Annotated in this window: 56 protein-coding genes, 2 tRNA genes and 1 other RNA gene; 24 read left to right on the forward strand and 35 right to left on the reverse strand. The window is 58.9% G+C overall.

Going from position 1 to position 55,725, the window contains the following annotated elements:
- Positions 1-71: 71 nt before the first annotated feature.
- The 3 genes from GOW04_RS00005 to GOW04_RS00015 all read right to left on the reverse strand — a co-directional run bounded on the left by GOW04_RS00005 (position 72) and on the right by GOW04_RS00015 (position 1,784).
- Positions 72-146: transfer RNA gene (locus GOW04_RS00005), tRNA-Gln, on the reverse strand.
- Positions 147-236: 90 nt separating this feature from the next.
- Positions 237-1,226: an NADPH:quinone reductase gene (locus GOW04_RS00010; RefSeq protein WP_171231163.1), complete on the reverse strand. Its 990-nt coding sequence runs from the start codon at positions 1,224-1,226 to the stop codon at positions 237-239.
- 96 nt (positions 1,227-1,322) lie between these two features.
- Positions 1,323-1,784: an SH3 domain-containing protein gene (locus GOW04_RS00015; RefSeq protein ID WP_171205541.1), complete on the reverse strand. Its 462-nt coding sequence runs from the start codon at positions 1,782-1,784 to the stop codon at positions 1,323-1,325.
- 198 nt (positions 1,785-1,982) lie between these two features.
- Here GOW04_RS00015 and GOW04_RS00020 point away from each other — a divergent pair, with 198 nt between their 5' ends.
- The 6 genes from GOW04_RS00020 to GOW04_RS00045 all read left to right on the forward strand — a co-directional run bounded on the left by GOW04_RS00020 (position 1,983) and on the right by GOW04_RS00045 (position 9,795).
- Positions 1,983-2,969 carry a D-glycerate dehydrogenase gene (locus tag GOW04_RS00020; protein WP_171232003.1) on the forward strand — a complete coding sequence of 329 codons (987 nt, stop codon included), beginning with the start codon at positions 1,983-1,985 and terminating at the stop codon, positions 2,967-2,969.
- A 20-nt stretch (positions 2,970-2,989) separates the two neighbouring features.
- On the forward strand, positions 2,990-3,379 hold the full coding sequence (locus GOW04_RS00025) for a GFA family protein (RefSeq protein ID WP_171231164.1): 390 nt from the start codon (positions 2,990-2,992) through the stop codon (positions 3,377-3,379).
- A gap of 110 nt (positions 3,380-3,489) precedes the next feature.
- On the forward strand, positions 3,490-5,277 hold the full coding sequence (gene ggt / locus GOW04_RS00030; protein WP_171231165.1) for a gamma-glutamyltransferase: 1,788 nt from the start codon (positions 3,490-3,492) through the stop codon (positions 5,275-5,277).
- 93 nt (positions 5,278-5,370) lie between these two features.
- Positions 5,371-6,780: an FAD-binding oxidoreductase gene (locus GOW04_RS00035; protein WP_171205331.1), complete on the forward strand. Its 1,410-nt coding sequence runs from the start codon at positions 5,371-5,373 to the stop codon at positions 6,778-6,780.
- Between the two features lie 86 nt (positions 6,781-6,866).
- Positions 6,867-7,145, forward strand: coding sequence for a hypothetical protein (locus GOW04_RS00040; RefSeq protein WP_171231166.1), 279 nt, complete (start codon positions 6,867-6,869; stop codon positions 7,143-7,145).
- 142 nt (positions 7,146-7,287) lie between these two features.
- Positions 7,288-9,795, forward strand: coding sequence for an FAD-dependent oxidoreductase (locus GOW04_RS00045; RefSeq protein ID WP_171231167.1), 2,508 nt, complete (start codon positions 7,288-7,290; stop codon positions 9,793-9,795).
- A gap of 42 nt (positions 9,796-9,837) precedes the next feature.
- Here the strand turns inward: GOW04_RS00045 and GOW04_RS00050 are convergent, their stop codons facing one another.
- The 3 genes from GOW04_RS00050 to GOW04_RS00060 all read right to left on the reverse strand — a co-directional run bounded on the left by GOW04_RS00050 (position 9,838) and on the right by GOW04_RS00060 (position 11,969).
- Positions 9,838-10,173 (reverse strand): carboxymuconolactone decarboxylase family protein, encoded by a 336-nt coding sequence (locus tag GOW04_RS00050; RefSeq protein WP_171231168.1) that lies wholly within the window; start codon positions 10,171-10,173, stop codon positions 9,838-9,840.
- 72 nt (positions 10,174-10,245) lie between these two features.
- On the reverse strand, positions 10,246-10,899 hold the full coding sequence (locus GOW04_RS00055; RefSeq protein WP_171231169.1) for a DUF938 domain-containing protein: 654 nt from the start codon (positions 10,897-10,899) through the stop codon (positions 10,246-10,248).
- Positions 10,896-11,969, reverse strand: a complete 1,074-nt coding sequence (locus tag GOW04_RS00060) for an FAD-binding oxidoreductase (protein ID WP_171231170.1) — start codon at positions 11,967-11,969, stop codon at positions 10,896-10,898. Before GOW04_RS00060 ends, GOW04_RS00055 begins: the two co-directional genes overlap by 4 nt.
- Positions 11,970-12,155: 186 nt before the next feature.
- Here GOW04_RS00060 and GOW04_RS00065 point away from each other — a divergent pair, with 186 nt between their 5' ends.
- Together GOW04_RS00065 and GOW04_RS00070 are read left to right on the forward strand one after the other, a co-directional pair.
- Positions 12,156-12,560 carry a hypothetical protein gene (locus GOW04_RS00065; RefSeq protein ID WP_174829319.1) on the forward strand — a complete coding sequence of 135 codons (405 nt, stop codon included), beginning with the start codon at positions 12,156-12,158 and terminating at the stop codon, positions 12,558-12,560.
- Positions 12,557-13,789: an HlyD family secretion protein gene (locus GOW04_RS00070; protein ID WP_171231171.1), complete on the forward strand. Its 1,233-nt coding sequence runs from the start codon at positions 12,557-12,559 to the stop codon at positions 13,787-13,789. The genes GOW04_RS00065 and GOW04_RS00070 overlap by 4 nt, the downstream gene beginning before the upstream one ends.
- Positions 13,790-13,848: 59 nt before the next feature.
- On the opposite strand, the gene GOW04_RS00075 is transcribed toward GOW04_RS00070, so the two are convergent.
- The 7 genes from GOW04_RS00075 to GOW04_RS00105 all read right to left on the reverse strand — a co-directional run bounded on the left by GOW04_RS00075 (position 13,849) and on the right by GOW04_RS00105 (position 21,726).
- The gene (locus tag GOW04_RS00075) at positions 13,849-14,994 is read right to left on the reverse strand and encodes an iron-containing alcohol dehydrogenase (RefSeq protein WP_171231172.1); all 1,146 of its coding nucleotides are present in this window, start codon (positions 14,992-14,994) and stop codon (positions 13,849-13,851) included.
- 67 nt (positions 14,995-15,061) lie between these two features.
- Entirely contained in the window at positions 15,062-16,444 is a 1,383-nt protein-coding gene (locus tag GOW04_RS00080; protein ID WP_171231173.1) for an aldehyde dehydrogenase family protein, read from the reverse strand.
- A gap of 94 nt (positions 16,445-16,538) precedes the next feature.
- A complete protein-coding gene (locus GOW04_RS00085; RefSeq protein ID WP_171231174.1) occupies positions 16,539-17,891 on the reverse strand; it encodes a glutamine synthetase family protein in 1,353 nt (450 codons plus the stop codon).
- A gap of 90 nt (positions 17,892-17,981) precedes the next feature.
- A complete protein-coding gene (locus GOW04_RS00090; RefSeq protein WP_170343589.1) occupies positions 17,982-19,013 on the reverse strand; it encodes a TRAP transporter substrate-binding protein in 1,032 nt (343 codons plus the stop codon).
- A 67-nt stretch (positions 19,014-19,080) separates the two neighbouring features.
- Positions 19,081-20,406 carry a TRAP transporter large permease subunit gene (locus tag GOW04_RS00095; protein ID WP_171205339.1) on the reverse strand — a complete coding sequence of 442 codons (1,326 nt, stop codon included), beginning with the start codon at positions 20,404-20,406 and terminating at the stop codon, positions 19,081-19,083.
- A complete protein-coding gene (locus GOW04_RS00100; protein ID WP_171231175.1) occupies positions 20,406-20,924 on the reverse strand; it encodes a TRAP transporter small permease subunit in 519 nt (172 codons plus the stop codon). The genes GOW04_RS00095 and GOW04_RS00100 overlap by 1 nt, the downstream gene beginning before the upstream one ends.
- 16 nt (positions 20,925-20,940) lie before the next feature.
- Positions 20,941-21,726: an N-formylglutamate amidohydrolase gene (locus tag GOW04_RS00105; RefSeq protein WP_254430043.1), complete on the reverse strand. Its 786-nt coding sequence runs from the start codon at positions 21,724-21,726 to the stop codon at positions 20,941-20,943.
- A 103-nt stretch (positions 21,727-21,829) separates the two neighbouring features.
- Here GOW04_RS00105 and GOW04_RS00110 point away from each other — a divergent pair, with 103 nt between their 5' ends.
- The 6 genes from GOW04_RS00110 to GOW04_RS00135 all read left to right on the forward strand — a co-directional run bounded on the left by GOW04_RS00110 (position 21,830) and on the right by GOW04_RS00135 (position 28,709).
- On the forward strand, positions 21,830-22,702 hold the full coding sequence (locus GOW04_RS00110; RefSeq protein WP_171231176.1) for a MurR/RpiR family transcriptional regulator: 873 nt from the start codon (positions 21,830-21,832) through the stop codon (positions 22,700-22,702).
- A 93-nt stretch (positions 22,703-22,795) separates the two neighbouring features.
- Positions 22,796-22,869 (forward strand) — tRNA-Gly (locus GOW04_RS00115).
- A gap of 129 nt (positions 22,870-22,998) precedes the next feature.
- Positions 22,999-24,819 carry an ABC transporter transmembrane domain-containing protein gene (locus GOW04_RS00120; protein ID WP_171231177.1) on the forward strand — a complete coding sequence of 607 codons (1,821 nt, stop codon included), beginning with the start codon at positions 22,999-23,001 and terminating at the stop codon, positions 24,817-24,819.
- A 160-nt stretch (positions 24,820-24,979) separates the two neighbouring features.
- Positions 24,980-26,869 carry an acyl-CoA synthetase gene (locus GOW04_RS00125; protein WP_171231178.1) on the forward strand — a complete coding sequence of 630 codons (1,890 nt, stop codon included), beginning with the start codon at positions 24,980-24,982 and terminating at the stop codon, positions 26,867-26,869.
- A 12-nt stretch (positions 26,870-26,881) separates the two neighbouring features.
- Positions 26,882-27,805, forward strand: a complete 924-nt coding sequence (locus tag GOW04_RS00130; RefSeq protein ID WP_171231179.1) for an alpha/beta hydrolase — start codon at positions 26,882-26,884, stop codon at positions 27,803-27,805.
- A gap of 100 nt (positions 27,806-27,905) precedes the next feature.
- Positions 27,906-28,709: a methyltransferase domain-containing protein gene (locus tag GOW04_RS00135; RefSeq protein WP_171231180.1), complete on the forward strand. Its 804-nt coding sequence runs from the start codon at positions 27,906-27,908 to the stop codon at positions 28,707-28,709.
- Positions 28,710-28,732: 23 nt separating this feature from the next.
- Here GOW04_RS00135 and GOW04_RS00140 read toward each other — a convergent pair whose 3' ends face one another.
- From GOW04_RS00140 to GOW04_RS00210, 15 genes are all read right to left on the reverse strand, one after another.
- On the reverse strand, positions 28,733-29,569 hold the full coding sequence (locus GOW04_RS00140; protein ID WP_171114717.1) for an alkaline phosphatase family protein: 837 nt from the start codon (positions 29,567-29,569) through the stop codon (positions 28,733-28,735).
- A 154-nt stretch (positions 29,570-29,723) separates the two neighbouring features.
- Positions 29,724-31,361 (reverse strand): ABC transporter ATP-binding protein, encoded by a 1,638-nt coding sequence (locus GOW04_RS00145; protein WP_171231181.1) that lies wholly within the window; start codon positions 31,359-31,361, stop codon positions 29,724-29,726.
- Positions 31,358-32,173, reverse strand: coding sequence for an ABC transporter permease (locus GOW04_RS00150; RefSeq protein WP_152458793.1), 816 nt, complete (start codon positions 32,171-32,173; stop codon positions 31,358-31,360). The genes GOW04_RS00145 and GOW04_RS00150 overlap by 4 nt, the downstream gene beginning before the upstream one ends.
- Positions 32,170-33,126, reverse strand: a complete 957-nt coding sequence (locus GOW04_RS00155) for an ABC transporter permease (RefSeq protein ID WP_152458791.1) — start codon at positions 33,124-33,126, stop codon at positions 32,170-32,172. Before GOW04_RS00155 ends, GOW04_RS00150 begins: the two co-directional genes overlap by 4 nt.
- Positions 33,127-33,141: 15 nt before the next feature.
- On the reverse strand, positions 33,142-34,728 hold the full coding sequence (locus GOW04_RS00160) for an ABC transporter substrate-binding protein (RefSeq protein WP_171231182.1): 1,587 nt from the start codon (positions 34,726-34,728) through the stop codon (positions 33,142-33,144).
- 237 nt (positions 34,729-34,965) lie between these two features.
- Positions 34,966-36,069 (reverse strand): glycerate kinase, encoded by a 1,104-nt coding sequence (locus tag GOW04_RS00165; RefSeq protein ID WP_171231183.1) that lies wholly within the window; start codon positions 36,067-36,069, stop codon positions 34,966-34,968.
- Positions 36,069-36,506 carry a D-aminoacyl-tRNA deacylase gene (gene dtd, locus GOW04_RS00170; RefSeq protein WP_171114725.1) on the reverse strand — a complete coding sequence of 146 codons (438 nt, stop codon included), beginning with the start codon at positions 36,504-36,506 and terminating at the stop codon, positions 36,069-36,071. The genes GOW04_RS00165 and dtd overlap by 1 nt, the downstream gene beginning before the upstream one ends.
- A gap of 42 nt (positions 36,507-36,548) precedes the next feature.
- Positions 36,549-37,217 (reverse strand): nitroreductase, encoded by a 669-nt coding sequence (locus tag GOW04_RS00175; RefSeq protein WP_371814331.1) that lies wholly within the window; start codon positions 37,215-37,217, stop codon positions 36,549-36,551.
- A gap of 101 nt (positions 37,218-37,318) precedes the next feature.
- The gene (locus tag GOW04_RS00180; RefSeq protein WP_171231185.1) at positions 37,319-38,434 is read right to left on the reverse strand and encodes a TFIIB-type zinc finger domain-containing protein; all 1,116 of its coding nucleotides are present in this window, start codon (positions 38,432-38,434) and stop codon (positions 37,319-37,321) included.
- Positions 38,435-38,440: 6 nt separating this feature from the next.
- Complete coding sequence (locus tag GOW04_RS00185) at positions 38,441-38,755, reverse strand: CPCC family cysteine-rich protein (RefSeq protein WP_171231186.1); 315 nt, start codon at positions 38,753-38,755, stop codon at positions 38,441-38,443.
- A 9-nt stretch (positions 38,756-38,764) separates the two neighbouring features.
- Positions 38,765-39,913, reverse strand: coding sequence for an SPFH domain-containing protein (locus GOW04_RS00190; protein ID WP_171231187.1), 1,149 nt, complete (start codon positions 39,911-39,913; stop codon positions 38,765-38,767).
- A 22-nt stretch (positions 39,914-39,935) separates the two neighbouring features.
- Positions 39,936-40,856, reverse strand: a complete 921-nt coding sequence (locus GOW04_RS00195; protein WP_171167076.1) for a DUF2927 domain-containing protein — start codon at positions 40,854-40,856, stop codon at positions 39,936-39,938.
- A 49-nt stretch (positions 40,857-40,905) separates the two neighbouring features.
- Complete coding sequence (locus tag GOW04_RS00200) at positions 40,906-42,096, reverse strand: toxic anion resistance protein (protein ID WP_152458777.1); 1,191 nt, start codon at positions 42,094-42,096, stop codon at positions 40,906-40,908.
- 29 nt (positions 42,097-42,125) lie between these two features.
- Entirely contained in the window at positions 42,126-43,040 is a 915-nt protein-coding gene (locus GOW04_RS00205; RefSeq protein ID WP_171231188.1) for a 5-bromo-4-chloroindolyl phosphate hydrolysis family protein, read from the reverse strand.
- Between the two features lie 175 nt (positions 43,041-43,215).
- Positions 43,216-44,031, reverse strand: coding sequence for a pseudouridine synthase (locus tag GOW04_RS00210; RefSeq protein ID WP_171167082.1), 816 nt, complete (start codon positions 44,029-44,031; stop codon positions 43,216-43,218).
- A gap of 62 nt (positions 44,032-44,093) precedes the next feature.
- Here GOW04_RS00210 and GOW04_RS00215 point away from each other — a divergent pair, with 62 nt between their 5' ends.
- Positions 44,094-44,558 carry a nucleoside deaminase gene (locus tag GOW04_RS00215; protein WP_171167083.1) on the forward strand — a complete coding sequence of 155 codons (465 nt, stop codon included), beginning with the start codon at positions 44,094-44,096 and terminating at the stop codon, positions 44,556-44,558.
- 15 nt (positions 44,559-44,573) lie between these two features.
- On the opposite strand, the gene GOW04_RS00220 is transcribed toward GOW04_RS00215, so the two are convergent.
- Entirely contained in the window at positions 44,574-45,266 is a 693-nt protein-coding gene (locus GOW04_RS00220) for a metal-dependent hydrolase (RefSeq protein ID WP_171231189.1), read from the reverse strand.
- Between the two features lie 60 nt (positions 45,267-45,326).
- Between GOW04_RS00220 and GOW04_RS00225 the strand changes: the two genes are divergently transcribed.
- On the forward strand, positions 45,327-45,998 hold the full coding sequence (locus GOW04_RS00225; protein WP_171231190.1) for a ceramidase domain-containing protein: 672 nt from the start codon (positions 45,327-45,329) through the stop codon (positions 45,996-45,998).
- A gap of 71 nt (positions 45,999-46,069) precedes the next feature.
- Here the strand turns inward: GOW04_RS00225 and GOW04_RS00230 are convergent, their stop codons facing one another.
- A complete protein-coding gene (locus GOW04_RS00230; RefSeq protein ID WP_171231191.1) occupies positions 46,070-46,633 on the reverse strand; it encodes a DUF4202 domain-containing protein in 564 nt (187 codons plus the stop codon).
- A gap of 156 nt (positions 46,634-46,789) precedes the next feature.
- On the reverse strand, positions 46,790-46,948 hold the full coding sequence (locus tag GOW04_RS00235) for a hypothetical protein (RefSeq protein WP_171167089.1): 159 nt from the start codon (positions 46,946-46,948) through the stop codon (positions 46,790-46,792).
- Between the two features lie 228 nt (positions 46,949-47,176).
- Between GOW04_RS00235 and gatC the strand changes: the two genes are divergently transcribed.
- The 5 genes from gatC to rnpB all read left to right on the forward strand — a co-directional run bounded on the left by gatC (position 47,177) and on the right by rnpB (position 50,883).
- On the forward strand, positions 47,177-47,464 hold the full coding sequence (gatC, locus tag GOW04_RS00240; protein ID WP_171227827.1) for an Asp-tRNA(Asn)/Glu-tRNA(Gln) amidotransferase subunit GatC: 288 nt from the start codon (positions 47,177-47,179) through the stop codon (positions 47,462-47,464).
- 3 nt (positions 47,465-47,467) lie between these two features.
- On the forward strand, positions 47,468-48,955 hold the full coding sequence (gene gatA, locus GOW04_RS00245) for an Asp-tRNA(Asn)/Glu-tRNA(Gln) amidotransferase subunit GatA (protein ID WP_171231192.1): 1,488 nt from the start codon (positions 47,468-47,470) through the stop codon (positions 48,953-48,955).
- A 38-nt stretch (positions 48,956-48,993) separates the two neighbouring features.
- On the forward strand, positions 48,994-49,698 hold the full coding sequence (locus tag GOW04_RS00250; protein WP_171231193.1) for a hypothetical protein: 705 nt from the start codon (positions 48,994-48,996) through the stop codon (positions 49,696-49,698).
- On the forward strand, positions 49,649-50,359 hold the full coding sequence (locus GOW04_RS00255; RefSeq protein WP_171231194.1) for an N-acetylmuramoyl-L-alanine amidase: 711 nt from the start codon (positions 49,649-49,651) through the stop codon (positions 50,357-50,359). Before GOW04_RS00250 ends, GOW04_RS00255 begins: the two co-directional genes overlap by 50 nt.
- A 124-nt stretch (positions 50,360-50,483) precedes the next feature.
- An RNA gene (gene rnpB / locus GOW04_RS00260) (RNase P RNA component class A) lies at positions 50,484-50,883 on the forward strand.
- A gap of 6 nt (positions 50,884-50,889) precedes the next feature.
- Here the strand turns inward: rnpB and GOW04_RS00265 are convergent.
- The 3 genes from GOW04_RS00265 to GOW04_RS00275 all read right to left on the reverse strand — a co-directional run bounded on the left by GOW04_RS00265 (position 50,890) and on the right by GOW04_RS00275 (position 52,781).
- On the reverse strand, positions 50,890-51,222 hold the full coding sequence (locus GOW04_RS00265; protein WP_152458759.1) for a GYD domain-containing protein: 333 nt from the start codon (positions 51,220-51,222) through the stop codon (positions 50,890-50,892).
- A 67-nt stretch (positions 51,223-51,289) separates the two neighbouring features.
- Positions 51,290-52,132 carry a DUF2182 domain-containing protein gene (locus GOW04_RS00270; protein WP_171231195.1) on the reverse strand — a complete coding sequence of 281 codons (843 nt, stop codon included), beginning with the start codon at positions 52,130-52,132 and terminating at the stop codon, positions 51,290-51,292.
- A gap of 13 nt (positions 52,133-52,145) precedes the next feature.
- A complete protein-coding gene (locus GOW04_RS00275; protein WP_171231196.1) occupies positions 52,146-52,781 on the reverse strand; it encodes a DUF1326 domain-containing protein in 636 nt (211 codons plus the stop codon).
- 278 nt (positions 52,782-53,059) lie between these two features.
- Between GOW04_RS00275 and GOW04_RS00280 the strand changes: the two genes are divergently transcribed.
- The 3 genes from GOW04_RS00280 to GOW04_RS00290 all read left to right on the forward strand — a co-directional run bounded on the left by GOW04_RS00280 (position 53,060) and on the right by GOW04_RS00290 (position 54,777).
- Positions 53,060-53,767, forward strand: coding sequence for a DUF533 domain-containing protein (locus tag GOW04_RS00280; RefSeq protein WP_171231197.1), 708 nt, complete (start codon positions 53,060-53,062; stop codon positions 53,765-53,767).
- A gap of 127 nt (positions 53,768-53,894) precedes the next feature.
- Positions 53,895-54,062, forward strand: coding sequence for a 50S ribosomal protein L33 (rpmG, locus tag GOW04_RS00285; protein ID WP_037309480.1), 168 nt, complete (start codon positions 53,895-53,897; stop codon positions 54,060-54,062).
- Between the two features lie 208 nt (positions 54,063-54,270).
- Positions 54,271-54,777, forward strand: coding sequence for a hypothetical protein (locus tag GOW04_RS00290; RefSeq protein ID WP_171231198.1), 507 nt, complete (start codon positions 54,271-54,273; stop codon positions 54,775-54,777).
- Positions 54,778-54,913: 136 nt separating this feature from the next.
- Here the strand turns inward: GOW04_RS00290 and GOW04_RS00295 are convergent, their stop codons facing one another.
- The gene (locus GOW04_RS00295; protein ID WP_171114763.1) at positions 54,914-55,693 is read right to left on the reverse strand and encodes a Bax inhibitor-1/YccA family protein; all 780 of its coding nucleotides are present in this window, start codon (positions 55,691-55,693) and stop codon (positions 54,914-54,916) included.
- Positions 55,694-55,725: the final 32 nt, after the last annotated feature.

The raw sequence follows: 55,725 nt of genomic DNA on the forward strand, positions 1-55,725 counted from the left end.
GGGCATAAAGGGGGGCATTTTCAGCAGCAAACGGTGTCAACAGGTATCGGAGTAATGATGTTCTGATGAACTGGCTGGGGTGGTAGGATTCGAACCTACGATACACGGTACCAAAAACCGCTGCCTTACCACTTGGCTACACCCCAACGGTGAGCGGCTGTCTACGATTGTTGTTGGCAGGGATCAAGAGCGTTTTGTCAAAAAAACTCACGTTGAACAGATTTTTTTCAGGGCGGTCATTTGGTGTCGATCAACACGGCTCCGGTCCGGTTTCCATCCTGCACCATTGCATGCGCAGACGCGCATTCTTCCAGTGCAAAGACCTTTTGAACAGGGCAGGTCAAAGCGCCATCCGCCAAGGCCTTGTGAAGGGTCTTCACGGCATTGGTACGAAGATCCGGCGGAAGAAGATAAATCAAAATGGTCTCAAGCGTCATGGCTTTGAACATCATCGGTCCGAACGGAAACACGGGGGTCATGTCTTGGGCAGAGCCATAGGCGTTGATGCGACCGTTCTCGGCGATGACCGTGGCGTTTGTTTGAATATTCCGGCCGAATTCGACGTCGATGATTCGGCCGATTGTCTTTCCTTCATTTGCATCGAGAATTTCGGTGGAAAGATCCTCGCTGGCGTAATCAATCACGATATCTGCGCCGGCTTCCCGGACCCGGTCAAAGTTGCGAGGGCTGGCCGTCGCGATCACGCGCGCGCCTGCCCATTTGGCAAGCTGAACGGCCAGAAAGCCGACGGTGCCAGCGCCACCGTGTATCAAGATCGTTTGCCCATCGGGACGGCCGCCTGAAAACACCGCGTGGCAGGCGGTAAGACCGGGAATGCCCAGAATCGCGCCGGTCTGCAACGACACTGCATCCGGCAGAGCCACAGCCTGGGCATCGGGAAGGGTGATGTGGCTGGCGGCGGTGCCGAAAGGGCGTTGCCATTGCCCGTTCCAGATCCACACGCGTTGACCGATCCGAGATGCGGAAACTCCGTCGCCAATGGCCGAGATCACACCGGAGCCGTCACTGTGCGGGATGATCAGGGGGAATGGGGGTTCTGTCACGCCCGGTCTGGTCCCGGCGCGGGCTTTGACGTCGGAAGGGTTCACTCCGGAAAAGGACAGCTCTACCGTGACCTCGCCCGGACCCGGCGGGACCGGAGGGAGGTCCTGTATCCGCAGGACATCGGCGGGGTTTCCGAAGGTGGAATATGTAACTGCGCGCATGATCGCCTCCGTTTTGGTCGAGTTTCACAGCATATCGGCGGGAAACTCAAACACCTTGCCGCGTGTCCGCAACGCGGGGGAAGGTCGGCCCTGTGGTTATTCGCGAATCTCGGACGGGTCGACCCCCCAAAGGTTCGACTTCAAGGTCCAACCCCGATACCCGCCGGCGGTGATCCGGCACCAGTCCAGCGAACAGGTTCCCAGTCGGGCCACAACCCCGGATTCGAAATGCGCATTCACGGGGGAGGTCGGATCGGGTCGGGCATAGACAGGCAGCATTTCGGATTCAATCAGTACTGTCCGAACACCCGACAACAGGGCGTAGTGAACCCAGCCTCCAGCGCCGTCGCGGTCCTGAACCCGTCGCCAGTTGCCGTATTCGGCAGTGACTTGAAGCGGCATTCCGCGCCGTTTGAACACCCAGTCGATTCGATGTGTCAAAGAAGGTCCGCGTCGCACGTTGCCTTCTGCTGCTTTCATCGAGACATAACGGGGCAGGGGGAGGTTGGTGACGGATCCTCGTTTCACGTCGGCATGAGCAGCCCATGCGCCGAACATGATCAGAAATACGGATAGTGCCGCCAGACAGCGGCGATTTACCGGTCGAATACCACTCACTGACTGCCTGCTCTTGTGCCTGTTGATCCGGTTCCGAAAAAAGGTCGACTCAATGCCAAAGGGGTTCTTGTGCCCCGCCTTATCCTGCGCCACGATGCCATGGCGCGCGTCCGTTTGCAAAGCAGTGGGAGGGCCGAGGTGCCAAGAGAACGTTTGAGTGTTGTCGTTACGCGACGGTTGCCCGAAGCGGTCGAAACACGTTTGAGCGAGTTGTTTGATGTGCGCTTGCGCGACGATGACACTCCGATGACGCGCGAAGAACTGGTGGCCGCAGTGCAGGAAGCCGATGTCCTGGTGCCTACGGTAACCGATGCGATTGATGGCGGTCTGCTGGGTCAGGCGGGCGAAAGGCTGAAGCTCATCGCCAATTACGGTGCCGGTGTCGACAATATTGACGTGTCCACCGCGCGCCAGCGTGGGATTCTGGTGTCGAACACGCCTGGGGTTCTGACCGATGACACCGCCGATATGACCATGGCCCTGATTCTGGCGGTTACCCGACGCATTCCCGAAGGTCTGAGCGTGATGCAGCAGGGAGATTGGTCCGGCTGGGCGCCCACCGCTTTTCTGGGAGGCCGTATCGGAGGTCGTCGTCTGGGAATTCTGGGCATGGGCCGGATCGGGCAGGCGGTGGCGCGGCGTGCGAACGCCTTTGGAATGCAGGTCCATTATCACAACCGTCGTAGGCTGCGGCCCGAGACCGAGCAGGAGCTGGAGGCAACCTATTGGGAAAGCCTCGATCAGATGGTCGCGCGGATGGATGTGATCTCGGTCAATTGCCCCTCAACGCCGTCGACCTTCCATCTGATGAACGCACGTCGTCTGAAACTGATGAAACCCTCGGCAGTGATCGTCAACACGTCACGCGGTGAAGTCGTGGACGAAAACGCCCTGACCCGGATGATCCGCGCAGGTGAAATTGCGGGGGCGGGGCTGGATGTCTACGAACAGGGCACTGACGTGAACCCGCGCCTGCGGCAGCTGCCCAATGTGGTTCTGTTGCCTCATATGGGATCGGCCACGCTCGAGGGCCGGGTGGAGATGGGCGAGAAGGTCATCATCAACATCAAGACCTTCGAAGACGGCCACCGCCCGCCGGATCAGGTTGTACCGGCAATGCTCTAGCGCTCTGGAAAGGAGCAGGAATGGACGTCTATGAAGGAGGGTGCCGTTGTGGAAATCTGCGCATCAGGGCTTCGGGTCGTCCACTGCGGGTCGGAATCTGTCACTGTCTGGACTGCCGCAAGCATCATGGCGCGGTGTTCTATGCGGCGGCCGTTTTCCCGGAAGACAGAATAGAGGTTTCCGGCGAAGCGCGTGGTTATGCTGACAGGTTCTTTTGCCCCGTCTGCGGCTCTCCGGTCTTTGCGCGCAGCGGAACCGAAGTGGAGGTGCATCTTGGATGCCTTGATGTGCCAGATCAGTTGACGCCAACATATGAAAGCTGGGTCACCCGGCGTGAAGCGTGGTTGCCCGAGTTCCGCGGTATGACCCACTATGATCAGGATCGATTGGTAGGCGACGCAAAGCCTTAACGCGTGCTGCGGACGTCGGCCATGTGTTGATGGCGTGCAGCTTGGACTTGTTCAGAGCGTGTTCGGCGCGCAATTTTGATAGTCAGGGATGTATTGGAGGATTTGATCAGATGAGACGTGTTTCAGTTCTACTGTTTTCTGCATTTTGTTTTGCTGCTCCGGGGGTCGCTCAGGAAGCGGCCGATGCCGTTGCCCCCGAAACGGCCACGGAAGGGCAGGTACAGGCCATGACCGACGAGGTCATCGCGGCGCTTGAGGCCAAACTGGATGGCGTTCCGGTCACGTCCCAGAACTGGATGGTTGCCGCGGCCAACCCGCTGGCGGTGGAGGCCGGCGCCAGAGTATTGCGCGCAGGTGGGTCTGCCGCAGACGCCATGGTTGCGGTGCAGGTCGTGCTGGGCCTGGTCGAACCGCAATCCTCGGGCTTGGGCGGCGGTGCGTTTCTGGTCTGGTACGATGCAGCGACCGGTCAGATGACAACTCTGGACGGGCGAGAAACGGCGCCGCTGGCGGCCACACCGACCCTGTTTCAGGACGAAAACGGTGAGCCGCTGAAATTCTTCGATGCGGTTGTCGGTGGGCTGTCCGTGGGGACGCCGGGCACACCTGCCTTGCTGGAAGAGGCGCATCGCCGCTGGGGGCGTTCCTCGTGGCCCGGATTGTTTGCCGATGGAATCCGGTTGGCGGATGAAGGGTTCCTGGTGTCCCCGCGTCTGGCCAGCCTTGTTGAAAACGATGCCGAGCGCCTGTCGCGCTTCCCGGAAACCGCTGAATATTTCCTGCCGGGGGGCGCGCCGCTGCAACAGGGGCAGCGCCTGATGAACCCAGCTTATGCCGAAACTCTGCGTGTGTTGGCCAGTGACGGGGCGGCTGGATTCTACGGCGGTGAGATTGCGGCAGACATCGTGCGCACGGTTCGCAATGCTCCGGGCAATCCCGGTGTTCTGTCCGGTGCGGATCTTGCGCTGTATCAGGTGATCGAGCGCGAACCGGTTTGCGCGGAATACCGCGCCTATGAAGTCTGCGGCATGGGCCCGCCGTCGTCGGGTGCGCTGACCGTGGGGCAAATTCTGGGGATGCTGAACGGCTATGATCTGGCGGCCATGGGGCCGGAAAGCGCCGAGGCCTGGCGGTTGATCGGAGACGCTTCGCGCCTCGCCTTTGCGGACCGCGGCCGGTACATGGCTGACAGCGATTTCGTGCCCATGCCGACCAAGGGGCTGGTTGATCCGGCCTACCTGTCGCTACGAGCGGAATCGCTGAACACCGAAGGCGCGTTGGCAGATGTCGGGCCCGGTCAGCCGGAGTTCGACCACGCGCTGAACTGGGCGGATGATGTGTCGCTGGAGCTGCCTTCGACCTCGCATATCTCGATTGTAGACAGCTATGGCAACGTGTTGTCGATGACCACGACCATCGAAAACGGCTTTGGCTCACGTCTGATGACGAACGGGTTCCTTCTGAACAACGAACTGACGGATTTTTCGTTCAAGACCCACAGCGATGGTGTGCCGATCGCTAACCGGCTGGAACCCGGAAAACGCCCGCGTTCGTCCATGAGCCCGACCATCGTGATGCAGGATGGCGCGCCGGTTCTGGCGATTGGCTCGCCGGGTGGCAGTCGGATCATCGGCTATGTGGCCAAATCGATTATCGCATGGGCCGACTGGGGTATGGATGTGCAACAAGCCGTGTCGCTGCCGCATCTTGTCAATCGTTTCGGGACATATGATGTCGAGGCCGGGACCTCTGCCGAAGGCTTTTCCGACGGGCTGACCCAGTTTGGGTTTGAGGTAAACCCGCGTGACCTGACATCTGGCCTTCACGCCATCGAAATCGGCGACGGGCTGAGCGGTGGTGCCGACCCCCGTCGCGAAGGTATTGCGCTGGGCGAATAGGGCCTTGGTATTTGTGGGGATTGCCCGCACTTGACGAGCCCTTTAGTCATGGACTGAACGGCCCGCAACGTGCCGGGACAGGGGAGGATGACGATGGTGCAAGCGACCGCTTTGCCTCGGAATGAAACAGGTATCGAAACCGTCATAGGCGTTCTGAAACAACGTTTTGGCGACAGGTTGCAAACGGGTGCCGCGATTCGTGAACAGCACGGGCACACCACGACCTGGATCGAAAACCAGAGCCCGGATGCCGTGGTTTTCCCGCATACTACGCAGGATGTGTCGGAAATCGTCAAAACCTGTGCCGCGCACCGGGTGCCGGTGATTCCCTTTGGCACGGGAACGTCGCTGGAAGGGCATGTGAATGCGCCAGCGGGGGGGATCTCGGTCGATCTGATGCAGATGGACAAGGTGCTGGCTGTCCACGCCGAGGATTTGGATTGTGTGGTGCAGCCCGGCGTCACGCGCGAGGCGCTGAATACACATTTGCGGGATCAGGGTTTGTTCTTTCCGATTGACCCGGGGGCGAATGCGTCGCTGGGCGGTATGGCCGCGACCCGCGCTTCGGGCACCAATGCGGTGCGATACGGAACGATGCGCGACAACGTTCTCAGCCTCGAGGCGGTCATGCCGGACGGCCAGATCATCCGTACCGGTCACCGGGCCAAGAAGTCATCGGCCGGGTATGATCTGGCACGCCTTCTGATTGGGGCGGAAGGCACGTTGGGTATCATCACCGAGCTGACTCTGCGCTTGCAGGGCATCCCCGAAGCGATCAGCTCGGCCAGGTGTTCCTTTCCTTCGGTCGATGCCGCGTGCCGCGCGGTGATGATGACCATTCAGTATGGCATTCCGGTCGCCCGAATAGAGTTGCTGGATGAAATGTCGGTTCAGGCGGCAAACGCCTATTCCGGGCTGAGTCTTCCGGAAACGCCGTTGCTGCTGCTTGAATTCCATGGCTCTGAAAGCGGTGCGGCGGAACAGGCTGAAACCTTTGGTCAGATCGCCGAGGAGTTCGGCGGTACGGATTTTGCTGCGACCTCGACCACCGAAGAACGGAACAAGCTTTGGCAGGCGCGCCATGATATGTATTGGGCGTGTCTGCAACTGCGCCCCGGCGCGCGTGGTATTTCAACGGATGTCTGCGTGCCGATCTCGCGCCTGGCGGAATGTGTGACAAGCACTCAGCAGAAGGCAGCTGATCTTGGCTTGCTCGCGCCAATTGTGGGGCATGTGGGGGATGGGAACTTTCACACGCTTATTTTGATCGATATGCAGAACACCGAAGAAGTTGCCAAAGCCGAAGAGTTTGTCGGATGGTTGAACGACCTGGCAATTTCAATGGAAGGCACCTGCACAGGTGAACACGGAATCGGTCAGGGCAAACGGCCATACCTTATCAAGGAACTGGGCGCCGCCACGCAGTATATGGCCGCAATCAAGGCTGCTTTGGACCCCGAGAACATCATGAATCCCGGCAAGGTATTATCCGGCCAATCCTAGCGGTTTTCGCGTTCTGGCCCGCATTGCGCCTTCAAATCGTCCACATGTTCTGGTCTCACCGACTCGGTTAGGAACAGGTGGTCGAGATGAGCGCAAAATATCTGGCAGGGTTTGCAGCGATCTGCGGGGTCGCCATTGTTGGGCTGGACTATTATCAGCAGGCCAAGGCATCCGAAAACGGGCTGGGCTTCAAAGGTTATGTTGCCTCGGTATCCGCGCGTGTCGGGATTTCGGAAAGTCGGCTTGAAGCTGATGCCCAACCTTCACAGCCCGAGGAACCCGCGGCCAAGACACCGTCAGAGGAAGTTCGGAAACTTGTCTGCACCACGATCGGGACAAGCAAGCGCTGTCGCTCCAGCGGTTGAGATCACGGGTTTCATGTCCGATCTGCGACCCGCATTCGATGATCGGGTCGTTTTTTTCATATCACTGGTCGGATGAATGTCGCGCGATCCCTCTCAAGTGCGCCATATGGTGTCAACTGATTTCAAGGGGAGACGCCCGGTTATGAAAACCCAAGTCAAAGCACTGGTCGTTGGCGGCGGCGCCGTTGGGACCTCGATTGCCTATCATCTGGCCAAAGCGGGCTGGAATGATGTGATGTTGATCGAACGGGACGAGCTGACGTCCGGGTCCACCTGGCACGCGGCTGGTCTGCTGCCATTGTTCAACATGTCCTATGCGACAACGCACATCCACAAATACTCGGTCGACTTCTACAAGACGCTGGAAGAAGAAACCGGGCTGAACGCGGGCTTTGCCGTCGTCGGCAACCTGCGCATGGCACAGACGCAGGAGCGCATGGACGAGTACATGCTCTACGCCTCTACCGCCGAAACCTGCGATGTTGCCTATGAGTGGCTGACCCCCGAGCAGATCAAGGAACGCTGGCCGCTGATCGAGACATCGGATCTGAAGGGCGCGATCTACCATACCGAAGACGGGTATATTAACCCTGCGGACGTGACGCAGGCGATGGCCAAGGGGGCCCGTCAGCGTGGCGTCGAGATCGTGCGCAAGATGCAGGCGGATGCCTTCCACTGGAACGGCACCCATTGGGAAGTCACTTGCACCAAGATGGTGGAAAAAGGCGGCAACCTTGTCGAAAGCGACGAAAAGGTTGTGATCACTGCCGAACATGTTGTCACTGCATCGGGCAACCACGCACAGCGCACCGCCAAGATGCTGGGCATCAAGATGCCGGCGATCCCGGTCGAACACACTTTCATCGTCATGGACAAGGACCCAGAGTTGGTCAAATGGCGCGAAGCAGGTAACCCGGAACACCCCGTCGTGCGCGACGCCGACAACGAATCCTATGCCCGTGAAGAACGCGGCGGCTGGATCCTGGGTATCTATGAACATGGCGCCCCCGCGCGGTTTGAACACGGTGTGCCGGACAGCTTCCGCGCGGATCTGTTCCCGCTGGATCTGGATCGGATCGCGGATCAGTACATGGCTATGGCCGAGCGCGTGCCGTCCTGTGCCGAGTCCGGCCTGAAAGACGATTTCAACGGCCCGATCTGTTATACGCCTGACGGCAATCCGCTGGTCGGCCCTGCGCCGGGCCTGCGCAACATGTGGCTGGCCGAAGGTTTCAGCTTTGGCATCACCGCGGCAGGCGGCACCGGCTACTATCTGGCGCAGATGATGGTCGATGGCGAAGCCGAGATCGATATGGCCTCGCTGGACCCCAAACGCTATTCCAGCAACTGGATGACCACCGAGTTCGCGGCCCGCAAAAACGAAGAGTGCTATGAACACGTCTATATCCTGCACCACCCGGATGAAGAGCGTGAAGCTTGCCGTCCGTTGCGTACTGTTCCGGCATACGACCGTCAGAAGGCGCGTGGTGCACAGTTTGGTTGGGTCAACGGTTGGGAACGTCCAAACTATTTCGGCCCGCTGGATGCGCCTGACAACTTCGACAAAGAAAGCCGCAGCTTCCGCCGCGGTGGTTGGTGGCAGTATGCCGTCGAAGAAGCCAAAGCGATCCGAGAAGGCGTTGGCCTGATCGATGCGTCGGCCTTCACCAAGCATGTCGTAAAAGGCCCCGGTGCCACCCAGTTCCTGGATTGGTTCACCTGCAACAAGCTGCCCAAGGTCGGTCGTATCAACCTGACCTATGCGCTGACCTCGCACGGCACCACCCGCACCGAATACACCATCGTCCGCAATGGCGAGAACAACTACTACATCGTCTCTGCCGGTGCCTGGACCGAGTACGACGCCGACTATCTGCGCAAGGCGGCCGAGGACAAGATGGAGGAGTTCGGATATATCGAAATCCAGGACGTGACCACGCAATGGGGCGTCTTCGCCATCGCCGGACCCAAGTCGCGTGACGTTCTGAAAGAGGTCATCAAGGACGCCGATCCGGAAACCGCCCTGTCGAACAAGCGCTTCCCGTGGCTGTCGGCGCGTCAGATCGAACTGGGCATGTGCCCTGTCAACGCGATCCGCGTGGCCTATACCGGCGAGCTGGGCTGGGAACTGCACCACCCGATCGAGATGCAGAACTACCTGTTCGACCTGCTTGAAGAAGCCGGCGAGAAGCATGGCATGAAGCTGGTCGGTGCCCGCGCCCAGAACTGGCTGCGTCAGGAGAAATCCTATCGCGCCTTTGGCACCGAACTGGGCCGTGACGCGACCCCGCTGGAGGCCGACCTGCCGCGCTTTGTCGATTTGTCGAAAGATTTTTACGGCAAGGCCAAGCTGGAAGAGACCGGTGTGCGCGTGAAATGCTGTACCCTGCTGATCGACGGGCCGGAGGATGCCGACCCATGGGGCCGCGAGGCACTGTACACACCGGAAGGTGAACGCGTGGGTCGATTGACCTCGGGCGGGTATTCCGTAGTGTTCGAGAAATCCATCGGCATGGGCTATGTGAAGCCCGAGCTGGCTGTCGAAGGCACAAAGCTGAAGGTCAAGATGCAGGACAAGCTGTGGGATGCGGTCGTGACCTGCGACAGCCCCTACGACCCGAAAAACGAAACCATCCGCAAGGACGGTTGATCGAAGAAAGGCCCCGGAAACCTTCGGGGCCTTTTCTTTTTGTCATCCAGACAGTTCGTCGAAACATTCCAGCGCCTTGGCCGCGTACATCATGGCTGGGCCGCCGCCCATCTGGATCGCCATGGCCAACACGTCGGACACTTCTTCCCGTGTCGCACCGGCCTTGATCAAAGCTTCGGTGTGCAGGGTGATGCAGGGTTCGCATCGCAGGGTGACTGACATGCCCAACGCAATGAGTTCCTTGGTCTTGTAGTCGAGCGTCCCGCCCTTTTTGACGGCTTTGCCAAGCGCTCCGAATGCGCGTGTCGTGTCGGGAATGGATCCGTTCAGGTTTCGCAAACTCTTTCGTGTTGCCGAGAGTTTTTCTTGCCATGCCATTGCTGAGTGCCCTTCTTCATATCTAGCAACTGGAATATGAATTGGGTTGCGGCTGTTTGACTTTGATCTCGATCAGACTTCAGGGCGTTCGGCAATGAACGCAAGATTGTTGGCAGGCATTTCTAACGGTGCCAGCGCGAGCAGGCCGAAGTTCTCGAACAGGTTCAGAATGTCCGCGTCGTTTTTGTAGCCGATTTCCGGGTCTTGCTGGATCAAAGCCTTATGAAAGCGGACATCCCCGTCACTGGTGAGTTGGCCCGAGCGTTTGAACGGACCGTACAAGATGAACCGCCCTTTTGGTGACAGGGATTGGGCGACTTCTGAAACGATGGTTCTGGTTTCCTGCCAACTGATCAAGTGAATCAAGTTGATCAGAACGATCAGATCCTGGCCGCAAAACCGCCTGTGCCAGCCCGAAAGCGCTGCATCCAGTTCTGCGACCGGCGCGACATTTGGCAGGTTACGGGTATAGGCGTCGATACTCACGCGCCGCTCAGGGTCAACCTCCGAAGGCTGCCAGGTCAGCCCGGGCAGCATTTCGGCAAAGGCCCGGACATGCTGACCAGTCCCGCTTGCGATTTCCAATGCCTGGCCTTGGGACGGCCCCCACTCTTGCAACACTGCACACAGGGCGTAGGTGTTCCGGGATGCTGCCGGGGCCACCAGCTTGCCATCTTCAGACGCATTGGCGACGCTTGCAGAAGAGGGGAGGCTGCGTTTGATCATCGTTTCAGCCTGTCAGGGGTCAACATGCCTACTATGTCAGGCTCCAGTTCGGGTGTGTTTCCGACAACAAGATCGCACAGCAGTTGCGAGGCCGCCGGTGAGGTTTGAAAACCAAACCCGCCCTGACCGCCACACCAGACAAACGAAGGGTCCAGCGGGTCGCGCCCAAGCACCAAGGTCCCGTCCGGGGCAAAACTGCGCAAGCCCGCCCAATTCGTTTCAACTCTTGTGACAGGCTCGGTCATCAACTCCTCATACCGTGCCAGACCCTCTGCCAGCACCATATCATCGGCATAAGCATCCTGTGGCGGAACGGGATCGGCTTCGGATGGTGAAACCAGCAGCTTGCCCGCATCCGGTTTGGCGTACCATGTTTCGCCGGCGCCCAGCATCATCGGCCAGACAGAAACGTCATGCCCTCCGGGGGCGGGAAGACGCGCCATCGACCGACGGCGAGGTGTGATACCGATACCGGGCAGCCCTGCAAGCTGTGCAACCTCATCCACCCAGGCCCCGGCTGCGTTGATCAGAGTGCGGGCTTCAAAGATCTCACCGGCCTCAACCGCCCAGTGTTTTTCTTTTCGAATGCCGGTGACTCTGCTTTTCGTCGAAACCGTTCCCCCGTTTTGCCTGACGGTCCGGGCGAAATCGTGCAACAGGCGATCCGTATCGATGTCAAAGGCCGCTTCGCTGATGGCTGCAAACCCGACCTTGCCCGGGTTCAGAATCGGAACGCGCGATATCGCCTGTTCCATCGGTATTTTCACCATGTTCAGATCGGCGCAATCGGCTTCGAACATGTCGGGCTGGTCAATTGCTCCGACCAGCATCAATCCGCGCGGGGTCAGGTAACCGCCATTCTGCGTATGAAGAAAGGCAGCCCCCGCTTTGTTCAGTGCGACGACCGAAGGCGGTCCATAGCTTTCTTCGAACAAGGCCGCTGACCGGCCCGACGTGTGATAGCCCAGGGCGTCTTCCGCTTCCAGAACCATCACGGTTCCGTGTTGCGACAGGCGCGCACCGGCGCTCAGCCCAGCGATGCCGCCTCCGATTATCAGGAAATCAATCATGACTTGCGATCCATCCTGAGCAGAGACGCTACAGGTTCCTTGAGTTTCATGCTGGCGCCAAAGCTCCTCGTTCGCCACGCGTTTGGGTTCCCGGACTATAAGCAGCCTTGAAATTGTGCTTCAACCCGGTCAAAGAAGTATCAAAATATACAGGAGGGTAAGGTGACCGCAGCAGACCTTCATCCAATGGCCACAGGGCATATTCCAGGATATGTTGTCGCAGCTGACGGAAGCGATTACCTTTTCTCCGCCATGGTCGTTTTTTTCGTCGTTCTGGTGGTGCTGATCGGTGTCGGATACCTGACGCTGCATTCGGTTCCCGAAAAAATGGCCCACGAAAACAATCACCCGCAGTTTCAGTTGGTGGGCATTCTGGCACTGCTGGCGCTGTTTACACATAATGGGCTTTTCTGGGTTGCTGCTATATTGGTCGCAGGGTTCCAGTTCCCGGATTTTGCCACCCCGCTTCGAAACATTGCCGATGCCATTCGTTCTCTCGGTCGGTCACCTGTTCCGGAACCAGTGCCTGAAACAACGGTGCCGGCTGCGCCAGAACCTGGACCCAGCGATCCGCAGGAGCAATCCACATGATCGAGACCATGCTCTGCGCCCTGATAACGGTGCTGCCCGACTATCTGTTCCGCCGTTTTGTACAGGGCAAGCGGATCGGTCACGAGATTACCTTGTTCACCATGTGGTACGAACTTCGCTGGGGTTTGACCACCTGTGCCATTCTGGCGCTGACCGTGATCACCACGCTGTTTTACTTTCATCCGGCCAGCAAAACCGCGGCATCCTATTTCCGGACGGTGACCATTCTGCCGCAATTGGGCGGTCGTGTTTCCGAGGTTTTCGTCAAGAACAACGAACTGGTAACCGCGGGTCAACCGATTTTCCGGATCGAGGATTTCAGCCAGACTGCCCAAGTTCAGGCGGCAAATGCGCAGATTGCACAGGTGCAGGCCTCGCTTAAGGTTGCGGAAACCGATTTGGCCGAGGCGGAAGCTGGAATTGCAGGTGCCAAGGCTGCGCTTGCGCAGTCTCTGGAGGATCTTGAACGCAACACGACCTTGCGCGACGAAGGTTCAAGCGCCGTAAGGCTGGCCGAGATTGAGAGGCTGGAAAACCTTGTCGCCGAGCGAGAGGCCCAGGTTCTTGCAGCGGAATCTAAACGTGCCGCGGTTGAGCAGCAGATCGAAGAACTGATCCCCGCGCAGCTAGCCAGTGCCATTGCGCAACTGGATGCTGCGCAGACCGAGTTGGACAAGACGGTGATCACCGCGGGCGTCACAGGGCGGGTCGAACAGTTCGGCCTTCAGGTCGGTGACTACGTAAGCCCGTTGTTGCGCCCCGCGGGCATTCTTGTGCCATCGCACACAGGGCATGATCGTTTTCAGGCCGCTTTCAACCAGCTCTCTGCCCAGGTGATCAAGCCGGGCATGATTGGTGAATTGGGTTGCATGACAAAGCCATTCACCGTGATCCCCACCGTGGTGGTCGAGGTGCAGGATGTCATCCCGTCGGGCCAGATCCGCCCATCGGACGAATTGCGGGACGTTCAGAGCAACAACAATCCGGGCTCGATTCTGGTCTATTTGGAGCCGCTGTACAAAGGTATGGCCGATGACATTCCGCCGGGCAGCAATTGTCTGGCCAATGTCTACACAGACAACCACGAGCGGTTGGAGCACGAGGATCTGGGCTTTTGGGAGGCGACCTTCCTGCACGTGGTCGACACGATCGGCGTGGTGCATGCAGCGGGTCTGCGCTTGCGTTTGATCCTGATGCCGGTGAACACTCTGGTTTTGACCGGGCATTGATCTGACCTTGGCAATCTGAACGCGAAGGCCCGGCAAGTTTCGCCGGGCCCTTTGGTTTCTTAAAGCGCTGCTTTGAACAGCTGCGTCAGGTTGTCTTTCGTCAACTCAATCGGGTTGCCGCCGCATGACGGATCGATGATCGCCCCTTCGACAAGCTCTGGGATTGAAGCTTCGGTCACACCCAGGTCGGACAATGTGCGGGGGATGCCAAGGCTGTCGTTGAAATTCTGCACGAAGGCGCGGAAACCATCGAAGCCGCCGTCGATGCCCAGATATGCCGCAGCTTGCTGGAACCGATCTGCAATGGCCGGGGCGTTGAAGTCCAGCACAGCGGGCATGCAGACCGCGTTCGTGGTGCCGTGATGGGTGTTGAATACCGCGCCAATTGGGTGGCTCATCGCGTGGATCGCGCCAAGGCCCTTCTGGAAAGCCGTTGCGCCCATGGCAGCGGCGCTCATCATCTGGGCGCGGGCCTCGATATCGGTGCCGTCTGCATGGGCACGTGGCAAATACTCCTTCACCAGTCGCATACCCTCCAGCGCGATGCCCTGGCTCATCGGGTGATAATGCGGGCTCGAGAAGGCTTCGACGCAATGCGCGAAGGCGTCCAGGCCTGTTCCTGCCGTGATGAACTTGGGCATCCCGACGGTCAGCTCCGGGTCGCAAATCACCACGGTCGGCAGAACCTTGGGATGAAAGATGATCTTCTTGGCATGGGTCTCGGAATTGGTGATGACGCTCGCGCGGCCCACTTCCGATCCTGTCCCTGCGGTGGTCGGAACGGCAATGATTGGCGCGATAACGTCGGCATCGGCTCGTGTCCACCAGTCGCCGATATCCTCGAAATCCCAAACGGGGCGCGTCTGACCGGCCATGAAAGCGACCATCTTGCCCAGATCCAGCCCAGAGCCGCCGCCAAAGGCGATCACCCCGTCATGGCCACCCGCGTTATAGGCCGCAACTCCGGCTGCAAGGTTCTTTTCATTCGGGTTGGGGTTCACATCGCTGAACAGGCCGCGGCCCAGTCCGGCGGCTTCCATGATATCCAGTGTCGCGCTTGTGATGGGCAGATCGGCCAGCCCCTTGTCCGTGACCAGCAATGGTTTCTTCATTCCGGCGGCGGCGCAGGCTTCGGGCAACTCCCTGATGCGCCCGGCTCCGAATTTGATGGCGGTCGGATAGGACCAGTTTCCAACAAGTGTCATGTCAGGTTTCCTTTGCAAAATAAGGCCTGCTTCGGCGAGGGGGTGGGTCCGAAGCAGGCCGTCGTCCTTAGCCCGTTACCTTTTTGAGGTGGTAGGATTTGGGACGTGTCAGGTTGTGATATCCGATGACGGACAGACCGCCGCCGCGCCCGGTATTCTTGCAGCCCGTCCAGCACAGGCCGGGGTCCAGATAATCAGCGCGGTTCATGAACACGGTCCCCGTTTCGATCCGGTCACCCACCCGCGCCGCACGATCCACATCGCGGGTCCACAGGCTGGCAGTCAGGCCAAACTCACTGTCATTCATCAATGCGATGGCCTCCTCGTCCGAGGACACTTTCATGATGCCCACCACGGGCCCAAAGCTTTCGTCCCGCATCACGCGCATGTCATGATTGACATTGGTCAGGATTTGCGGTGTCAGGTACGCGCCACCGTCGTCTTCAGCAAAGGTGTTGATATGCGCGACCGCACCGGCTGCAACCGCCTCGGCGATCTGCGCTCGTACCTCATCGGCAAACCGCACATTGGCCATCGGGCCAATCGTTGTCTCGGCATCCAGCGGGTTGCCCAGCTTGTAACCCTTCACGATGTCCACCGCCTTGGCGACAAAGTCGTCATAAAGGCTCTCGTGAACATAGATCCGCTCGATTCCGCAACAACATTGGCCCGAATTGAACATCGCACCGTCAATCAGCGTGTCGACCGCGGCATCCAGGTCGGCGTCATCCATCACATAGCCGGGATCCTTGCCGCCCAGCTCGGTGCCGACGCCGGTAAACGTGCCCGCCGCGGCACGTTCCATCGCCTGACCGCCGCCGACTGATCCGGTGAAGTTCACGAAATCAAATGCATTGCCCGCGATCAGGTCGTTGGTCACGTCGTGGCTCAGGAACACATTCTGGAATACGTCCTCGGGCACACCTGCCGAATGGAACGCCTTTGCCATGCGCTCGCCCACCAGCAACGTCTGTGTCGCGTGTTTCAGGACGACCGTGTTGCCCGCGATAAGCGCCGGTGCGACCGTGTTGATCGCCGTCATGTAGGGATAGTTCCAGGGCGCCACCACAAAGACCACCCCATGAGGAATGCGCTTGATGTAGCGTTTGAACGTTTCGTCTTCGCCGACGGCGATATCTGCCAGGGACGTCTCGGCAATCTCCGCCATATGGCTGGCACGTTCGTTGAATCCACCGAACTCGCCGCCATAACGCACTGGGCGACCCATCATATGGGCCAGTTCCGGCACGATCTCATCGTTCATGGCGCCAACGGCGGCCACACCCGCCATCACAAGATCGATCCGCTCCTGCAACGGACGAGCTGCCCATTCCGCCTGAGCAGCCCGAGCGCGCGCCGCGGCCCCGAACGCGGCCTCTCGCGACAACACTTCACGTTCGGCATAAACCGATCCATCGATCGGCGAGACACATTTCAACATCTGCCCCATTTTCACTCCATTTCCGAAATAAACAGGATCCCTGCTTCATCTGGCCCAAAATATCCCGGGGGTCTGGGGGCAGAGCCCCCAGCGCGACCCGACCTCACGCCCGCTCGAATCCGCGGGCGATTTCCCAATCCGTGACCACGCGTTCGAACTCCTCGATCTCGACCTCCGCGGCACGGGTATAGTGGTCGACGACGTCATCGCCCATGGCCGCGCGCAACATGACCGATCCGTGCAGCGCATCCCGCGCGGCGCGAAGGTTGCCCGGGATCATCGCAGTCTCACCCTGGTAAACGTCGCCTTTGGTCGGCGGTTGCAGATCCAGCCCTTCCTCGATGCCCGCGATCCCTGCCGCCAGCATGCCAGCCATCGCCAGATAGGGGTTCATATCTGAGCCCGGAATTCGGCACTCGACGCGTACGGCCTTGGTACCGTCACCGCACAGGCGGAACCCGGCGGTGCGGTTGTCCACGGACCAGATGATCCGCGTTGGCGCGAAGGTGCCTTTCATGAAGCGTTTATAACTGTTGATGTAAGGTGCCATGAAATAGGTGTAATCAGGGGCATATTTCAGCAGCCCAGCCATATAGCTTTTCATCAGCGCCGACATGCCCAGATCGTCCCCGGCGTCATAGAAGGCAGGCTGTCCATCCGCCCATAGTGACTGGTGCACATGGGACGAGCTACCAACTTTCTCGTGGTGCCATTTCGGCAGGAACGTCGCTGCGTGACCATGTTGCCACGCGATCTCTTTCACAGCGTTCTTGGCGATCGAATGATACTCGGCTGTTTCCATCGCGGGTGCGTATTTGATGTTCAGCTCTTCCTGTCCGGTCTCGGCCTCACCTTTGGAGTTCTCAACCGGTATGCCCGCATCCCACAGATGGTTGCGGATCGGACGCATCACATGCTCTTCCTTGGTGGTCTGAAGGATGTGATAGTCTTCGTTATAGCCCGAGATCGGCTCCAGATTCCGGAAACCTTCCTTGCGGATCTGGTCAAAGCTTTTCTCGAACAGGAAAAACTCAAGCTCGGTCGCGGTCATGGCGTCATAGCCCATGGCTTTCAAACGGCTGACCTGTTTTTTCAGGATTGAACGCGGCGCGTGCGGCACTTCCTCATGCGTGTGATGATCCAGCACGTCACACATCACCATCACCGTGCCTTCAAGCCACGGCACCGGGCGCAGGGTGCTGAGGTCCGGTTTCATGACATAGTCGCCATAGCCCCGTTCCCAACTGGTCGAGGCGTAGCCATCGGGTGTCGCCATCTCCAGATCGGTGGCCAGCAGATAGTTGCAGCAATGGGTCTCTTCCCATGCGCCTGCCACGAAATGGCCCGCGTGAAAACGCTTGCCCATCAACCGGCCCTGCATGTCCACCATGCAGACCAAAACCGTATCAACCGAACCTTCGGATACCTGCGTTTTCAGATGTTCGAACGTGAGCATGTGCCACCTTTGTCTTTGCCGAAATCCTTCATCGGCCATTCGTCCTGTCAGACCCGCCCCCAAGCAAGGGGCGGGTCGCTTGGCCAAGTCTTAGCCGTAGCGGTAGGGCCGTCCAGCCTTGAGCATATCGGCGTTGTACTGTTTGAAGATTTCAACAACCTTCGCCTTGGTTTCGGATTCGGCTGCGATCTCGTCCCAGAAGGCAACGGCTGCGGCTTCGACGGTTGCCCATTCTTCGTCCGGAATCGAGGTCAGCTGCATCTTGTCTCCGTTGACGCGCAGGCTGGCCTCGCCGCCCCAGTACCACCATTGACGATAATAGTGGGACTGATCGGTACAGACGCGGAACAGGGTCTGCAAATCTTCGGGCAGCTCGTTCCAGCGGTCCATGTTGGCAAAGAACGAACCGGCCCAGGCACCCGAGATGTTGTTGGTCAGGAAGTAGTTGGTCACATCCGCCCAGCCGACTGTGTAGTCTTCGGTGATGCCGGACCACGCGATACCGTCCAGCTCGCCGGTTTGAACCGCGACTTCGATGTCTTCCCAGGGCAGGGTGACCGGCACAACACCGAACTGCGACAGGAAGCGGCCCGCGGTCGGGAAGGTAAACACACGTTTGCCCTGAAGGTCCGCCAGGCTGTTGATCGGGTCTTTCGTTGCAAAATGGCACGGGTCCCAGGCGCCGGCCGAGATGTGCTTGACGCCGACTTTCGAGTATTCCTCGTCCCAGATCTCGTTCAGCCCGTACTGGTTGAACAGAACCGGTACGTCCAGCGAGTAGCGCGAGGCAAAGGGGAAATAGCCGCCGAACACGGTGACCTCGGTGGGCGACGCCATCGAGTCATCATCCGACTGCACGGCATCAATCGTGCCGCGCTGCATGGCACGGAACAGCTCGCCCGTCGGAACCAGCTGGTCGGCATAGAACAGCTCGATCTGCATCCGGTCACCGGCGATCGTGTTGAACATCTTGATGGCCGGGTCGATCACGTGTTCGGCCAGCGCCGGGCCGGCATAGGTCTGCATCCGCCATCTGATGGTCGATTGCGCCAGTGCAGGCGTCGCCAGAGCAGCGGCGGGAGCGGCCGCAGCACCTTTCAGAAATGTACGTCTGTTCGTCATTCTCTCTCTCCGTTGGTCAGTTTCGATTGTGCGGGGATTGCCCGCGACGCCCCGGTTTGAACCGGGATCATTTGTTGTAGATGTATTCCGGCAGCCACAGCGCGATCTGCGGGAATGTCATGATGATCGCCAGCGCCAGCGTCATCACCATCACGAAGGGCAGGATCGAACCGTAAATGTCGCGCAGCGATATCTCTGGTGGCGCCATCGCGCGCATCAGGAACAGGTTGTAGCCGAAGGGCGGTGTCATATAGGCGATCTGGGTGGTGATCGTGTACAGAACCCCATACCAGATCAGGTCGAACCCCAATGCACCCACGAGCGGCACGTACAAAGGCGCGACGATCACCAGCATGGCCGTATCGTCCAGAAACGTGCCCATCAGAATAAAGCTGAGCTGCATCAAGATCAGGATCACCCAAGGGTTGAGGCCCAGCCGTTCGGTAAACAGGTTCTCGATTGCCCGAACGGCGCCCAAGCCGTCGAAAACAGCGCCAAAGGCAAGCGCAGCCAGAATGATCCACATGAACATACAGGTGATGCCCAGCGTTGACCGCACAGATGTCTCGAAAACCTCACGTGTCATACGGCCCTTGAGGATGGCCGCGGCGAACGCCGTCAACGCACCGATGGCCGAGCTTTCGACCAGCGAGGTCCAGCCGTTGACGAAGGGCACCATCATCGCGGCAAAAATACCCAGGGGCAGCAGGCCCGCGCGCAACAGGCGCAGTTTCTCTGCCATGGGCACGTCGCGCTCCTCGGCTGACAAGGCGGGCCCTAAGGCCGGGTTGATGCGGCAGCGGATCACGATGTAGAGGATGAACATTGCGGCCATCATCAAGCCCGGCAGCAATCCAGCCAACCAAAGTTGGCCAACCGGCTGGCGCGCGATCATCGCATAAAGAACCAGCACGACGGAGGGCGGCACAAGGATGCCCAATGACGATCCGGCTTGTATCACCCCGGTCACCATTTTCTTGTCATAGCCACGTTTCAGCAGTTCCGGCAGCGCAATGGTCGCGCCGATCGCCATGCCCGCGACACTCAGCCCGTTCATGGCCGAAATCAGCACCATAAGACCGATCGTGCCGATTGCGAGCCCACCGTTCAGGCCGCCCATCCAAACGTGGAACATCTTGTACAGATCGTCTGCAATTTTGGATTCGGCCAGAACATAGCCCATGAAGATGAACATCGGCAGGGTCAGCAGCGGATACCATTTCATCAGCTTCATGGCGGCCGAAAAGCCAATGTCATAGCCGCCGCGATCCCCCCACAGAAACAGGGCGGCCATCACGGCGACAAAACCAATCGCGCCAAAAACGCGCTGCCCGGTCAGCAGCATCAGCATCATGGTCGAAAACATCAGGATGGCGATCAATTCGTACGACATCAGATCACCTCGCGCGGGATGTCATCGCCCCTGAGGCGCAGAATATCTTTGAACAGTTCCGAGATCGCCTGAAGCAACATCAGGAACAGGCCCACGACCATGATGACCTTGATTGGCCACAGGTATGGACGCCACGCGGTTGGGCTGCGTTCGCCATATTGCAGCGAATAGCTCAGCGAGTCGTATCCGCCGTAGATCATCACGCTCAGGTAGATGATCAGGAAAAGGACGGTGATCGCATCCGTCCACGCGCGACGACGGTCGGACCATTCGCCGTACAGAAGGTCCATGCGGACGTTGGATCCCATCTGGATCGAATAGGGTCCGCCCAGAATGTAGTAGGCGACCATTGCGAACTGGGCCATTTCCAGGGTCCACAGCGATGGCAGGAAAAAGGTTTTTGAAATCGAGGACCAGAGCAGGATGCCCATCATGACGAAGATGCCGTACATGACGAAGCGTCCGATCCAGCGGTTCGTGCGGTCAATGACCGCCACATATCCCCGCATGAAATTCATCCCGATACCTCTGCTCTCATGGTTTCGCCTCTGCGTGCGATAAGTCTTGGATGACCGATTGCAGAATTGGCGTCAGCAATCCCGCAATGCGGTTTACGCCTTCTGCTGTGTCGATCAGATCGTTTCGAACCTCGATCATGACATTTGGAAGCCCGCGCCGGACCGCGTGTTCGCGCAACGTGTGCGTGACGCCATCCGTCGCCGAGTAAGGTTCGTTCAAAGCCACGCGCAATCCCGAGCTTTCCGCGTGGCTCAGCATCAGCTGCGCGGCGCGGTCGTCTTCGTCATGAAGAATCCCCAGCTCTACCGTTCGGGGGGCTCCCTTGTAGACGGGCGTGAAGCTGTGGATCGTGATGACAACCGGAGGTTCAGGCCGTTCGTCCAAAGTGGATGAAACCAGCGTTTTGAAAGGCTCATACACGTCGCGTACCCGCTGGGCGCGCTGAGCATCTGTCAGGTTCATGTTGCCGGGAATGGAAAACACTTCGCTGACCTGCGGCATGGCATCTTCGCGTTCGGGTGGGCGGTTGCAGTCATAAACAAGGCGACTGACGCGCGAGTGGACCAGCGGCGCATCCAAAGCGCCCATCAGCTCCACCGACAGGTCCAGCGCGCCGATGTCCCAGGCCGCGTGAGAGCCGGCCGCTGCCTCATCCAGCCCCAATCCATCCAGCGCGGCCGGAATAAACCGGCTTGCATGTTCGCATATCAGCACGGCAGGTGCGCGACCGTGCGCATTGAGCACGCGGGCTGCCGGGGCTTCGGTCGGCAAAAGCAATGATGACTCGGTCTCGTGACACATAGGTAGCATTTGCTACAGCAACTTCTCACCTGTCAAGAAAATTTCTGTAGACAAAATTTCAAACGAACATATTCTGTAACAAATTCAAGAAACGAGGGCGCCGATGGCCACCGTTGCCAAACTTGTCAAACAGAGGATTCAGGATGAGCTGGACGATCTGACACGGTCTGAACGTCAATTGGCCTCGGTCCTGTTGCAGGATTATCCGATGGCCGGTTTGCAATCGATCACCAAGCTGGCCGCTGCGGCGCAGGTTTCGACCCCGACAGTTATTCGCATGGCGCGCAAGCTTGGGTTTGACGGGTTCCCCGACTTGCAGGATGCGCTGCGCGAAGAGGTTGCGGCGCAGATCAAAAAGCCGATCTCGAAACGGGACGCCTGGGTTGTGGATGATGAGGCAGAACATCCGACAACGCGTTTTGCCCAGGCGGTATGGACCAACATGCGCCACACGCTGGAACGTCTGGACAAAGAGATGTTCGATGCCGTCGCGCGTCTTTTGGCCGAGACAGAGCGTCATCTTTACGTCGTAGGTGGTCGCATCACGCGGTCAAATGCGGATTACCTGTTCAATCACATGCAGATCATCCGGCCCAACGTGACGATGCTGGGCAATTCGGCGAATGTCTGGCCGCAATACCTTCTGGATATGGATGAATCATCCGTTCTGGTGATCTTCGACATCCGCCGTTACGAGGCGCATCTGGAGAAGCTGGCACAGGTTGCCTCGGGCCGCGGCGTCACCGTTGTTCTGTTTACGGACCAATGGGGTTCGCCAATCGGAAAGACCGCCAATTATTCCTTCCACGCATTGGTCGAGGCGCCCTCCAGTTGGGATTCGACCATTGCCTTGCAGTTGATCTCGGAAACGCTGATTGCCGAAGTGCAGGAGGCACGTTGGGAACAAAGCAAGGAGCGGATCGAAGAACTGGAGCGGTTCTTTTCTTCGACCCGGATATTTCGCAATCAGGACTGACGGGCCGAGCAGTGTCGAAAAAATTGCGCCACTAATTTTGCCACTTCCGGCTTGACGATCCCGAAAGCATGACTTAACCAGCGCAAACCATTTGCGGGTATAGCTTAATGGTAAAGCCCCTGCCTTCCAAGCAGGCTATGTCGGTTCGATTCCGTCTACCCGCTCCACGCCTTCCCTGAAATTCTGCGTCAAATGGCCCTTTCGACCTGCCGATTGCGGTTGTGATGCTTGACCATACCTGCCGCTACCTCCAAGAAAGCGGTCACTCAGTACGGTTCAGGATACAAGGGCCAGACATGGCAAGACAAGCCGCCAGCAAGCCAACGCATACCGCCGCGCCCGGAGCCTCCGAGGAACGCGCCCGTTCAAAGAAGATTGGGGTTCTGGCCTCGCTTTGGCCGTTCATGAAACCCTACAAATTCCTGATGATCGGCGCGACGCTGGCGTTGATTCTGACGGCCAGCATGACCCTGACGCTGCCATTGGCGGTGCGGCGCGTGGTCGACAATTTCCGAATTCAGGATGGAGAGCTTCTGGATTGGTATTTTCTGGCCGCGCTGGTCATCGCTGCCGTTCTGGCCGTGGGCACCGGTATTCGGTATGCGCTTGTGACCCGTCTGGGCGAACGGGTAGTGGCCGATATCCGCAAGGCGGTTTTTGATCGGGTCATCGGCATGAGCCCGGAATTCTATGAGCGAATCATGACCGGTGAGGTGCTGAGCCGGATCACCACTGACACGACGCTGATCCAATCTGTTCTCGGCTCGTCCGTGTCCATTGCCCTGCGAAACATACTGATGTTCGTCGGTGGGCTGGTTCTGATGCTACTGACATCCGCCAAGCTGACCGGGCTGGTATTGTTGCTGATCCCGGTGGTCATCGTGCCGATCCTTGTACTTGGTCGCCGTCTGCGCGTGATCAGCCGCGAGAATCAGGACTGGATCGCGGCCTCGTCCGGCAACGCGGGTGAGGCATTGGGTGCGGTACAGACCGTTCAGGCATTTTCTCATGAACAGGCCAGCCGCCAGCAATTCAGTGAGATGACCGAGACATCTTACAGCGTCTCGCTGCGCCGCATACAGACCCGCGCGGTGCTGACGGTGATCGTGATCTTCCTGGTTTTCTCGGGTATCGTGGGCGTTCTGTGGATGGGTGCCAATGACGTGCGAAATGGCGTGATGACCGAAGGTGTTCTGATCCAGTTCGTCATCTATTCGATCATCATGGCGGGCTCGGTCGCGGCCCTGTCCGAAATCTGGAGCGAACTTCAGCGTGCCGCGGGGGCCACCGAACGTCTGGTCGAGCTGCTGCATGCAGAAGATACCGTGACCGACCCTGCCAATCCCAAAGCGCTGCCCAAGAACATTCAGGGCGAAATCCGGTTTGAAGATGTCAGCTTCCGCTATCCCGCGCGGCCCGATACGGTTGCATTGGATCATCTGTCACTTCTGGTGAAGCCAGGCGAGACGGTCGCATTCGTCGGGCCATCCGGGGCAGGAAAAACAACCGTGATCCAACTGATCCAGCGGTTCTATGATCCGAACTCGGGCCGCGTGACGCTGGACGGTCTTGATCTGCGCGACATCAACCGGTCGGACTTCCGCCGCCACATGGCTCTGGTGCCTCAGGATCCCGTGATCTTTGCTGCATCCGCGCGGGAAAACATCCGCTTTGGTCGTCTGGACGCCTCGGATGCTGAAGTCGAGGTCGCCGCCCGGGCCGCTGCCGCGCATGATTTTATTACGGCCTTGCCCCAAGGATATGACAGCTTTGTCGGCGAACGCGGTGTCATGCTGTCTGGCGGGCAGAAGCAGCGTATTGCCATTGCCCGGGCAATCCTGCGCGACGCGCCGGTTCTGCTGCTGGACGAGGCGACTTCGGCGCTGGATGCGGAAAGCGAACGCGCAGTGCAGGGCGCGGTGGACAAGATGCGTGCCGGGCGCACGACCCTGATCGTCGCGCACAGATTGGCGACTGTTAAGAAAGCGGACCGCATCGTCGTGCTGGAAGAAGGCCGCATCGTTGCGCAAGGCAGCCACGAGGATCTGGTGTCTCAGGACGGGCTGTATGCACGCCTTGCCCGGTTGCAGTTCACCGATGGTGTCGCCGCAGAATAAGAGTGACGCTCCGGCACTTGCGAATTCGCCGTAGCGTCATTCTACATTTTACTCCCCTTGAAGGCTAAGGCCTCGCTTGCGCGAGGTTCGTTTTGCTTCCATCTTGGTTGCGAACAACAAGCCCGCGCAAAACGCGGGAGAATAATACGGGAGGAACCACATGGCCTTTGTGGGTTTGGAAGACAAGAAGCGCATGGAACAGGAAATGCCGTGGGAGGATCGGGATTTGCCCGTCACCTTCCATCAGCTTTTGTCGCGCACCGCAGGGAAGTTCCCCAACCACAATGCCATGAGCTTCCAACTGTTCTCGGGCCCGAAGGACAAGGCCGAGACCCTGACCTGGTCGCAACTTCTGGCTCAGGTCAACCAGGCGGCGAACCTGTTCCGCTCGCTGGGTGTGGGTGAAAAGGACGTGGTCGCCTATGTGCTGCCCAACTGCAACGAGACACTGGTCACGATGATGGGCGGCGCGGTTGCGGGGATCGTGAACCCGATCAACCCCTTGCTTGAACCGGAACAGATCGCCGCGATCCTGCGCGAGACCGGCGCCAAGGTCGTGGTGACGCTGAAATCTTTCCCGAAAACAGATGTCGCGCAGAAGGTCGAAGAGGCGGTGCGCCACGCACCCAAGGTCAATACCATTCTGGAAATCGATCTGAACCGGTATCTGACCCCGCCCAAATCATGGCTGGTGCCGTTTCTGCGCCCCAAGATGGGCGACAAGGAAAAGCTTGCCCATGCGGATTACAAGAACTTCCACACGGAACTGGCCAAGCAACCGACGACGCTGACGTTTGAAGACAGCAAGGAAGATCGTGTCGCCTGTTATTTCCATACCGGCGGTACCACGGGTATGCCGAAGGTGGCGCAGCACAAGTATTCCGGCCTGATCTACAACGGCTGGTTGGGGAACACGCTTCTGTTTGACGAAAACGACGTCATCATGTGCCCGCTGCCCATGTTCCACGTTTTTGCGGTGCATGTCATTGTGATGGCGGCCGTATCATCCGGTGCCCATGTGGTTTTCCCGACGCCACAGGGATATCGCGGCGACGGGGTGTTCGACAATTTCTGGAAGCTGATCGAGCGTTGGAAGGTGAGCTTCATCATCACCGTGCCAACCGCGATTTCAGCCAAGATGCAGCGCCCTGTCGATGCCGATATCTCAAGCGTAAAAACGGCCTTCTCGGGCTCGGCCCCGCTGCCGGTGGAACTGTTCCGCCGCTTTGAAGAAGCGACCGGCGTCACCATTGTCGAAGGGTACGGTCTGACAGAGGCCACATGTCTGGTTTCGTGCAACCCGGTGGATGGTGAGAAAAAGATCGGATCGATCGGTATTCCGTTCCCCTATACAGACGTCAAGATCTTGCAGGATGGGCCAGACGGACCGACCGAGTGCGACACTGATCAAATCGGTGAGATCTGCATCTCGAACCCTGGTGTCTATGCGGGCAATACCTACACTGAGGCCGACAAAAACGTTAACCTGTATCACTTCGACAAGTACCTGCGCACGGGCGATCTGGGGCGCTTCGACGAAGATGGATATCTATGGATCACCGGTCGCGCCAAGGACCTGATCATTCGTGGCGGTCACAACATCGACCCTGCCGAGATCGAAGAGGCTTTGCTGGGTCACGAGGCCGTCGCTTTTGCCGGTGCCATCGGCCAGCCGGATGCGCATTCCGGTGAAGTTCCCTGTGCCTTTGTCGAACTGGTCGAAGGCGCGTCTGTCACCGAAAAAGAGCTGATGGATTACTGCAAGGTTCACGTGCACGAACGCGCGGCGCAACCCAAGCATATGACCATTCTGGACGAGCTGCCCAAAACGGCCGTTGGCAAGGTGTTCAAGCCTGAACTTCGGAAACAGGCCATCACTCGTATCTACAACGGCGCCCTCGAGGATGCCGGTTTGGCGGCGCGGGTGGTTTCCGTCATTGATGATAAGAAACGCGGCCTCGTCGCGCAGCTTGACGCGAACGGATCTTCGGAAGACGATGTTGCAAAAGTGCTGGGCGTATACACCCGGCCATGGGAGTGGACTGAATAAGCCGGAGGGACAATGGACTATGAACGCCTGATCGACGAAGAAACCTGGGCGTTCATACGTCGCACGGCCGAAAGCTATCCCGATGACGCGGTCGAGCTGTCGATCGAGGATCAGCGCCGTGTCTATGACACCATGTGTCAGGACTTTCGCCAACCACGCCCGGCTGGCGTGGAAACTCAGGACCGGGCGGCCGATGGTGTTCCGGTTCGAATTTACTCTGCCGGGCAACCAACCCGAACCGTCATCTATTTTCATGGTGGCGGTTTCGTTGTTGGTGGTCTGGAAAGTCACGACGATGTTTGCGCTGAATTATGCGCCCAAACCGGGTACCGGGTCGTCGCCGTCGATTACCGGCTGTGCCCTGAACATGTGCACCCGGCACAGTTTGACGACTGTTGGAGCGCTGCGAACTGGGTCGCAAATGAATTCGGAGACCCTTTGATTTTGGCCGGCGACAGCGCCGGTGGAAACCTGGCCGCTGCCGTATCCCACTACGCGCGCGGGCGTTTGGACGGGATCCTGGGGCAGGTGCTGATCTATCCGGGCCTCGGAGGGGACCGCAGTCAGGGGTCCTACCAGGAACATGCCCAGGCCCCCTTGCTGACGTTGGATGAAATCAGGTTCTATGAAACCGTCCGATGCGCGGGCGATCCGCCCCAGGGCGATCCGACCTATGCGCCATTGCAGGACAGTGACTTTTCAAACCTGCCGCCGACGGTGGTTGTAACGGCTGATTGCGATCCGCTGCGTGACGACGGGCAAGTTTATTGCAGGCGGATCAATGCGGCGGGCGGGCAGGCCCACTGGGTCAATGAATTCGGTCTTGTGCACGGATATCTGCGCGCAAGAACCGCGGTGAAACGTGCGGCCGACAGTTTTGAGCGTATCTCGGTTGCGATAGAAGCGCTGGGGCAGGGGATCTGGTCCTACGACTGATGCAGTGAATTGAAGGCTCTGGTCCTTTTTTGGGGCCTGTATGCCGAAAACCGGCTGGCTGTGGTAAGCACACTCAAATTTTCCGAGGAGATCTTACCTTATGGCCGACCCCTTTCAGAACGTCGATGCCGCAGGGCCTGAATTCATCAAGCTGTTTGCAGATTCGATGGACCAGCGGCAAGCGGACCCGACGATGGAGCGGATCGTGGCCGCGTATCTGGGTCACCTGAACGTCACGGATGCATCGACGGTTGTTGAAGTTGGCGCCGGTGCAGGCGCCGTCACACGTCGCATCGCATCACACTGCCACCCGGCGAAGGCCATAGGCTTCGAACCTTCGAAAGGATTTGTCTCGGAAGCCAACACGCGGGCCAAGGAGTATTCGAACCTGACTTTCAAGGTTGCCGACGGTGCCGCGCTTCCGCTGGAGGATGATGCCGTCGATGCGGTTATCATGCACACGGTGCTCACGCATGTAGAAGACCCCAAATCGTTGGTTGCCGAGGCCTTCAGAGTGCTGAAACCCGATGGGATCTTGATCGTCTGTGACGCTGATTTCACGAAAGCGACCTTCAATGCTTTTCCGAATGATCCTCTGGATATGTGTGCAAAGGAATTTGTACGCGAGTTTGTGATCGATCCTTTTATCGTCGCAAAACTCAGGTCAATGATTGCCGATGCCGGACTTTCCGTGCAACATTTTGACGTGCAGAGCAGAGTTGTCTCGACAGCCGAGCAGATGTTGCCTTGGGTCGCCCTGACCACCAAGCAAATGTACGAGCGGGGTGATATCGGAAAAGAACTGGCAGAAGGGCTTGTGGCCGAGCACGAAAGACGTGCTCGAAACGGGTCTCTTTATGGATATCAGGTGTTTGCGACAGTGGTAGCTGCGAAGGCCGCATAAGCGGCCCCGAAGCTGCTTGCGTGTTACCGCAGAAACGGTTCGGCCTTCATTGTCTCTGCAATGGGGGCGCCCATTCGGCTCAGGATGGTCGGGGCCAATTGCAATTGGCTTATGACGGTCTCGGAGTCCGGTCCTTCGGCGTCGCCGAAATAATACAGCGCCGTTTCCTGTTGCAGCGGGCCGCGCCCGCCGTGGTGCCCACGCTCGTCCTGGCCGTGATCCGCGGTGACGATCACTTCATATCCCAACTGGCGCCAGCGGGGGATGAAAGGGGCCAGCATCTCGTCGGCGACAAAGCAAGCGTGATCCATTTCTTCACAATCGTGGAAGAAACGGTGGCCCATACTGTCCAGCGTGCAGGTGTGCAGAATGCCATAGTCCAGCCCGAAACGAAGGCACAGATTGGTCAGAGTGGCATACAGGTCGACATCGGATGGCGTCATCTGATTGGCTTTGCCATAGCCCGTCATGCTGTGAAAACGGCCATGGTTGATCGTCGCGCTTTCGGGTTCGTCATATTCGATGTCGCGGACGTAATCGAAGGGATGACGGTTGAAGAACTGCGACCAATAGCTGTGTGTCACCGCCCCGGTCACCCCACCGGCTTCACGCACCTGGCTGAATACGTCCTTGTGGCTCAGCCGGAAGACGTTTCCATTTCCGGTGCAGCCATGCTCTTGCGGCGTCACGCCCGTGTGGATCGACGCATAGCAACTGGCCGATGTCGAGGGCAGCACCGCGCGCAGTTTCCAAAGCCGTGCTTCTCCGCTGTCGACCCAGCCTTCGAGATTGCCGAACAGGCGACGAAAGTTACGATAGGGGACACCGTCCAGAATGATGAGAAGTAGCTTGCGGTCCATGTCAAAGCCCTTTGAGAGATATTGCGTTCCGGCGACCCTAAGAGATTCGATGTCTTCGGGCTGCCACTTTGCGCCCCCAATAGCAAAATCCCGACACCTGTATTCACACAAGGTGCCGGGATTTCAAACCTTCATCGAAATGTCACGAACCGGATCAGTGGCCGGCGCTTTCCATCTTGCGATGGGCGACAACTTCTTCCAGCCAGCCCAGATGCATTTCAGGCACCGAACTGAGCAGCAGATCGGTATAATCGTCGAAGGGCGGGCTCAGCACCTGGCTCTTCGAGCCATAACGGGCCACGCGACCCTGATACATCACCGCGATGCTGTCGCTGATCGCGCGGACCGTCGCCAGATCATGGGTGATGAACAGATAGGCCACATCTTCGATCTTTTGCAGGTCCAGCAGCAGCTTGAGGATCCCGTCTGCCACCAGCGGATCCAGCGCCGAAGTGACCTCGTCACAGATGATCATCTTGGGCTTGGCTGCCAGTGACCGGGCGATACAGACACGCTGCTTCTGACCTCCGGACAGTTCCGCAGGATAGCGGTCGATGAACTTTTCGCCCAACTCGATCTCATCCAACAGCTCGATGATCCGCTTGCGCTTTTCAGCGCCACGCATGTTGAAATAGAACTCCAACGGGCGGCCGATGATGGTACCGACGGTCTGGCGAGGGTTCATTGCCACGTCTGCCATCTGATAGATCATCTGCAACTCGCGCAGATCCTCCCGAGAACGCCCCGCAAGGTCCGGCGACAGCGTGCGACCGGCAAAACGGATCTCGCCATCGCGCGGCGGCAACAGGCCGGTGATCACCCGGGCCAGCGTGGATTTGCCCGAACCGGATTCGCCCACGACCGCCAGCGTCTGCCCCGGATGAAGCTCGACATTGACGTTGTGCAGCACGTCGAAGTTCAGCCCCTTGTAGCGCGCGGTGATCCCGTCAACGGTAAGCAGCGGTTCCGGTGTGGGCTGCTTTTCTTCGTGCTCGATCGAACGCACCGAGACCAAAGCCTGAGTATATTCTTCCTGTGGGTTGTTGATGATCTGATCGGTGCTGCCGTATTCGACTGTGTCACCCATCCGCAAAACCATGATATCGTCGCTGACCTGCGCAACAACCGCCAGGTCATGCGTGATGTACAAAGCGGCAACGCCGGTATCGCGTATGGCATCCTTGATCGCCATAAGAACATCGATCTGGGTGGTCACATCCAGCGCCGTGGTCGGTTCGTCGAACACCACCAGATCGGGCTCAGGACACAGTGCCAATGCGGTCATGCAACGCTGCAACTGACCGCCCGAAACCTGGTGCGGGTAACGGTTGCCGATGTTGTCAGGGTCAGGCAGGCCCAGCTTTGCGAACAGCTCACGCGCGCGGGCCTCGGCCTCTTTGCGCGAAAACTTCTTGTGCTCGACAGCTGCTTCGACAACCTGATCCATGATCTTCTTGGCCGGGTTGAACGACGCGGCGGCAGATTGCGAGACATAGGCAACCTCACCCCCGCGCAGATTCCGAATATCGCCATGCGATGATTTCAGGATGTCGCGCCCGTTGACCCAGACTTCGCCGCCGGTGATTTCAACGCCACCCCGGCCATAGGCCATCGAGGCAAGACCGATGGTGGATTTCCCAGCGCCGGATTCACCGATCAGACCCAATACATTGCCGCGCTCGAGGTCAAAGCTGACCCCGTGCACGATTTCGATGTCATGGGGTTTCTCACCCGGTGGGTAAACGGTCGCACCGATCTTGAGGTCACGGACCTTGAGAAGGGTATCACTCATCCCCGACCTCCTTTCAACGATGTGGTTCGGTTCAGGATCCAGTCAGCGACAAGGTTGACCGAGATCGCGAGCGTCGCGATGGCCACCGCGGGGTACAGGGCCGCGCCAATGCCATACACGATGCCGTCCTTGTTTTCCTTCACGATGCCACCCCAGTCGGCCAGCGGCGGTTGAACGCCGAGACCCAGGAAGGACAGGGTAGAGATGAAAAGCACCATGAAAATGAACCGCAGGCCGAACTCGGCCACCAGGGGTGACAATGCGTTCGGCAGGATTTCCCGGAAGATGATCCATGTCCGCCCCTCACCACGCAGTTTGGCGGCTTCGACATAATCCATCACGTTGATATCCACGGCGACGGAGCGCGAAAGGCGATAAGGGCGTGTCGCATCCAAAAGCCCCATGACAAGGATCAGGATCGGAACAGTAACCGGAACGATGGCCAGAATGACCAGCGCAAGTATCAGGGTAGGGATCGACATGATCAGATCGACTGTCCGGCTAAGCGCCTGATCCGCCCAACCGCCCAGAACGGCGGCCAGAAGACCAAGCGATGTACCGGTCAAGAAGCTGAGCAATGTCGCTGCGGCGGCAATGAAGATCGTCGTGCGACCGCCATAGATCATGCGGGTCAGCAGGTCACGGCCGATATTGTCGGTGCCCAGCAGGTGTTCGGCGCTGGCCGGCTCCCATACATCGCCGACCACTTCTGCCATCCCGTAGGGCGCGATCAACGGGGCCGCAATGGCCACGAAGAAATAGGCGCCGGTGAATATGAGGCCAATCAGTGCCGAAATAGGGATGTTTTTCATTTCGGATGCCTCAGTCTTGGGTTGGCGAGGATCGAGACGATATCCGCGACCATGTTCAGGCCGATGTAAACAGCCGCGAACACCACGCCGCAGGCCAGTACAACCGGCACGTCACGCTTGGTCACGGCGTCCACAAGGTACTGCCCCATGCCGGGATAGACGAACACGACTTCGACCACGACGACGCCGACAACGAGGTAGGCGAGGTTCAGCATGACAACGTTCACGATGGGCGAAATTGCGTTGGGAAAGGCATGCCGCGCGATGACCTGAAATGTGCTCAGGCCCTTGAGTTCGGCGGTTTCGATGTAAGCTGATTGCATGAGGTTCAGAATTGCAGCGCGGGTCATCCGCATCATCTGCGCCAGGACCACCAGTGTCAGAACGAAGGCCGGCAGCGCAATCGCGTTCAGCTTTTGCCAGAACGACATCGAGTCGTTGATCATCGCAAGCGAGGAAAACCATCCCAGCTTGACTGAGATGTAGTAGATCACGACGTAGCCGATCAGGAACTCGGGGATGGAAACCGTTGTCAGCGTGACGGCGGAAATCAGTTTGTCGGGCCAGCGATTGCGGAACCGGACAGCCAGCAGACCCAGAAAGATCGCAAGCGGGACGGATACGATTGCCGCGACACAAGCCAGGAACAACGTGTTCCCGAGGCGTTTTCCGATGCTCTCGGCAATATCAAGTTTGTTGGTCAGCGATTGGCCAAGGTCGCCCTGAACGATGCCGCCCAGCCATTCAAAATAACGGGTCAGGGCCGGGCGGTTCAGGCCCATTTCTTCGCGAAGGTTGGCCAAGGCCTCGGGAGTTGCGGACTGCCCCAGGACGGCTTGCGCGGCGTCTCCGGGAAGAGCTTCGGTCAGGCCAAAAATCAAGGCCGAAGCGCCAAACAGCAATAGAATTCCCAGCGCGAGGCGCTGGGAAACCAGTTTTATGATAGGATGCATTATCCGATGCCCGTATCAGACGAACCACATTTTGCGGGACATGTTGCCGTTCATCATTTCCTGTGTCGGGTCGCTTTCCCAACCATCCAGTTGGTTGCTGACACCTTCGACAAAATCGTTGAACATCGGGCAAATCAGACCGCCTTCATCACGGACCATGCGGCCCATCTGGCTATAGATGCCCTTGCGTTTCTCGACATCCAGTTCTGCACGAGCCGCGAACAGCAGGTCGTCAAATGCCTGAACTTTGAAACGTGTATCGTTCCAGTCAGCCGTCGACAGATACGCGGTCGAATACATCTGGTCCTGCACCGGACGACCGCCCCAGTAAGAGGCACAGAAGGGCTGTACGTTCCAAACCTCGGACCAGTAGCCGTCATTCGGCTCGCGCTTGATTTCCAGCGGAATTCCAGCCTGGGCCGCCGTCTGTTGGAAAAGGGCTGCGGCATCCACGGCACCCGGGAAGGCACCGTCTGCAACACGAAGAATAATCGGCGAACCGTCATGACCGGACTTCTTGTAGTGCTCGGCGGCTTTTTCCACGCTGAACTCGCGCTGTTCGATTGTCTCGTCAAACAGTGGATAGGCTGCGTTAATCGGCATGTCGTTACCGATCGAGCCATAGCCGCGGAGTACTTTGTCCACCAGATCCGCACGGTTGATGGCATACTTCAGGGCCGTGCGCAGTTCGTTGTTGTCGAACGGTGCGGTATCGCAGTGCATGATGAAGACATAGTGGCCGCGGCCAGCAGTCGAGTGCACGGTCAGATTGGGTGCGCGCCCCAGCAGGTCCGCGACCTTTGGTTCAACACGGTTGATGGCGTGGACCTGACCCGATTGCAATGCAGCGGTACGCGCTGTTGCGTCATTGATAACCACGACTTCAACACTGTCGAAGTTACCAAAATCAGAGTTCCAGTGGTTCTCGTATTTTGTGAACAAGTGGCGCACACCGGGTTCGTCTACTTCCACCTTGTACGGTCCGGTTCCGATACCTGCTCCGGGATTGTCCATGCCGCCATCGGGCTGAATGATCAGGTGGTAGTCGGCCATCAGGTACGGAAGGTCCGCGTTTGGCTCGGACAGAGTGACCTGGAAATTGTCACCATCGGCTTTCATCGACTCGATGCCCTTCATGATACCAAGGGCACCAGACTTGGAGTCTTCGTTCGAGTGGCGCTGCATGGTCTTCAGCACGTCCTCGCTGGTCATGGTCTTGCCGTTGTGGAATTCGACACCCTGACGCAGTTTGAACGTCCAAACCTTGGCATCCGCGCTGCCTTCGACGCTTTCCGCCAGGCGCGGTTCGATGGACCCATCGGGTGCAACTTCTACAAGCTGGTCGCCAAACTGCTTGCCGTTCTGGAACGGAACCGAGCTGGCATAGGTCGCGGGATCCAGCGAGTTGGTGGATTCGCCGCCCTGAAGGCCAAATTTCAGGTCACCGCCTTTTTTCGGGCCTGCTGCGCGCGCTGCGTCCGCGAACATCGTGCTGGCCATCGCAGCCGAAACACCCAGGGCCGCGGCTTTCCCCATGAATTCGCGGCGAGTCATCTTCCCGGCTGTGACCTGACCGGCCATATGCGTTATTTGTTCATTCATTGAGTGTTCTCCCTATTGAGTGGTTCCAGCCCCTTGGGGGGCTTTTTGTTGACGCATGAGTCAACGTTGGCTTATTTCCGCGAACCGGGCAAGGTTATTTCTCCTAAATGCCGAAGGCCGAAGCCTTCGCTTTGTTGTCCGGTGTGCGGCAATTTCTGAGTGGGTGTTCAGGTACATTCTGCATTTTCGGGTAGTTTCTGGTCGATTGCGGGCCAAAGCGGCATGATAAGCGTCAATTCATCCACGTATCGCGACAACCAGATCCATGACATTGGTGCCGGTTGGCCCGGTTGTCAGCAGGCCTTGGACTTTTTCCAGGAAAGACCCGCTATCGGCGTTTTGAAGGGCGCGTTCGGCGCCCTCACCCCAGGTTGCTCCGGTTATGATTCCACCCGCCGCATTTGTCGGGCCATCCGTGCCGTCGGTGCCGCCCACAATCACCGCAAGATCCGTTTGTCCCGCGATCTCTTTTGCCAAAGCAAGCGCAAGGGCCTGATTTCTGCCGCCACGTCCCGGGTGATCAGGCAAGACCACGGTCGGTTCTCCGCCAAAGATCATCACGCCCTTTTCCATTCCACGCAGCATGGGCCCAAGACGCGCCGCGACCTGCAAATAGTCGTCGTGCAGGGCCTCATCATTGGTCAAAACCCTCAGCCCCATTGTTTCCGCTGCTTTGGCAGCGGCATTGCGGGCGTGCGCGTTCGAAGCAACGATCCGGGTGCTGGCGGCAAAGGAATGCTTGTCGGGCAATGCTCCGATTCCCGATCCGATGACGTTCAGGTCGTCTCCGGGAACATCCGAAATCGCCAGAACCGTGGCGCGGTCTCCGGCGAAATGGGACAGCAGGCCGCCGCCCTTGATGCGCGACAGCTTGCGCCGCTCGGCATTCATTGCGCGGATATCTAGCCCCTTCGACAGCAGCTCGCGGTTCAACGCCTCGAGATCCGCCAGCGATGTTCCGGGAAGCAAGTCCTCGGCCAGGGATGACGCGCCGCCCGAGACCAGCAGCAGAACATGTGATCCGGGCCCCATCTGTTCTATGGCCAGGCGCAGCGCCCGCCCGCCCGCCAGGCTGCGGTCGTCCGGAACGGGGTGTGACGCTTCGATCACCTCGACCCCGGCCGGCAGGTCGTGGCCATGCCCGTCTTTGGTGACCACAAGCGTGGGGATGGCGCCGAAATGTTCCAGCGCAGCCCGCGCCATGGCTGCCGCGGGTTTGCCCACGGCCAGAATACGGTCTGGTTTCGGGACATCAGGCAAGGCGGCCAGGGTGGCCTCGTACCCGCCGACGGCATCAACACCGGCCTGCCACAACCTGACAGCTTGCTTTTCAATATCCATCAATTCTCCACCCAGATCGTGACCGGCCCGTCATTTACAAGCTCAACCGCCATGTCCGCGCCGAACTGTCCGGTTTCCACCGCGATCCCCTGCGCGGCAAGGTGCTCTGCGAAGACCTTGTACAACTGCTCTCCCAACTCGGGCGGGGCCGCGTTTGAAAATCCGGGGCGATTGCCACTGGAGGTGTCCGCCGCCAGTGTAAACTGGCTGACCACCAAAGCAGAGCCTTCAACATCCAGAAGCGAGCGGTTCATCTTGCCGGCGTCATCCTTGAAAATCCGCAGTTTCGCGGTTTTCTCGGCCAGTTTTTCTGCCTGTGCCTTGCTGTCGCCCTGCATGGCGCAGACAAGAATCATGAGCCCGGGACCAGTTTTGCCGATGACGGTGCCTTCGACCGACACTTTGGCCTGTGTCACCCTTTGCAGCAATGCGCGCACTTGGTTCCTCCCCCGAAACGTTGAGCCTGCCTGAGCGATGGTTTAGCCGCGCCAGTCCACAAAGTCACCCAATGCCGCGCGTTCCGTACGGAAGCTGTTTGCAGGATGATCCATATCCGAATAGCCAAAGGAAATTGCGCATAGGATCAACCGGTCATCGGGGATCTGAAAATACTGATGCAAAAAAGGGCTGTACGCCGCCAATGCCGCTTGCGGGATGGTTGCCACGCCCAAAGCCTGAGCGGCGAGCGCAAAAGCCGTGACAAAGCCGCCGCAATCCATTGCACCATAAGGTCCCAGCTCTGCCGGGCTTGAGATGATGGCACAATGCGGTGCGCCAAAAAGGGCGAAGTTCTGCATCATTTGCTGCGCCGATCCTTCGCGGTCCCCCCGTTCTACGCCAACCGCGCTGTAGAGCGCCCAGCCGCACGTCCGGCGGCGGTCTTGATACACGCCGGAGTAGGAAGCGGGAAAAGGAAGATCGGGGGCCGGCGTGCCGTTCCTGGCTTCGTTTGACATCGCGTCGCGGAACCTGTCGGTTTCGTCTTTGCTGGTGATGACCAATTGCCAAGGTTGCGCATTGCACCAGCTTGGCACACGGGACGCGCTGGCCACGATCTGTTCGATGTCACCACGTGGCACCGGGTCGGGCCGAAAGGCGCGGCAGGAATGGCGCGCGGTCAGAAGCGTGTTCAGGTCGGCCAGGGTCACGTCGTCTTCTCCTCCGGGGCAGCCGGCGGCAGGATGGGTGAGAAGCCGGGGATGTTCAAGGGGTTCCGCCGCGGAGTTTTCGGCGGAGGAACCCCCGAAGGTCATTGCTGTCCGGTCGCCATCAGGTATCCGATGCCCGCGGCAACCAGCAGGCCAAGCACAACGGCGATCGTGATCTTGATTGCCGACCAGGGGCGTTCTCCCTGAACCCGACCTGTCCGGCCGTTCACCACGAAACGATAGGTCTGACCGCGATACTTGTACGCCGCCAACCAGACCGGCAGCAGGATATGTTTGAACGTGACATCGCGCACATCGGTGTCCACTGCATGGATGCGTTGCCTGTCGCCCCCAATATCAAAACGCACGTCCCGCTCGATCACGCGGGCCATATATGCGCGTGCTTCGGCATATCCATCTTTCAGCTCGACCGTATAGGCCTCGGCCCGAAAACCGGCGAGGTACTCTGGCTGGTAAGGTTCCAGAGCCGGGAGATCCCAAGGCTCCAGAGCATCCGTGTAAGCCTTGGGCAGGGACCTTGAGGCCAATACCAATACGTCGTCAAAAAATCGCGCCACCCGGCCCGACTTGGGCGTCCAGCGGACCTTGGGCACCTGTTGTCGCACCCGTTTGCCATCCCGCATGACGGTGCGGGTTTCATAGTAGACTATGCCGCGCTCTCCGCGATAGGCCGACTTCGTATCGGCGTCGAAGGTCCAGTAGGGCACATAGATGCCCTGCATCCTGCGACCCTTGCGGGCATAATCTTTCAACCCGTTCGGCGCGAACCACAACCTTCCCAGCCAGTCGCTCATGGCCTTGTGGGCGGCGCGTTCGTCCAGCGCAAAGGGCAGAACGCCTTTCGGTTTGATATGCCGGTTCACCCCGGTGTCCGTCACGACCGGGGTGGCGCAGAACGGGCATTCCGCAGCATGGGTGTCGGGATCAAATTCAACCTGCGCTGCACAGTTCGGGCAGGACAGAACCCGCGTCTCTTCGATTTCGCTGTCGGGCAGGCGGTCGGCGATGGCAGCGTCGAAATCCAGCTCGCGCAGGCTGGCGCCGCCCCAGGGGCCGGCACCGATCGGTTCGGAATGGCCGCAATGGTCACAGGTCAGAGTGCCGGATTGCGGGTCGAATCGATAATCCGCGCCGCAATTGTCACATGGAAAACGATGTTCCGCAGAACCGGATGGCGGGGCAGGAGGCTGGGTCATAGGTGGTCACTTGTCGAGGGGAAAGTGAAGATAGGCTGCGCGCTGCTCCTCGGGCAGGACATGCGGCAGCATCGCGACCTCGCAGGCCCCGATTGCCCTGAAATTCTCGCGCGCCTCGGCCAGTGTCAGGCCGTGGTTGGCGGCAGAGGGCTCGCGGGGGTTCTTGTCGTACAGAATGTCCTCGTCCTCCCAAAAGCAGATCGCGCAGATCAGATAGGCCCCGCGCTCGGCCAGGGTGACATAACCGCAGCAAGGGCAGATGAATTGCGGCTGCGGTGCTTTGCGCCCGCCTGTCTTCGAGCGTTTCCGCGATGCGGTCATGCCGATGCCTCACGCCCCGGGCGGCGGAGGCGGCAGGATCGTGAACAGCTGCGCCAGTTCCTGCACCTCGCCCGCTTTCTTCCATCCGTCCTGGCCGGGCGTCCACACGAAAGTGTCACGCGTAATTTCACCCTCGCTGGCCATGCGGCCCATCTTGGCCTTCGAGAACGGGCCGCTGGTCTGTCCGTCCACCGCGATATGCCACACATGCTCCACCGGCGGGGGAGGCGGCGGGGCTACATGCGCGGATGGTTGCGGGGCAGCGGGCGCGGGCGCGCCCCACGGGCCTGACGACTGACCCGCTGCCATGTTCGACATCTGGTTCGCCATCGCCATGCCCATTCCCATGCCAAGGCCAGCGCCCATGCCGCCGCCACCGCTTGGGTTGCTGGCTGCCGCCGTCATCGCCTCGGCCGCGGAATACTGGGTGAACTTGCCCAAATCCCCCGCCAGCCCCATCGAGGTGCGCTTGTCCAGCGCCGCCTCGACCGCCGGCGGCAGTGAGATGTTTTCGATGTAGAATTCCGGCATTTCCAGCCCATAACCGTCGAGCACGGGCGAGACCTCGGCGGCGATCAGCTTGCCCAGATCGGCGGTGTTTGCAGCCATGTCCAGAACCGGGATGCCCGAGCCCGCGATCACCCGGCTGAATTCCTGCACGATGATGTTGCGGATTTGAAAGCTGATCTCGTCCATCGTGAATTCACCGTCGGTGCCCACGATCTCGACCAGAAATTTGGCCGGGTCCTTCACCCGGATCGTGTAGGTGCCATAGGCGCGGATCCGGGTGGGGCCGAATTCGGGATCGCGCAGCATGATCGGGTTCTTGGTGCCCCATTTCAGATCGTTGAACCGGGTCGTGTTGACGAAATAGATCTCGGACTTGAACGGCGACTGGAACCCGTGATCCCAATGTTGCAGCGTCGTCATGATCGGCATGTTGTTGGTTTCAAGCATATAGAGGCCCGGCGTGAAAACGTCGGCCAGCTGGCCTTCGTGCACGAATACGGCCGCCTGGCCCTCGCGCACGGTCAGCTTGGCGCCATACTTGATCTCGTGGCCTTCACGCTCGAACCGCCAGACCATCGTGTCACGGGTGTCGTCCACCCAATGAATGACATCAATGAATTCTCCGGTCAGAAAATCGAATATTCCCATTTGGGTTCTCCTGTCCTTGGGGTCAGAGCGACTGCCCCATCAATTCATGTGCGATAATTCGTACAATGGGTCGCGCTTCATCAACGCCTACGCCGGGCTGCAAGCGTGGGTCGTACAACATCGTCAGCAGTTTTTCGTCGTGACTGGTCAGTAAGGCAAATTCGTCATCATCGTTGAAAATCGAAGGTCGCGCTGCCGGGCTGTCATTGGACAAACCAAGACCCTGAGCAATTTCTTCGTGAATGCAGCTTTGGCGACCCAAATCCGTCAATTCCGCCCGAATGAGGGACACGGCACGTACGTATCTGTGCGGTGATGAGGTCGTTGCCGATGCAAACACCAGACAGTCGAAATTTGCACGTGGATTGGCCACCAGATTCAGCGAGTCCTGACTGATATTCGGGATCAGCTGTTTGAGGCGGGATACGACATAGGCGCTGTCATCCTTGCCTGCAAAAAAGACATGGAAATTGGCGTTGCGGGAGACAACGGAAACCGGATGATCGGTCAATCTGGCCAGTCGGGTTGCAAAGGACCGCACCTGATCTGCATCTTTCTGCCGTGCAGAGGGAAGCACGGAGGGCCCGAACTCGGTCTGTATCCGGACAGAGCCGGACCATCGGCTGAGTTGCCCGTCCGTCTGACGCGAGCCAACCGAGACGCTCTGCGTCGGATACTCGCTGTAGAACGCAATCGCTTCGAAATTTCGCGCCAGATCGTCGGCATCATAGGGGGTGTCCGGGCCACCCCCATCGGTGCGCAAAAGCCCCCGCACCAGCAAGTCCCGTTCAACCCGCTGATAAAAACGCGCCAGATCCTGACTTGCGGCCGACGGTGGCACATAGGCATTGGCTGCCACGGGTGCGGGTGTCGGGCGAGGTTGCGGAACAACAGATGACGTCAGCGTCTCGTCGCAATTGGCCAGAGCCAAAAGCGATACCACCCCTAAGGTCCCTTTCAAGTAACCGAAGGCCCGCACGCCGATCCCGCCCTTAGCCGGGAACCGCCGTACCGGCAGTGTCGCCGGTTCCGTCGCGGCGCGCCTTGGCGGCCGCCAAAGTGTCGCGCAGTTCCTTTTCCATCTTCTGCAACTCGGCTTCGGCTGCGGCGCGTTTGGCCTTGCCTTCGTCCGCAATGGCAAGGCTTTCGTTGATGGTGCCAATCAGGTCGGCATTGGCCTGCTTGACCGCTTCGATGTCGAACACGCCGCGCTCCATCTCTTGGCGGATCATCTTGTTCGATTCGCGAAGGTTGGCCGCATTCGAAGTCAAAAGCTCGTTCGTCAGGTCGTTGGCATCCCGCACCGCGGCGGCGGCTTCGGCGCTGCGTTGTATCGTAACCGCTTGGGCCAGCTGCGTTTCCCACAGCGGGACCGTGTTCACCAGTGTCGAGTTGATCTTGGTGACCAGCGATTTGTCGTTTTCCTGAACCAAGCGGATCGACGGCAGCGACTGCATCGTGACCTGTCGTGTCAGTTTCAGGTCATGAACCCGGCGTTCTAGGTCGTCACGCGCCGCACGGATGTCACGCAGTTCCTGTGCCTTCATCACTTGCTGGTCTTCTGGAGCGGCCTGAACTTCGGCTTCCTTTTCAGGGATGTCGTGGCTGTCCAGCTCGGTCAGCTTCTCTTCGCCCGCAGCGATGTACAGCGCCAGTTCGTCATAAAAGCCCAAGGTCTTCTCATAAAGCAGATCCAGAGATTTGATATCCTTGAGCAGCGTATGCTCATGCCCCAGAAGATCGTCGGTAATGCGATCGATCTGGCCTTGAACCTCTTCGTATTGCGCTGTGAATTTTGCAAACGGTGCAGCCCTGCCCAACAGTTTCTCCCACCAGCTGCGCTCGCGCCGCACGTCAAGTTCACTGACCGAGAAACCGCGGATTGTGGTCACGATATTGCGCAGGCTGTCTCCGGCCGGGCCGACATCCTTGTTGCGCACATCCGCAAGCATGGCCTGGCTGATTTCCTGCAGCTCGGCCTGAGCGGACGAGCCAAACGCGACAATCGAATTGGTGTTGTCCATGTCGATTTCATTCATCCGCTTGCGAATTTCGGCGCTGACTGGTTCGTCGGCTTCCTCCAACGACACGACTTCGGCTTGCGGTTCGGGTAGGGCAACTGCGGTGACTTCCTGTACCAGAGTCTCGGCCTGAACTGCCTTGTTCTTGATCTCATCGGACATGGGTATGTTCCTCGCTCAAATATGGCCGGTCAGTCCAGCCGGACGCCTTCGCGCTGCAATCTTTCACGCAACACGTCGATTTCGACCGTCAGATCACTGCGGTCATCCAATAGCATTTTCCGCGTACGCGCGGCAAAATTCTGTTCCAGATCGTCCAGAAGGGCGGAATAGTCGGCCAGTGCCTGCGCGTCGCGGGTGCGCGCATAGACATCAGCAAATTTGACAGTCGCATCACGCGCGCCCTGTAGATACACAGTCAGATATTTTCTGGCACCGGCCAGATCGCGGGGGTCTTCCTCGACCGTGCGGAACAGGTCACGTGCGGTGTCCTGAAATCGCTCGACCCGGGCTTCGACTCGACGGTCGCCCGCGCGTTTTATTGCATCCGTCATTTCCGACAAGTGCTTCTCGGCATCATCGACCACGCGCGCCACGCGGTCTTGCTGAAAGGTGTCGACTCCCTCCATGCCCTTGTTCTTCATCGGATCAAGCCCGAATGAGACAGAATGCAGAACGGTCGCTGCGACACCAAACAGCACGGGGGCCAACAGGCTGACCTGCGCTGCCGCTTCAGCGTCCAGAAACTCGGACCTGTAAGACGCAAGGCCAGCACCAAGACCGGTGAGAACACTGGCAAATATCTTCCGCGGAAAAGCAGGGCGTCGGGCGGTTTTGCGGGCATTGTACGCGGCTTCGGCTCTCAGACCTTCTCGCAGCAAGAATGCGGCCGCCGTAAGAAAACCAGCGGCGACCAGCCCCAGCGTCATACCAATCGCGCCGTCGTTCAGGGACAGAAACACCAAAGGAATGGCGGGTAGAAACAGAATATTCGCACGTGCGCCAGCGGGCTCGACCCGTGCGCCGTCAAACTGACCCTTGGGCAGTGGGGTGTTTTCCGATTCATCCCCCGGTGGGCTGTATTTGCCGCCAAACCGCTTTGCCATGGCTTACAGACCTCCGAGCAAACCAGTGCAGACGCCAAACAACAGCACCAACAGCACAGCGTAGGCCAGTTTTTGCACTCCGCTTCCGGACATCACGCCCCCCAAATAGCAGCTTTCACTGAAAATTTAGGGTATGCGCGGGCTTAGCGCTAGGGGGAAGGTTGCCGAACCCACATCACTTACGGGGATTCTTGCCGATCTGAGGTCGTTTTCTTTTGGGCCGTGACGGGCGTTTGGGCGGGTTGCCGGGTTTGTCTTCGGCGTCCAGCCCCAGCTGGTCCCGCATGACCCGGCGACGGACTTCTTCGACCTCGCCCTGTTTCAACGTCCCAAGCTGGAAGGGGCCGTAGGACACGCGCAACAGACGATTCACGGTAAAACCAATATCTTCCATCGCGCGGCGGATTTCGCGGTTCTTGCCTTCGCGCAAACCGATCGTCAGCCAGGCATTTGCGCCCTGTTGGCGATCCAATGAGACGGTCATTGGCTGGAACCGTTCTCCCTCGATTACCAACCCCTTGCGCAGCGGTTCGAAATCTTCGTCCTTCGGGCGACCGTTCACCCGCACGCGGTACTTCCGCAACCAGCCGGTCGAGGGCAGTTCCAGCTTGCGCTTGATGCCGCCATCGTTGGTCAACAGCAGCAATCCTTCGGAATTCAGATCCAACCGACCGACGCTCATTACCCGTGGCATGTCGTCGGGCAGCTTGTCGAATATTGTCTCTCGTCCTTTTTCGTCGCGGGTCGTCGTCACCAACCCGGCGGGTTTGTGATACAGCCACAGACGCGACGGTTCCGGTTCCGAGACCGGCCTGCCGTCGACTGCGATCTTGTCTTTCGCGGTCACGTTCAGGGCGGGGCTGTCGATGGTCTTGCCATTCACTGCCACTCGGCCCGCTTCTATCATGCGTTCAGCCTCGCGCCGGGACGCTACGCCAGCGCGGGCCAGGACTTTGGCGATCCGATCGCCGGGGGGTGGGGTCTTGTTCATGTCAGGGCCATACCGCATCCCGGGCGCTTGCGAAAGGCGGGTTTCTGCGGCAGTCAGGGGGCATGGTATTCAAATCGCATATGCAACAGGCCCTGGCCGAGGCGCGCGCAGCCGCTGACCGCGGCGAGGTGCCCGTGGGGGCCGTTGTCGTCGGACCGGACGGAGCGGTCGTGGCCGTGGCCGGAAACCGGACGCGCGAGTTGAATGACCCCACGGCCCATGCGGAAATCATGGCCTTGCGTGCAGCCTGTGCGCAGGCGGGCTCTGAACGGCTGCCGGATCATGATCTCTACGTCACGTTGGAGCCTTGCGCGATGTGCGCCGCGGCCTTGGCGGCCGCGCGCATCCGGCGGATCTATTACGGTGCGGCAGACCCCAAGTCCGGGGGCGTGGCGCATGGCGCGCGCGTGTTTTCGCATGCACAGGCTCATCACGTGCCCGAAGTCTATGACGGGATTGCAGGCGAAGAGGCTGCCGCGCTTTTGAAGGCCTTCTTCGAAGCGCGCCGCCAGGACAAGCCGGGCTGACGCGCTGCTCTGTCGTCAGAGGGTGATGGCTTTCATAACCTCAGGTTCGATCACGTCGACCCCGGGCAACTCGTCGATCAATGCCTGTGCGCATTGTTCCAGAATGGGGAACGTCTTGTAGTGACATGGGATGACCGTCTTGAAGTCAAAGTACCGTTTCGCGGCATAGGCGGCGGCTTTCATATCCATGGTGAAATGCCCGCCGGCCGAAAGGATGCCGATATCGGGCTTGTAGTAATCCCCCATCCATTCCATGTCGGCCATGATGTCGGTATCGCCCGAGACGTAGAGCATACGCCCCTCGGCCGCGATCATGAAGCCGACTTCACTGCCGCCGGTGCGCAGACCGTCCGGTGTTGAAAAAGTCGAGCTGTGAGAGGCCGGTACCATTGTCACCATGACGCCGTTCAGGTCGACGGTGCCGCCTTTGTTGAAACCGATGGTCTCAATGTCTTCCGCTTCGCTCCAGTATCCCATCAGGTCATATTGTCCGACAACGGGGATTTTCAGGTGCTTTGCCAGGGGAAGTACATCGGCCACGTGGTCAAAATGCGTGTGGGTCAAAAGAATGTGGGTCGCCCCTTCCAGCACGGCATCGTGCCGATCTTCGGGCAAGACCGGGTTGCCGGTCAGCCACGGGTCGATCAACAGAACCTGCCCCTGCGTTTCAATGCGAAAACTGCCATGGCCCAGCCAGATAATGTTCATTCCGGAATTCCTCTCAAGTCTTGTCTTGGCTCCAGCCTAGCATCGGCTATGTAAATTTCCATGGACTGGATTCGAGAAATTGATGGCTATTGTGAACGCGTCTCGCCGGATTATTGGGCCGAGCCGATCAACGCGATCACGAACGCTGCTTTTCTGATTTCCGCATGGGTCATGTGGCGGCGCGTGCGCGATCAGGACATGCCGCTGGCCAAGGGTCTGGTCGTGATTTTGGCCATGATCGGGATCGGAAGCTATCTGTTTCACACCCATGCCCGGGTTTGGGCGGCTTTGGCGGATGTGGCGCCGATCCTGCTGTTCATATTGGTCTATATATATGCGGTGAACCGCGACATCTGTCGCATGTCGTCCGGAATGGCGATCTGCGGTACGATTCTGTTTCTTCCCTATGCGGCGCTCGTTGCGCCCCTGTTCCAGCTTGTGCCGGGGCTTGGCGGGTCGGCGGTTTACGCGCCGGTCCCTTTGTTGATCCTGATCTATGCGTTCCTGCTGCGGGGCCAAGACATGATCCTGGCCAAAGGGATGACAATCGGGGCCTTGATCCTGATTCTGTCGATCACGTTCCGGGCGCTGGATTTGCCAATTTGCAGGCAATGGCCAATGGGGACGCATTTCATGTGGCATATCCTGAATGCCATCATGCTGGGATGGATGATCGAGGTTTATCGCGCAGCTCTTGTCAGGGGCCGTTTCTGCAAAGGCCCGGCGTCTTGAGGCGCGGGAGGATCGCTTGTGTCCTCCGAGCCTCGTGACAAGGAGGTCAACGAAACCGCCGTGGTCCGATTCTAGTTCTGAAAGGCTGCGGCCAGATGGTCGGGCAGATCAAATTCGTTCAACACCCGAGCGCGGCCTTCGGGCGACATCTTGCGGGCCGTTTTTTCAACGATGCTCTGGATTTTCTCGGCCGAGTGTTTTGCGGCAAAGGGCTGGAAATACCATTTCAGAAACACAAAGCAGATCACGTCTTCCAACGCCTGCACTTCCGCGTCCCGCTTGATGCCCTGTTTGCGCAACATGCGCCCTGCGGCCTCGACCTGTTCTGAATCGTAACCTTCGCGGGTCATCAACCCCATGACCACGTCGGCATGGTGTTCGCCCTGCGCCTTGCGCCATGACAGGTATCCAACCCGGCCTTCGGGATATTCACTGCGGGCAAGTTTCCAACGTTCCACATGCTGCCCGCGCGCGGCGATTTGAAGGGCGTCGGAAGCGTCCGGAAACAGGCGGCCCAGCTCGGCACTCATGCGTTCGCCATACAACAGCGCCGCGGGGCGGCCCTCATCTTGGTTGGGGTCATTTGCATTGGCTGCGTCGATTGCGTCCAGAACCGCTTGTTTTTGCGCGCTCATCATCTGCTCCACTGGCTTGCCTGAACTACGAAACCTCGGCGCAGTTCTACTCTGTATTCGACGTCATGCTAGCGGCTTGCTCTGGGATGTGCATCCTCGAAAATGAAAAACAGCCGGGTCAGAGAGGGGATATCTGACCCGGCCAGGACCTGCGCGTTACTTGGCAGGTTTAACCTGATCCTGCGTGACCGGTTCCGTGATAGGGGACGGGAAGGTCAACGTGCGTGTCAGGTTGCTTGTGTCGATACCCAAAGCCATGGCCGGTGCGGCCAAAATCGTGGCGGACAAGACTGCGGCTGTTATCAGGGGTTTCATGTTTTTTCTCCGGTTTGCGTTATGTCGCATAAATAAAATGAACAGTACAGTTTAGTTTTCAAGATCGATAATGAACTATTCGGTTTACTTTTTTGCATACCGGTCATTCAGTTTTGAATGGCCTCAGAAGAGGGGGGAGTTCCAAACTCGGACCTGCCCAGGGCACCCCGGTCTTGCGACTGCCGCTACAGACGGGTAAACGCCCCCTAACATAGATGAGGGAAGCCGATGTCGATTGACCAAAGCACCGCCGCCAAAGTGGCCAAACTGGCCCGGATCAAGGTCGAGGATGACGCGCTACCGGCGCTGGCATCCGAGTTCAACACCATCCTTGGGTTCATCGAACAACTGAACGAAGTGGACGTGGAAGGTGTCGAGCCGATGGTTTCGGTCACACCCATGCGCCTCAAGCGCCGTCAGGACGAAGTCACCGATGGCAATCATCAGGACAAGATTCTGGCCAACGCCCCCGACGCCCGCGAAGGGTTCTTCGCAGTCCCCAAAGTGGTGGAGTAAGACATGAGCGATCTGAACAAATTGGGCCTGGCCGAGGCCCGCGACGCGTTGCGAGCCGGCGACGTCACCTCTGTTGAGCTGACAGAAGCCTGCTTGAAAGCCATTGATGAAGCAGATGCGCTGAACGCATTCGTCCACAAGACGCCCGAGATCGCGATGGAGCGCGCCAAGGCCGCGGATGAACGGATCAAGGGTGGGGACGCTCCGTCAATGTGTGGCCTGCCGATCGGCATCAAGGACCTGTTCTGCACCAAGGGCGTGCCGTCACAAGCCGCGTCGGGCATTCTTGAAGGCTTCAAGCCGGAATACGAATCCACCGTGTCACAGCAACTGGCCGACGCAGGCGCGGTGATGCTGGGCAAGCTGAACATGGACGAATTCGCCATGGGCTCGTCCAACGAAACATCGGTCTATGGCAACGCGGTCAGCCCGTGGCGTCGTGGCAACGATGATGCGCAGCTGACGCCGGGCGGTTCGTCGGGCGGATCTGCGGCCGCCGTTGCTGCCGATCTGTGCCTTGCAGCAACGGGTACCGATACCGGCGGTTCCATCCGGCAGCCCGCGGCTTTTGTCGGGATCACCGGCATCAAGCCGACCTATGGTCGTTGCTCGCGCTGGGGCATTGTGGCGTTTGCGTCCTCGCTGGATCAGGCCGGTCCGATGACCAAGAATGTCCGCGACGCCGCGATCATGCTGGAAACCATGTGCGGCCATGACGCCAAGGATTCGACCAGTGCGGATCTGGCCGTTCCGAATTTCGAAGCGATGCTGACTGGCGACATCAAGGGCAAGAAGATCGGTATCCCCAAGGAATACCGCATGGACGGCATGCCCGCCGAGATCGAAAAGCTCTGGGCCGATGGTGCCGCGATGCTGAAGGATGCGGGGGCCGAGATCGTCGATATCTCGCTGCCGCACACCAAGTATGCGCTGCCTGCCTACTATGTGATCGCCCCGGCCGAGGCGTCCTCGAACCTCGCCCGCTATGACGGTGTCCGCTATGGGCATCGTGCACAGTTGGCGCAGGGGGATGGCATCACCGAGATGTACGAAAAGACCCGCGCCGAGGGCTTTGGCCACGAAGTGCAGCGCCGGGTCATGGTCGGCACCTATGTTCTGTCGGCTGGTTTCTACGACGCCTATTACAACCGTGCCCGCAAGGTGCGCACGCTGATCAAGAAAGACTTCGAAGATGTCTTCGCGGCCGGGGTCGACGCCATCCTGACCCCGGCAACCCCATCGGCGGCCTTCGGTCTGGGCGAAATGGCCGAAGCAGATCCTGTTCAAATGTACTTGAACGATGTCTTCACCGTGACCGTGAACCTGGCCGGACTGCCCGGTATCTCGGTCCCCGCAGGGCTGGACACACAAGGTCTTCCGCTGGGATTGCAGCTGATCGGGCGTCCCTGGGAAGAAGACGACCTGCTCAATACCGCCTATGCGCTGGAAAACGCGGCCGGTTTTGTGGCCAAGCCCGGGAAATGGTGGTAAGCCTCGGGCAACTGAAGCACTAGACACGGAGCCAAACAATGCGCGTTTTGCTTTTGGTCCCCGCTCTTGCACTGGCAGCTGCGTGCACGGATGTCGCGCCGCTGACCAGCACGGGTTTCAACACGCCTGAATACCAGGCGCAGCGCGAGGCTCAATTGGCAGGTCAGGGCGTGGCCGGCAACCCTCTGCTGGCCCCGGTCGAAGTTTCACAACAACCGCTGGGCGCCCCGGGTACGGCGCCTGTTGCCACGGGTGAAAACGCGGATATCGCCAACCAGACCGCGGCGGCATTGGCCAGCACATCTGGCCAAAACCCAGCCGCGGTTACGGCGGTTCCCGTGGCGAACACTGGCGCGATTTCGGATGAACAGGATTTTGCCGCCGTGTCCGAACGCCGCAGCATCGAATCCGACGCCGCCCGGATCGAGCAGAACCGCCAGACGTATGAACTCGTGGCCCCGACGGCAGTGCCCGAGCGTACGGCGAGCGGCCAGACAAACATTGTGCAATACGCGCTGAGCACGTCCAATCCGGTAGGTGTGCAACTTTACAGCCGGTCCGGTTTCAACCTTCAGGCCAAGGCTCAGAGGAACTGCGCGCAATTCCCATCCCCTGATCAGGCTCAGATCGAGTTTCTGTCCAATGGCGGCCCCCAGCGCGACCGCAAAGGTCTGGACCCGGATGGGGATGGCTATGCGTGTGGCTGGGACCCGAGCCCGTTCCGCAGTGCCGTCAGCAACTGACCCCCTGAACCCGATCTGGCATCCGTCACCCAATTTTGGTGAGCGCCGAGATGGTCTGACACCATCCTTGATCGTGATCCATTACACGGCGATGGACAGCGCGCAGGCGGCTTTGGATCGTCTGTGCGACCCAAAGGCCGAGGTCTCGGCCCATTACCTGATCGGCAATGATGGCAAGCTGTGGCAGATGGTGCGCGAAGAAGACCGGGCCTGGCACGCGGGTGCCGGAGAATGGCACGGTCAGGCCGACATCAACTCTCGTTCCATAGGCATCGAGCTGGACAACGCCGGCAAGCATCCGTTCCCCGAACCCCAGATGCATCGGCTGGAACAGCTGTTGCGCCAGATAATGCACCGTTGGGCCATCTTGCCAAACGGTGTTATCGGCCATTCGGACATGGCGCCTGGGCGCAAATTTGACCCCGGTCCGCGATTTGACTGGTTGCGGCTCGAGCGCAACTTGCTGGCCACGCCCCGCGGATATGCCGCTGGTCCGCAAACTGCATCAAAGGGCCAGTTCCGAAATCTGGCTCAGGCTGCCGGTTTCAGCGCTGATGTAGACGATGATACGCTGTTGCATGCCGTCCGCCTTCGATACCGCCCATGGGGCAGGGGGCCTTTGCAGCAAGCCGACTTTGCACCGTTGATCCCGCACTCCTGATCCGCCCTTCATCTGGCTGAAAATACCCCGGGGTTGAATTGGCCGCAGGCCAAGAAGGGGCTGGCCCCTTCTCTGAACCATCCACCCTTGACGCCGCCGACCGCAGAGCCTACCCAACCCACGCGCGGAGGGCCGGATGGCCGCTGGGGTCGCAAGGCCCGAGAGGAAAGTCCGGACTCCACAAGACAACGGTGCCGGGTAACGCCCGGGCGGGGCAACCCGACGGAAAGCGCCACAGAAATCAGACCGCCCGGAACTTTGGTTCAGGGTAAGGGTGAAACGGTGGGGTAAGAGCCCACCGCGCCCCTGGCAACAGGGGCGGCACGGCAAGCCCCACCGGGAGCAATGCCAAATAGGGTCCCCGCGCGGGCCGGTCGGCGCAAGCCGATACCGCCGCTAGGCACGTCTTGGCCGAGAGGGACCGGGTTGGCAGCTTGAGCCGCGCAGCAATGCACGGCCTAGAGGAATGGTCATCGAAGGGGGCAACCCCGGAACAAGATCCGGCTTACAGGTCCTCCGCGCGTATCCTCCTATCCTCCGGGCGGCGTGTAGGAGCCGGTCAGCGCCGCCGCCTTTTCGGTTATCGACGTGAACTCGTCCGCAGTCCAGGCGCGAACGGTTTCGATGTTCGTCACTGCACCCGACGCGGCGACAGCCATGCCAACGGCCACGGCGTCTGTGCCATCAGGGGCTTCGCTGATCACAACCACGTCGTTGCTGCCGGTTGTCATGTAGAAGGACAGCAACCTGCCACCTACTTTTTCCAGCAGAGCCTTCACCGGACCGGTGCGGTTCTCGGGCTTTTGCAACATGCCTTTGACACCGGCTTGCGAGTAAGATGCGTAAGTAATGAAAATGGGCATTGATACCTCCTGTTACATCAAATCGTTTTTGGGTCTTCAAGTCAGCCGACCCCGGGGCCGTTCAAAATCAGGTGCCGGAAAACAACGGTGCCGTGATGAACCAGAGGCCAGCGCCGATCAGCGCAAAACCTGTTACCGGCACAAGCCACCGGGCCCCGGGCAAAAGTTTTTCCAGCGCGACATAGGCGGCAATTCCGACAATCCAGTAGAGGTTCATGATCCCTCCGACGAAAAGCAGCAGCATCAGTGCCCAGCAGCATCCCAGACAATACGTGCCGTGCAGGATACCGGTGCGGAAAGCACCGAATGTTCCGGGTCGGTTGTGATCGGCCAGGAAACGTGCGGGGCTCTGACAGTGGCGCAGGCATGCGTTTTTCAAAGCTGAAAACTGATAGGCGCCAGCCGCCAGCAGAACGCTGCCTGCGAAGACACCCGAACTGATCGTCATCATCGGCCCGTCGGACAACCCGATTTGTTCCAGCCCCCATTGCAATGCGGTTGCAATCAGGCTGAACGCCCCCCAGGCCACCAGATAGCCGGTTAAAAACCACAGGCTGAACGCAACCGTCCGGTGCTTTTCAGGCCCTGTCCGCTTGACCGCGATGAACAGAAGAACGGCAGGCGCAGCGCTTGGGGTCATCATGGCGATCATCATGACCCACCACATCAGAAAAATCGGCAAGGCATAGCTTGCGCTCCACGCTGCTGCCGGGCCCATTTGCATGGGATCTCCGACAGGGCCGGCCATCCGGGTCATCTCGACCGCGGACATGTTCATCCCGACGCCAGCTATCGTGTACCAGGTTGCACCGAGGATGATCAGAAGAACGCTTCCCAGAACAATCGCGCTGTCCTGTCTCAGCAACCACTCAACCGTCCCGCCCCGGGGCGATGCGTTCTGTTTGGTCATCGTTGTTCTCTGCTTATGCGCCCAAGACGCCATGGCCCGAGATGTTCAGATGCGCCAGATGAGCATGGGTTGCGTCAAAGGTCAGCTTGATTTGACCACCCGTCGTAGTCGCACTGCCCGATGCCGCTTCGGCATGGCGGTATTCAAAGCCGTTCGGCAACTGTATCGACGCGCGGTGAGGTGCGCCCGATACGATATGAGGGATCGGATTGACCTCAACATCGAAAACTCCGGCAACCTTGGCGTATCCGCTGCGTTCTTCGCGGTTCCAGTCCAGTTCAATCGGAACAAACAGGGTTTCATGTTTCAAAGGCGCCATGGCGCTGAAGACATACCAGAACGTGGCCATTTCATCCGTATCCTGACCGGTCATGATTGCTTGCAACGCGGCCCGCTGTTCAGCTGTTGCTCTTTCATCAATGATCAGCTGCATCTGACCGTTGCCCTCATGAATTGGTCCCGGCCAATGATAGACCCCTGCCGCCCGAAGACCGCCCAGATCAGTGTCACCGTAGTGACCGCTGCGAATGTCAAAGACCACAACCGCCTCGCAATTGCCGTGTGACGGCAGTACGCTGAACTGACACGGGCAACCGAAGTTGCAATTGCAATTGGCCAGTTCTTCGGCCTGAATAGCCCATTCTGTCATGATAGCCCCCCAAGAAAAGTCGCATAAAACAGCTCTGCTCGTTGCGGGTTGAACCCATTCACGCTGCCTCGGCCTTCGAGCCTGAATTCGGCTTCTTGGATGGGCGAACCTATCACGAATCCGTGATATGTACAAACAAGACAGCAAATTACATGCATTCTTTGGGCTTTATCATGTGCCGGGCTATGGGTCGGTCGCGTTCAGGTTGAGCACGGTATTCGGGATTGCATTCGGCTGTTAGACTTTCGGAACCAATTTGAAGATATGGGAGGTTGATTATGAGCTTTATGAAAACGCTGGCGTCCGTGGCCATTGGTTTTGCTGCGGCCAAGGGCATGGAAAAATATCAGAAGATGGGCGGCATGGCCGGGCTGCAAGACATGATGCAAGGTGCCGGCGGTGGTTTGGGCATGGATCAGCTGGGCAAAATGGCAGAACAATTTGGTCTGCCCGGTGGCGCGTCAGGCTTGCAGGACATGATGAGCAAGATGGGGGTTGGCGGCAGCACAGCCGGAGCCGCTGGTTTGGGTGGGTTGTTGAACGCCATGCAAGGGGCCGCCAAAACTGCCAATCAACACACAGGTGACATGATGGAAACCGTGTTCGGCGGCACGCCCGCGGGTGCAGCGATGGAAGAGCAGGCAAAACTCATGCTGCGCGCAATGATTCAGGCTGCCAAGGCAGATGGTGAACTGGACGAACAGGAAAAGGAAATCATCCTGGGTGAATTGGGCGATGATGTCAGCGAGGAAGAGCGCGCATTCGTGCAAGAGCAGCTGAACGCACCGATTGACGTCATGGGATTGGCGGCTGATTCTGGTGCGCCGCTCAAGACGCAGATCTATGCAACTTCCCTGGCTGCGATCCGTCTGGACAACGTGCGCGAGGCATCTTACCTGCGGCAATTGTCCACCGCTCTGGGTCTTTCCGACGCGGAAAGAGACCAGATTCACACGTATATGGGCGCGCCAACCCTGCCTAGTTGAACCTGCACCAGATTCCTGTGCCTGTATCATCCGATTGGCCTTGACATAGGCGGTGCAGCGCGTAAAAGCGCACGCTCATAGGAATTCAACCGAAAGGCCCCTGCCTTTTCGGACGCAGGAGATAACCATGGCGAAGCCGACGACAATCAAGATCCGTCTGAACTCGACCGCGGGCACGGGCCACTTCTATGTGACCAAGAAGAACGCGCGTACCATGACTGAGAAAATGACCATTCGTAAATACGACCCGGTCGTTCGCAAGCATGTCGAGTACAAGGAAGGCAAGATCAAGTAATCTGCCATTCCATATGGAAATTCCGAAAAAGGGCTCTGTTGCACAGAGCCCTTTTTCAGTTCCGGTTTCCTGATTTCAGCGGATGGCAGGCTGCGGCAGTCCGTTGCAGTGGCGCATCAGCGTTTGGGACAATCGCATCCCCTGCGGCTTGCTTTTTGTGGGAACCTGCAAGTACGCTTCAGCAAACCGCCACAAAATGTTGACCGCCATGAAAAAAATCTTGTTATCCACAATTGCCGTTCTGACCCTAGCGGCCTGTGAAGACCCGTTTAACCGCGAAGGTGTCGGGTTTACTGGAATCGATGGCGAACCGCGCACGATTTCGGACGTACCCGGTGCCGTCGCCTTTCTGCCAGACGCGACCAACGTTCCGGCAGAGCTGGCGGAACTGCGGACAGTCACGCTTTTGAGTGATGAGGTTGAGCCGTCCAAGGTGGCTTCAGTTGCAATAGACAATGGCGGGCAGACGCCAAACACGGCTGTTCAACTGCAAGGAAGCGACACAAACCTGTTCCTCAGCACTGTCAGTGTCAACGGCACCTTGTTTGGTGTGCTGCGCACGAGTTCGAACAGTGTGAAGGTCGAAAATTCGATCGGTGTAGGCTTTGCGGAAGAAACAGAGCGTTTCACCGGCTGTCTGCCAGCTGGCGGTGTATTCCGCAAAGGAACCTCCGAGAAAAGTTCCGGCTTTGCCATACCTCTGAACTGTAGCTGAACCCGATTACGTTCCAGTATCTCAAAGCCCCGCCTCGACGGCGGGGTTTTTCATTTCCGGGCAAAAGAAATCCGTCGCGCAAAAGAAAAGGGCCGGTCGTGGACCGGCCCTGAACCAATTCGGTTGTCGGCAAGTCTTATTCTTGCTGACCCATGAACATCAACAGGAACTGGAACATGTTCAGGAACGAAATATACAGGCTCAGCGCGCCGTCGAAGGCGGCTTTGTCCAGCCATTCCTGATCGCCATGTGCAGCGTGGGCGACGTAAGTGTTCTTGATGTCCTGCGTATAGAACGCGGTCAGACCGGCAAAGATCAGGATGCCGATGGCCGAGATGGCCAGCATCATCACGCCGGATTGCAGGAACAGGTTGATGATCATCGCAACCAGCAGACCGATCACACCCATCATCAGGAATGTGCCCATTCCGCTGAGGTTCCGCTTTGTGGTGTAGCCATACAGGCTGAGGCCAGCAAAGGCGATCGACGTCACCAGGAAGGTCTGGGTAATCGAGTAGGGCGTGAAGACCAGAAAGATCGAGCTCATCGAAATGCCCATTACGGCGGCAAAGACGAAGAAGCCAAGCTGAACAGTCGCGGCTGAGCCACGGCGCATCAGGGCACCCCACCCAAACAAGATGAACGCCAGCGGAGCGAACATGACCACCCATTTCAGCGGCGACAGGAACAGTGCGCCGCCCAGGCTCGTCAGATAGCGGTCTGCGCCGATCTGTGCGACCGCATTGCTTGGATCGCTGGTTACTGCCAGACCGGCAATTGCCCATGCCGCCAGTGCCGTGATCAGCATGCCGACGGACATCGTGCCGTAGACTTTGTTCATGTGGGCGCGCAGGCCCTGATCAATCTCGGCGGCGCGCGCGCCGGATGCCGTCCGGATCGTGTCGAATTGTGCCATCAAAGGGTCTCCCTAGTCGTCAAGTTAGAGCG

Origin of the sequence: Ruegeria sp. HKCCA4812 (assembly GCF_013034245.1) — a bacterium.
GTDB lineage: Bacteria > Pseudomonadota > Alphaproteobacteria > Rhodobacterales > Rhodobacteraceae > Ruegeria.

Excerpts from the sequence above, each read along its gene's own strand:
- GOW04_RS00080 (WP_171231173.1), bottom strand. The coding sequence starts at position 16,444 with ATGGGGCAGATGTTGAAATGTGTCTCGCCGATCGATGGATCGGTTTAT.
- GOW04_RS00230 (WP_171231191.1), bottom strand. The coding sequence starts at position 46,633 with ATGAGCGCGCAAAAACAAGCGGTTCTGGACGCAATCGACGCAGCCAAT.
- GOW04_RS00015 (WP_171205541.1), bottom strand. The coding sequence starts at position 1,784 with ATGTTCGGCGCATGGGCTGCTCATGCCGACGTGAAACGAGGATCCGTC.
- GOW04_RS00085 (WP_171231174.1), bottom strand. The coding sequence starts at position 17,891 with ATGCTCACGTTCGAACATCTGAAAACGCAGGTATCCGAAGGTTCGGTT.
- GOW04_RS00050 (WP_171231168.1), bottom strand. The coding sequence starts at position 10,173 with ATGGCATGGCAAGAAAAACTCTCGGCAACACGAAAGAGTTTGCGAAAC.
- GOW04_RS00140 (WP_171114717.1), bottom strand. The coding sequence starts at position 29,569 with ATGGACCGCAAGCTACTTCTCATCATTCTGGACGGTGTCCCCTATCGT.
- GOW04_RS00075 (WP_171231172.1), bottom strand. The coding sequence starts at position 14,994 with ATGACACTTGTTGGAAACTGGTCCTATCCGACCGCCATCAAATTCGGA.
- GOW04_RS00235 (WP_171167089.1), bottom strand. The coding sequence starts at position 46,948 with ATGAAACCCCTGATAACAGCCGCAGTCTTGTCCGCCACGATTTTGGCC.
- GOW04_RS00250 (WP_171231193.1), top strand. The coding sequence starts at position 48,994 with ATGCGCGTTTTGCTTTTGGTCCCCGCTCTTGCACTGGCAGCTGCGTGC.
- GOW04_RS00205 (WP_171231188.1), bottom strand. The coding sequence starts at position 43,040 with ATGGCAAAGCGGTTTGGCGGCAAATACAGCCCACCGGGGGATGAATCG.
- GOW04_RS00155 (WP_152458791.1), bottom strand. The coding sequence starts at position 33,126 with ATGCATCCTATCATAAAACTGGTTTCCCAGCGCCTCGCGCTGGGAATT.
- ggt (WP_171231165.1), top strand. The coding sequence starts at position 3,490 with ATGAGACGTGTTTCAGTTCTACTGTTTTCTGCATTTTGTTTTGCTGCT.
- gatA (WP_171231192.1), top strand. The coding sequence starts at position 47,468 with ATGAGCGATCTGAACAAATTGGGCCTGGCCGAGGCCCGCGACGCGTTG.
- GOW04_RS00190 (WP_171231187.1), bottom strand. The coding sequence starts at position 39,913 with ATGGGAATATTCGATTTTCTGACCGGAGAATTCATTGATGTCATTCAT.
- GOW04_RS00100 (WP_171231175.1), bottom strand. The coding sequence starts at position 20,924 with ATGAATTTCATGCGGGGATATGTGGCGGTCATTGACCGCACGAACCGC.
- GOW04_RS00280 (WP_171231197.1), top strand. The coding sequence starts at position 53,060 with ATGAGCTTTATGAAAACGCTGGCGTCCGTGGCCATTGGTTTTGCTGCG.
- GOW04_RS00070 (WP_171231171.1), top strand. The coding sequence starts at position 12,557 with ATGATCGAGACCATGCTCTGCGCCCTGATAACGGTGCTGCCCGACTAT.
- GOW04_RS00120 (WP_171231177.1), top strand. The coding sequence starts at position 22,999 with ATGGCAAGACAAGCCGCCAGCAAGCCAACGCATACCGCCGCGCCCGGA.
- GOW04_RS00290 (WP_171231198.1), top strand. The coding sequence starts at position 54,271 with ATGAAAAAAATCTTGTTATCCACAATTGCCGTTCTGACCCTAGCGGCC.
- gatC (WP_171227827.1), top strand. The coding sequence starts at position 47,177 with ATGTCGATTGACCAAAGCACCGCCGCCAAAGTGGCCAAACTGGCCCGG.
- GOW04_RS00165 (WP_171231183.1), bottom strand. The coding sequence starts at position 36,069 with ATGGATATTGAAAAGCAAGCTGTCAGGTTGTGGCAGGCCGGTGTTGAT.
- rpmG (WP_037309480.1), top strand. The coding sequence starts at position 53,895 with ATGGCGAAGCCGACGACAATCAAGATCCGTCTGAACTCGACCGCGGGC.
- GOW04_RS00060 (WP_171231170.1), bottom strand. The coding sequence starts at position 11,969 with ATGATTGATTTCCTGATAATCGGAGGCGGCATCGCTGGGCTGAGCGCC.
- GOW04_RS00110 (WP_171231176.1), top strand. The coding sequence starts at position 21,830 with ATGGCCACCGTTGCCAAACTTGTCAAACAGAGGATTCAGGATGAGCTG.
- GOW04_RS00265 (WP_152458759.1), bottom strand. The coding sequence starts at position 51,222 with ATGCCCATTTTCATTACTTACGCATCTTACTCGCAAGCCGGTGTCAAA.
- GOW04_RS00135 (WP_171231180.1), top strand. The coding sequence starts at position 27,906 with ATGGCCGACCCCTTTCAGAACGTCGATGCCGCAGGGCCTGAATTCATC.
- GOW04_RS00210 (WP_171167082.1), bottom strand. The coding sequence starts at position 44,031 with ATGAACAAGACCCCACCCCCCGGCGATCGGATCGCCAAAGTCCTGGCC.
- GOW04_RS00055 (WP_171231169.1), bottom strand. The coding sequence starts at position 10,899 with ATGATCAAACGCAGCCTCCCCTCTTCTGCAAGCGTCGCCAATGCGTCT.
- GOW04_RS00095 (WP_171205339.1), bottom strand. The coding sequence starts at position 20,406 with ATGTCGTACGAATTGATCGCCATCCTGATGTTTTCGACCATGATGCTG.
- GOW04_RS00295 (WP_171114763.1), bottom strand. The coding sequence starts at position 55,693 with ATGGCACAATTCGACACGATCCGGACGGCATCCGGCGCGCGCGCCGCC.
- GOW04_RS00025 (WP_171231164.1), top strand. The coding sequence starts at position 2,990 with ATGGACGTCTATGAAGGAGGGTGCCGTTGTGGAAATCTGCGCATCAGG.
- GOW04_RS00220 (WP_171231189.1), bottom strand. The coding sequence starts at position 45,266 with ATGAACATTATCTGGCTGGGCCATGGCAGTTTTCGCATTGAAACGCAG.
- GOW04_RS00010 (WP_171231163.1), bottom strand. The coding sequence starts at position 1,226 with ATGCGCGCAGTTACATATTCCACCTTCGGAAACCCCGCCGATGTCCTG.
- GOW04_RS00270 (WP_171231195.1), bottom strand. The coding sequence starts at position 52,132 with ATGACCAAACAGAACGCATCGCCCCGGGGCGGGACGGTTGAGTGGTTG.
- GOW04_RS00185 (WP_171231186.1), bottom strand. The coding sequence starts at position 38,755 with ATGACCGCATCGCGGAAACGCTCGAAGACAGGCGGGCGCAAAGCACCG.
- GOW04_RS00105 (WP_254430043.1), bottom strand. The coding sequence starts at position 21,726 with ATGTGTCACGAGACCGAGTCATCATTGCTTTTGCCGACCGAAGCCCCG.
- GOW04_RS00130 (WP_171231179.1), top strand. The coding sequence starts at position 26,882 with ATGGACTATGAACGCCTGATCGACGAAGAAACCTGGGCGTTCATACGT.
- GOW04_RS00145 (WP_171231181.1), bottom strand. The coding sequence starts at position 31,361 with ATGAGTGATACCCTTCTCAAGGTCCGTGACCTCAAGATCGGTGCGACC.
- GOW04_RS00255 (WP_171231194.1), top strand. The coding sequence starts at position 49,649 with ATGCGTGTGGCTGGGACCCGAGCCCGTTCCGCAGTGCCGTCAGCAACT.
- GOW04_RS00275 (WP_171231196.1), bottom strand. The coding sequence starts at position 52,781 with ATGACAGAATGGGCTATTCAGGCCGAAGAACTGGCCAATTGCAATTGC.
- GOW04_RS00180 (WP_171231185.1), bottom strand. The coding sequence starts at position 38,434 with ATGACCCAGCCTCCTGCCCCGCCATCCGGTTCTGCGGAACATCGTTTT.
- GOW04_RS00045 (WP_171231167.1), top strand. The coding sequence starts at position 7,288 with ATGAAAACCCAAGTCAAAGCACTGGTCGTTGGCGGCGGCGCCGTTGGG.
- GOW04_RS00090 (WP_170343589.1), bottom strand. The coding sequence starts at position 19,013 with ATGACGAACAGACGTACATTTCTGAAAGGTGCTGCGGCCGCTCCCGCC.
- GOW04_RS00040 (WP_171231166.1), top strand. The coding sequence starts at position 6,867 with ATGAGCGCAAAATATCTGGCAGGGTTTGCAGCGATCTGCGGGGTCGCC.
- GOW04_RS00200 (WP_152458777.1), bottom strand. The coding sequence starts at position 42,096 with ATGTCCGATGAGATCAAGAACAAGGCAGTTCAGGCCGAGACTCTGGTA.
- GOW04_RS00225 (WP_171231190.1), top strand. The coding sequence starts at position 45,327 with ATGGACTGGATTCGAGAAATTGATGGCTATTGTGAACGCGTCTCGCCG.
- GOW04_RS00125 (WP_171231178.1), top strand. The coding sequence starts at position 24,980 with ATGGCCTTTGTGGGTTTGGAAGACAAGAAGCGCATGGAACAGGAAATG.
- GOW04_RS00035 (WP_171205331.1), top strand. The coding sequence starts at position 5,371 with ATGGTGCAAGCGACCGCTTTGCCTCGGAATGAAACAGGTATCGAAACC.
- GOW04_RS00160 (WP_171231182.1), bottom strand. The coding sequence starts at position 34,728 with ATGAATGAACAAATAACGCATATGGCCGGTCAGGTCACAGCCGGGAAG.
- GOW04_RS00215 (WP_171167083.1), top strand. The coding sequence starts at position 44,094 with ATGGTATTCAAATCGCATATGCAACAGGCCCTGGCCGAGGCGCGCGCA.
- GOW04_RS00150 (WP_152458793.1), bottom strand. The coding sequence starts at position 32,173 with ATGAAAAACATCCCTATTTCGGCACTGATTGGCCTCATATTCACCGGC.
- GOW04_RS00065 (WP_174829319.1), top strand. The coding sequence starts at position 12,156 with ATGGCCACAGGGCATATTCCAGGATATGTTGTCGCAGCTGACGGAAGC.